57 protein-coding genes (2 of these 57 running past the window's edge) are annotated in these 55,724 nt (G+C 60.2%); 21 read left to right on the top strand and 36 right to left on the bottom strand.

Annotated elements, in window-relative coordinates; genetic code table 11:
* Positions 1–3: the start of an endonuclease/exonuclease/phosphatase family protein gene (locus LXM96_RS00880; RefSeq protein WP_239996339.1), read on the bottom strand. 936 nt of this gene lie to the left of the window's left edge; only the first 3 of its 939 coding nucleotides appear in the window; it begins with the start codon at positions 1–3; its stop codon lies beyond the left edge, outside the window.
* Between the two features lie 357 nt (positions 4–360).
* Between LXM96_RS00880 and petA the strand changes: the two genes are divergently transcribed.
* The 4 genes from petA to LXM96_RS00860 all read left to right on the top strand — a co-directional run bounded on the left by petA (position 361) and on the right by LXM96_RS00860 (position 3,799).
* On the top strand, positions 361–939 hold the full coding sequence (petA, locus tag LXM96_RS00875) for a ubiquinol-cytochrome c reductase iron-sulfur subunit (RefSeq protein WP_239996338.1): 579 nt from the start codon (positions 361–363) through the stop codon (positions 937–939).
* 13 nt (positions 940–952) lie between these two features.
* Positions 953–2,245: a cytochrome b gene (locus LXM96_RS00870; protein ID WP_239996337.1), complete on the top strand. Its 1,293-nt coding sequence runs from the start codon at positions 953–955 to the stop codon at positions 2,243–2,245.
* 25 nt (positions 2,246–2,270) lie between these two features.
* Positions 2,271–3,149: a cytochrome c1 gene (locus tag LXM96_RS00865; protein WP_239996336.1), complete on the top strand. Its 879-nt coding sequence runs from the start codon at positions 2,271–2,273 to the stop codon at positions 3,147–3,149.
* Between the two features lie 110 nt (positions 3,150–3,259).
* Positions 3,260–3,799 carry an adenine phosphoribosyltransferase gene (locus LXM96_RS00860; RefSeq protein ID WP_239996335.1) on the top strand — a complete coding sequence of 180 codons (540 nt, stop codon included), beginning with the start codon at positions 3,260–3,262 and terminating at the stop codon, positions 3,797–3,799.
* Between the two features lie 26 nt (positions 3,800–3,825).
* Here LXM96_RS00860 and LXM96_RS00855 read toward each other — a convergent pair whose 3' ends face one another.
* The 3 genes from LXM96_RS00855 to ychF are packed head-to-tail and all read right to left on the bottom strand — an operon-like array spanning position 3,826 to position 5,878.
* Positions 3,826–4,293 (bottom strand): MaoC family dehydratase, encoded by a 468-nt coding sequence (locus tag LXM96_RS00855; RefSeq protein WP_239996334.1) that lies wholly within the window; start codon positions 4,291–4,293, stop codon positions 3,826–3,828.
* Positions 4,290–4,760, bottom strand: a complete 471-nt coding sequence (locus LXM96_RS00850; protein ID WP_239996333.1) for a MaoC family dehydratase — start codon at positions 4,758–4,760, stop codon at positions 4,290–4,292. Before LXM96_RS00850 ends, LXM96_RS00855 begins: the two co-directional genes overlap by 4 nt.
* Positions 4,761–4,774: 14 nt before the next feature.
* A complete protein-coding gene (gene ychF, locus LXM96_RS00845) occupies positions 4,775–5,878 on the bottom strand; it encodes a redox-regulated ATPase YchF (RefSeq protein ID WP_239996332.1) in 1,104 nt (367 codons plus the stop codon).
* 170 nt (positions 5,879–6,048) lie between these two features.
* On the opposite strand from ychF, the gene clpS reads away from it, so the two are divergent.
* A complete protein-coding gene (gene clpS, locus LXM96_RS00840) occupies positions 6,049–6,363 on the top strand; it encodes an ATP-dependent Clp protease adapter ClpS (RefSeq protein WP_239996331.1) in 315 nt (104 codons plus the stop codon).
* Between the two features lie 177 nt (positions 6,364–6,540).
* Here the strand turns inward: clpS and pth are convergent, their stop codons facing one another.
* From pth to lgt, 10 genes are all read right to left on the bottom strand, one after another.
* Entirely contained in the window at positions 6,541–7,257 is a 717-nt protein-coding gene (gene pth, locus LXM96_RS00835) for an aminoacyl-tRNA hydrolase (RefSeq protein ID WP_239996330.1), read from the bottom strand.
* 155 nt (positions 7,258–7,412) lie between these two features.
* The gene (locus tag LXM96_RS00830; protein ID WP_239996329.1) at positions 7,413–8,030 is read right to left on the bottom strand and encodes a 50S ribosomal protein L25/general stress protein Ctc; all 618 of its coding nucleotides are present in this window, start codon (positions 8,028–8,030) and stop codon (positions 7,413–7,415) included.
* Positions 8,031–8,196: 166 nt separating this feature from the next.
* On the bottom strand, positions 8,197–8,451 hold the full coding sequence (locus tag LXM96_RS00825) for a hypothetical protein (protein ID WP_239996328.1): 255 nt from the start codon (positions 8,449–8,451) through the stop codon (positions 8,197–8,199).
* A 119-nt stretch (positions 8,452–8,570) separates the two neighbouring features.
* Entirely contained in the window at positions 8,571–10,838 is a 2,268-nt protein-coding gene (locus tag LXM96_RS00820) for a methyl-accepting chemotaxis protein (protein WP_239996327.1), read from the bottom strand.
* A gap of 104 nt (positions 10,839–10,942) precedes the next feature.
* On the bottom strand, positions 10,943–11,875 hold the full coding sequence (locus tag LXM96_RS00815; RefSeq protein ID WP_239996326.1) for a ribose-phosphate pyrophosphokinase: 933 nt from the start codon (positions 11,873–11,875) through the stop codon (positions 10,943–10,945).
* Between the two features lie 112 nt (positions 11,876–11,987).
* Complete coding sequence (locus LXM96_RS00810; RefSeq protein WP_239996325.1) at positions 11,988–12,746, bottom strand: hypothetical protein; 759 nt, start codon at positions 12,744–12,746, stop codon at positions 11,988–11,990.
* A 76-nt stretch (positions 12,747–12,822) separates the two neighbouring features.
* Positions 12,823–13,974 (bottom strand): M24 family metallopeptidase, encoded by a 1,152-nt coding sequence (locus tag LXM96_RS00805; protein WP_239996324.1) that lies wholly within the window; start codon positions 13,972–13,974, stop codon positions 12,823–12,825.
* 1 nt (position 13,975) lies between these two features.
* Positions 13,976–14,770: a peptidoglycan editing factor PgeF gene (pgeF, locus tag LXM96_RS00800; protein WP_239996323.1), complete on the bottom strand. Its 795-nt coding sequence runs from the start codon at positions 14,768–14,770 to the stop codon at positions 13,976–13,978.
* A gap of 109 nt (positions 14,771–14,879) precedes the next feature.
* On the bottom strand, positions 14,880–15,980 hold the full coding sequence (locus LXM96_RS00795) for a class I SAM-dependent methyltransferase (protein WP_239996322.1): 1,101 nt from the start codon (positions 15,978–15,980) through the stop codon (positions 14,880–14,882).
* Positions 15,981–15,998: 18 nt separating this feature from the next.
* Entirely contained in the window at positions 15,999–16,877 is an 879-nt protein-coding gene (gene lgt / locus LXM96_RS00790) for a prolipoprotein diacylglyceryl transferase (RefSeq protein ID WP_239997168.1), read from the bottom strand.
* A 131-nt stretch (positions 16,878–17,008) separates the two neighbouring features.
* On the opposite strand from lgt, the gene LXM96_RS00785 reads away from it, so the two are divergent.
* The 4 genes from LXM96_RS00785 to LXM96_RS00770 all read left to right on the top strand — a co-directional run bounded on the left by LXM96_RS00785 (position 17,009) and on the right by LXM96_RS00770 (position 19,333).
* The gene (locus LXM96_RS00785) at positions 17,009–17,266 is read left to right on the top strand and encodes an accessory factor UbiK family protein (RefSeq protein WP_239996321.1); all 258 of its coding nucleotides are present in this window, start codon (positions 17,009–17,011) and stop codon (positions 17,264–17,266) included.
* A gap of 402 nt (positions 17,267–17,668) precedes the next feature.
* Positions 17,669–18,169 carry a type III secretion system chaperone family protein gene (locus LXM96_RS00780; protein WP_239997167.1) on the top strand — a complete coding sequence of 167 codons (501 nt, stop codon included), beginning with the start codon at positions 17,669–17,671 and terminating at the stop codon, positions 18,167–18,169.
* Complete coding sequence (gene proC, locus LXM96_RS00775; RefSeq protein WP_239996320.1) at positions 18,169–18,984, top strand: pyrroline-5-carboxylate reductase; 816 nt, start codon at positions 18,169–18,171, stop codon at positions 18,982–18,984. The genes LXM96_RS00780 and proC overlap by 1 nt, the downstream gene beginning before the upstream one ends.
* Before the next feature lie 7 nt (positions 18,985–18,991).
* A complete protein-coding gene (locus tag LXM96_RS00770) occupies positions 18,992–19,333 on the top strand; it encodes a tRNA-binding protein (RefSeq protein ID WP_239996319.1) in 342 nt (113 codons plus the stop codon).
* Position 19,334: 1 nt separating this feature from the next.
* Here LXM96_RS00770 and LXM96_RS00765 read toward each other — a convergent pair whose 3' ends face one another.
* Genes LXM96_RS00765 through LXM96_RS00755 form a run of 3 tightly spaced genes read right to left on the bottom strand, consistent with a single transcriptional unit; the run spans position 19,335 to position 21,917 of the window.
* A complete protein-coding gene (locus LXM96_RS00765) occupies positions 19,335–20,714 on the bottom strand; it encodes an ATP-binding protein (RefSeq protein ID WP_239996318.1) in 1,380 nt (459 codons plus the stop codon).
* Between the two features lie 28 nt (positions 20,715–20,742).
* Complete coding sequence (locus LXM96_RS00760) at positions 20,743–21,438, bottom strand: response regulator (RefSeq protein ID WP_239996317.1); 696 nt, start codon at positions 21,436–21,438, stop codon at positions 20,743–20,745.
* Complete coding sequence (locus LXM96_RS00755) at positions 21,438–21,917, bottom strand: MarR family winged helix-turn-helix transcriptional regulator (RefSeq protein ID WP_239997166.1); 480 nt, start codon at positions 21,915–21,917, stop codon at positions 21,438–21,440. The genes LXM96_RS00760 and LXM96_RS00755 overlap by 1 nt, the downstream gene beginning before the upstream one ends.
* Before the next feature lie 382 nt (positions 21,918–22,299).
* Between LXM96_RS00755 and LXM96_RS00750 the strand changes: the two genes are divergently transcribed.
* Together LXM96_RS00750 and LXM96_RS00745 are read left to right on the top strand one after the other, a co-directional pair.
* Complete coding sequence (locus LXM96_RS00750; RefSeq protein ID WP_239996316.1) at positions 22,300–22,491, top strand: hypothetical protein; 192 nt, start codon at positions 22,300–22,302, stop codon at positions 22,489–22,491.
* Between the two features lie 55 nt (positions 22,492–22,546).
* The gene (locus LXM96_RS00745) at positions 22,547–23,200 is read left to right on the top strand and encodes an MBL fold metallo-hydrolase (RefSeq protein WP_239996315.1); all 654 of its coding nucleotides are present in this window, start codon (positions 22,547–22,549) and stop codon (positions 23,198–23,200) included.
* 55 nt (positions 23,201–23,255) lie between these two features.
* Here LXM96_RS00745 and LXM96_RS00740 read toward each other — a convergent pair whose 3' ends face one another.
* The 3 genes from LXM96_RS00740 to LXM96_RS00730 all read right to left on the bottom strand — a co-directional run bounded on the left by LXM96_RS00740 (position 23,256) and on the right by LXM96_RS00730 (position 25,211).
* Positions 23,256–23,471 carry a cold-shock protein gene (locus LXM96_RS00740; protein ID WP_046633016.1) on the bottom strand — a complete coding sequence of 72 codons (216 nt, stop codon included), beginning with the start codon at positions 23,469–23,471 and terminating at the stop codon, positions 23,256–23,258.
* Positions 23,472–23,885: 414 nt separating this feature from the next.
* Entirely contained in the window at positions 23,886–24,782 is an 897-nt protein-coding gene (locus LXM96_RS00735; protein WP_239996314.1) for a DMT family transporter, read from the bottom strand.
* A 117-nt stretch (positions 24,783–24,899) separates the two neighbouring features.
* Positions 24,900–25,211 carry a hypothetical protein gene (locus LXM96_RS00730; protein ID WP_239996313.1) on the bottom strand — a complete coding sequence of 104 codons (312 nt, stop codon included), beginning with the start codon at positions 25,209–25,211 and terminating at the stop codon, positions 24,900–24,902.
* Between the two features lie 236 nt (positions 25,212–25,447).
* On the opposite strand from LXM96_RS00730, the gene LXM96_RS00725 reads away from it, so the two are divergent.
* Complete coding sequence (locus LXM96_RS00725) at positions 25,448–26,650, top strand: pyridoxal phosphate-dependent aminotransferase (RefSeq protein WP_239996312.1); 1,203 nt, start codon at positions 25,448–25,450, stop codon at positions 26,648–26,650.
* A gap of 65 nt (positions 26,651–26,715) precedes the next feature.
* Here LXM96_RS00725 and LXM96_RS00720 read toward each other — a convergent pair whose 3' ends face one another.
* The 3 genes from LXM96_RS00720 to LXM96_RS00710 all read right to left on the bottom strand — a co-directional run bounded on the left by LXM96_RS00720 (position 26,716) and on the right by LXM96_RS00710 (position 30,362).
* Entirely contained in the window at positions 26,716–27,720 is a 1,005-nt protein-coding gene (locus LXM96_RS00720) for an SDR family oxidoreductase (RefSeq protein WP_239996311.1), read from the bottom strand.
* Positions 27,721–27,817: 97 nt separating this feature from the next.
* Positions 27,818–29,044, bottom strand: coding sequence for a PQQ-dependent sugar dehydrogenase (locus LXM96_RS00715; protein WP_239996310.1), 1,227 nt, complete (start codon positions 29,042–29,044; stop codon positions 27,818–27,820).
* Between the two features lie 139 nt (positions 29,045–29,183).
* A complete protein-coding gene (locus tag LXM96_RS00710; RefSeq protein ID WP_239996309.1) occupies positions 29,184–30,362 on the bottom strand; it encodes a calcium:proton antiporter in 1,179 nt (392 codons plus the stop codon).
* Between the two features lie 165 nt (positions 30,363–30,527).
* Here LXM96_RS00710 and LXM96_RS00705 point away from each other — a divergent pair, with 165 nt between their 5' ends.
* Entirely contained in the window at positions 30,528–30,800 is a 273-nt protein-coding gene (locus LXM96_RS00705) for a DUF2188 domain-containing protein (protein ID WP_239996308.1), read from the top strand.
* Positions 30,801–30,881: 81 nt separating this feature from the next.
* On the opposite strand, the gene LXM96_RS00700 is transcribed toward LXM96_RS00705, so the two are convergent.
* The 4 genes from LXM96_RS00700 to trxB form a co-directional block, all read right to left on the bottom strand.
* Entirely contained in the window at positions 30,882–32,003 is a 1,122-nt protein-coding gene (locus LXM96_RS00700) for an alkene reductase (RefSeq protein ID WP_239996307.1), read from the bottom strand.
* A gap of 39 nt (positions 32,004–32,042) precedes the next feature.
* Positions 32,043–32,339, bottom strand: coding sequence for an ArsR/SmtB family transcription factor (locus tag LXM96_RS00695; protein ID WP_239996306.1), 297 nt, complete (start codon positions 32,337–32,339; stop codon positions 32,043–32,045).
* A gap of 447 nt (positions 32,340–32,786) precedes the next feature.
* Positions 32,787–33,683, bottom strand: coding sequence for a LysR family transcriptional regulator VtlR (locus LXM96_RS00690; protein WP_239997165.1), 897 nt, complete (start codon positions 33,681–33,683; stop codon positions 32,787–32,789).
* Positions 33,684–33,697: 14 nt separating this feature from the next.
* Entirely contained in the window at positions 33,698–34,672 is a 975-nt protein-coding gene (trxB, locus tag LXM96_RS00685) for a thioredoxin-disulfide reductase (protein WP_239996305.1), read from the bottom strand.
* 232 nt (positions 34,673–34,904) lie between these two features.
* Here trxB and LXM96_RS00680 point away from each other — a divergent pair, with 232 nt between their 5' ends.
* Positions 34,905–35,399 carry an Lrp/AsnC family transcriptional regulator gene (locus LXM96_RS00680; protein ID WP_239996304.1) on the top strand — a complete coding sequence of 165 codons (495 nt, stop codon included), beginning with the start codon at positions 34,905–34,907 and terminating at the stop codon, positions 35,397–35,399.
* Positions 35,400–35,456: 57 nt separating this feature from the next.
* On the opposite strand, the gene LXM96_RS00675 is transcribed toward LXM96_RS00680, so the two are convergent.
* Genes LXM96_RS00675 through greA form a run of 3 tightly spaced genes read right to left on the bottom strand, consistent with a single transcriptional unit; the run spans position 35,457 to position 38,226 of the window.
* On the bottom strand, positions 35,457–36,677 hold the full coding sequence (locus LXM96_RS00675; protein ID WP_239996303.1) for a capsular polysaccharide export protein, LipB/KpsS family: 1,221 nt from the start codon (positions 36,675–36,677) through the stop codon (positions 35,457–35,459).
* A complete protein-coding gene (locus LXM96_RS00670) occupies positions 36,674–37,738 on the bottom strand; it encodes a glycosyltransferase family 4 protein (RefSeq protein WP_239996302.1) in 1,065 nt (354 codons plus the stop codon). The genes LXM96_RS00675 and LXM96_RS00670 overlap by 4 nt, the downstream gene beginning before the upstream one ends.
* Before the next feature lie 11 nt (positions 37,739–37,749).
* Positions 37,750–38,226 carry a transcription elongation factor GreA gene (gene greA, locus LXM96_RS00665; protein ID WP_239996301.1) on the bottom strand — a complete coding sequence of 159 codons (477 nt, stop codon included), beginning with the start codon at positions 38,224–38,226 and terminating at the stop codon, positions 37,750–37,752.
* A 231-nt stretch (positions 38,227–38,457) separates the two neighbouring features.
* Here greA and LXM96_RS00660 point away from each other — a divergent pair, with 231 nt between their 5' ends.
* Together LXM96_RS00660 and LXM96_RS00655 are read left to right on the top strand one after the other, a co-directional pair.
* Positions 38,458–39,690, top strand: coding sequence for a putative DNA modification/repair radical SAM protein (locus tag LXM96_RS00660; RefSeq protein ID WP_239996300.1), 1,233 nt, complete (start codon positions 38,458–38,460; stop codon positions 39,688–39,690).
* On the top strand, positions 39,690–41,150 hold the full coding sequence (locus LXM96_RS00655; RefSeq protein ID WP_239996299.1) for a UdgX family uracil-DNA binding protein: 1,461 nt from the start codon (positions 39,690–39,692) through the stop codon (positions 41,148–41,150). The genes LXM96_RS00660 and LXM96_RS00655 overlap by 1 nt, the downstream gene beginning before the upstream one ends.
* Before the next feature lie 21 nt (positions 41,151–41,171).
* On the opposite strand, the gene LXM96_RS00650 is transcribed toward LXM96_RS00655, so the two are convergent.
* The 5 genes from LXM96_RS00650 to carB all read right to left on the bottom strand — a co-directional run bounded on the left by LXM96_RS00650 (position 41,172) and on the right by carB (position 47,634).
* Positions 41,172–42,716, bottom strand: a complete 1,545-nt coding sequence (locus LXM96_RS00650; protein ID WP_239996298.1) for an MFS transporter — start codon at positions 42,714–42,716, stop codon at positions 41,172–41,174.
* 86 nt (positions 42,717–42,802) lie between these two features.
* Positions 42,803–43,270 carry an SRPBCC family protein gene (locus LXM96_RS00645; RefSeq protein ID WP_239996297.1) on the bottom strand — a complete coding sequence of 156 codons (468 nt, stop codon included), beginning with the start codon at positions 43,268–43,270 and terminating at the stop codon, positions 42,803–42,805.
* A gap of 1 nt (position 43,271) precedes the next feature.
* Positions 43,272–43,718 carry an SRPBCC domain-containing protein gene (locus LXM96_RS00640; protein WP_239996296.1) on the bottom strand — a complete coding sequence of 149 codons (447 nt, stop codon included), beginning with the start codon at positions 43,716–43,718 and terminating at the stop codon, positions 43,272–43,274.
* Complete coding sequence (locus tag LXM96_RS00635) at positions 43,715–44,056, bottom strand: ArsR/SmtB family transcription factor (RefSeq protein WP_239996295.1); 342 nt, start codon at positions 44,054–44,056, stop codon at positions 43,715–43,717. Before LXM96_RS00635 ends, LXM96_RS00640 begins: the two co-directional genes overlap by 4 nt.
* Positions 44,057–44,148: 92 nt before the next feature.
* Positions 44,149–47,634, bottom strand: a complete 3,486-nt coding sequence (gene carB, locus LXM96_RS00630) for a carbamoyl-phosphate synthase large subunit (RefSeq protein ID WP_239996294.1) — start codon at positions 47,632–47,634, stop codon at positions 44,149–44,151.
* A gap of 296 nt (positions 47,635–47,930) precedes the next feature.
* Here carB and LXM96_RS00625 point away from each other — a divergent pair, with 296 nt between their 5' ends.
* The 3 genes from LXM96_RS00625 to LXM96_RS00615 all read left to right on the top strand — a co-directional run bounded on the left by LXM96_RS00625 (position 47,931) and on the right by LXM96_RS00615 (position 51,712).
* Entirely contained in the window at positions 47,931–49,136 is a 1,206-nt protein-coding gene (locus tag LXM96_RS00625) for an MFS transporter (RefSeq protein WP_239996293.1), read from the top strand.
* 77 nt (positions 49,137–49,213) lie between these two features.
* Entirely contained in the window at positions 49,214–50,116 is a 903-nt protein-coding gene (gene ypfJ, locus LXM96_RS00620; RefSeq protein WP_239996292.1) for a KPN_02809 family neutral zinc metallopeptidase, read from the top strand.
* A gap of 213 nt (positions 50,117–50,329) precedes the next feature.
* Entirely contained in the window at positions 50,330–51,712 is a 1,383-nt protein-coding gene (locus LXM96_RS00615; RefSeq protein ID WP_239996291.1) for an MATE family efflux transporter, read from the top strand.
* A 38-nt stretch (positions 51,713–51,750) separates the two neighbouring features.
* Here the strand turns inward: LXM96_RS00615 and carA are convergent, their stop codons facing one another.
* Complete coding sequence (gene carA / locus LXM96_RS00610) at positions 51,751–52,956, bottom strand: glutamine-hydrolyzing carbamoyl-phosphate synthase small subunit (protein ID WP_239996290.1); 1,206 nt, start codon at positions 52,954–52,956, stop codon at positions 51,751–51,753.
* A gap of 323 nt (positions 52,957–53,279) precedes the next feature.
* Between carA and LXM96_RS00605 the strand changes: the two genes are divergently transcribed.
* On the top strand, positions 53,280–53,729 hold the full coding sequence (locus LXM96_RS00605; RefSeq protein ID WP_239997164.1) for a GatB/YqeY domain-containing protein: 450 nt from the start codon (positions 53,280–53,282) through the stop codon (positions 53,727–53,729).
* Positions 53,730–53,877: 148 nt separating this feature from the next.
* Positions 53,878–55,724, top strand: the 5' portion of a protein-coding gene (dnaG, locus tag LXM96_RS00600) for a DNA primase (protein ID WP_239996289.1). The gene runs 142 nt beyond the window's last position; 1,847 of the gene's 1,989 nt are visible here — the first part of the coding sequence; it begins with the start codon at positions 53,878–53,880; its stop codon lies off the right edge, out of view.

Below are 55,724 nucleotides of genomic sequence, written 5' to 3'. Positions count from 1 at the left end.
CATCCAGCCCGTCCCACCGGTCATTGCCGGCAACGGAGGTACCATGGCAATCGGATACGGACAATCCGAATACGACGGGCAGGTTAACGCCTGATATCGTGCGGCAGGAGCACGCTTCCTTCTCCATCGAGCAGGAATTACAGAGTTCTTTGCCCGGCCAATAAAGCCCCCTCAGAACTCCCTTGCTGACCGCGACAAACTGGCTCCTATGCTCTTGCCAAGGCTGGACATATTTTGCGATCAAGCATAGAAGGCGCCGGATTGCCGGGGAATCTGTGTTCCAAACATGGCCAGACCCATTTTACCGGTAGAGGGGCATATGCGGTTTTTCGCGAAATGCGTGAGAAGGATGTTTAAGCCGTGAGCGAGCACGAGACACACAGCGAAACACAGGGCGAGCCCACTCGCCGTGATTTCCTTTATCTGGCCACCGGCATGGCTGGCGCTGTCGGCGCCGCGGCCGTTGCTTGGCCGTTCATCGATCAAATGCGACCGGATGCTTCCACGCTGGCGCTGGCCTCGATCGAGGTCGACGTTTCAGCGCTAGAGCCGGGCATGTCGCTGACAGTGAAATGGCGCGGGAAGCCGGTCTTCATCCGCAACCGGACCGAACAGGAAGTTGAGGCTGCCAAGGCCGTCGCTCTGGAGGAGTTGAAGGATCCGATCGCCCGCAATGACAATATCGATGGCGCCGCGCCCGCGACGAATCTTGCGCGTTCCGCTGGCGAAGGTAAGGAAAATTGGATCGTCATGATCGGCTCCTGCACCCACCTCGGTTGCGTCCCGCTCGGTCAGGCCGGAGATTTCGGCGGTTGGTTCTGTCCCTGCCACGGCTCGCACTACGACACCGCCGGCCGTATCCGTCGAGGCCCTGCGCCGACCAACCTGCCGGTGCCGGTTTTCACGTTTACGTCCGACACAGTGATCCAGATCGGGTGAGGGGTTCTAATCAATGAGCGGTCATTCAACATACCAGCCGGCCTCCGGCATCGAGAAATGGATCGACTCGCGGCTTCCGCTGCCGCGCATGATCCATGACAGCTTCGTTTCCTACCCCGTTCCCCGCAACTTGAACTATGCCTACACCTTCGGCGCGATGCTGTCGGTCATGCTGATCGTTCAGATCCTGTCGGGTGTCGTTCTGGCCATGCACTATGCGGCCGAGACGACCGTTGCCTTCAATTCCGTTGAGAAGATCATGCGTGACGTCAACAATGGTTGGCTGCTGCGCTACATGCACGCCAATGGCGCGTCCTTCTTCTTCATCGCCGTCTATCTCCACATCGCCCGCGGCCTTTACTACGGGTCTTACAAGGCGCCCCGCGAGATCCTCTGGATCCTGGGCGTCGTCATCTACCTGCTGATGATGGCAACGGGCTTCATGGGCTATGTCCTGCCCTGGGGTCAGATGTCCTTCTGGGGCGCGACCGTCATCACCGGCTTCTTCTCGGCCTTCCCGCTGGTCGGGGAGTGGATCCAGCAGTTCCTGCTGGGCGGCTTCGCCGTCGATCAGCCGACGCTGAACCGCTTCTTCTCGCTGCACTACCTGCTACCGTTCATGATCGCGGGCGTGGTCGTCCTGCACATCTGGGCTCTGCACGTCACCGGCCAGACGAACCCGACGGGCATCGAAGTCAAGACCAAGACGGATACCGTCGCCTTCACGCCCTACGCGACGCTGAAGGATGCGCTGGGCGTGTCGGTCTTCCTGCTCGTCTTTGCCTGGTTCATCTTCTACATGCCGAACTATCTCGGTCACCCGGACAACTACATCCCGGCTGACGCGCTGAAGACCCCGGCTCACATCGTTCCGGAATGGTACTACCTGCCGTTCTACGCGATGCTGCGCGCCATCACCTTCAACATCGGCCCAATCGACTCCAAGCTTGGCGGCGTGCTCGTGATGTTCGGCTCGATCATCGTGCTGTTCTTCCTGCCCTGGCTCGACACGTCGAAGGTTCGCTCGGCCGTCTATCGTCCGTGGTACAAGCTGTTCTTCTGGATCTTCGTCGCGGACTGCATTCTTCTTGGATGGCTTGGTGCCATGCCGGCAGAGGGCATCTACGTGATCCTGTCGCAGCTCGGCACGCTCTACTACTTCGGCTTTTTCCTGGTGATCATGCCGCTCCTCGGCCTGTTCGAGACGCCGCGCCGCATCCCGAATTCGATCACGGAAGCTGTGCTCGCCAAGCAGAACAAGTCTGACATGGAAAAGCTTCCGCCTGGCGAAGCCAGTGTCCGATAGCTGCGACGAGAGGGAAAGAAGAGTTATGAAAAAGCTTGTTACAAGCATCCTTTCGCTGGCCTTCGTGGCAGGGCTCGGTCTCGGTACAGCGCTGGCCCAGGACGAGCACGCGGCCGAGGGTGACGCCCATGCAGAAGGGGCTACGCCACACTACCCGCTCAAAAAGCCGCGGGAAGTCGACTGGAGCTTCGCCGGCCCCTTCGGTCATTACGACAAGGGCCAGCTGCAGCGCGGCCTGAAAGTCTACTCCGAAGTCTGTGCCGCCTGTCATTCGATGACGCTGGTGTCCTTCCGCACGCTGGAGGACCTCGGTTACTCGGAAGCGCAGGTGAAGGCCTTCGCTGCCAACTACCAGGTCACTGACGGCCCGAACGACGACGGCGACATGTTCGAGCGGGCGGCGGTTCCGTCCGACTATTTCCCGCCGCCGTTCCCCAACGCGCAGGCCGCAGCCGCTTCCAACAACGGCGCGGCGCCGCCGGACTTCTCGCTGATCGCCAAGGCGCGCGGCGTGACCCGCGGCTTCCCGCAGTTCGTGTACGATATCTTCACGCAGTACCAGGAAGGTGGCCCGGACTACATCTACTCGCTGCTGACCGGTTATCAGGAGCCGCCGGAAGGCGTCGAGGTGCCGGAAGGGACCTACTACAACCCCTATTTCATCGCCTCGGCTTCGCTGGCCATGGCCCCGCCGCTCTCCGACGGTCAGGTCACCTATGACGATGGTTCGCCGGAAACACTTGACCAGTATTCCAAGGACGTCTCTGCCTTCCTGATGTGGGCCGCAGAGCCGCATCTCGAAGACCGCAAGCGCACGGGTTTCATGGTCATGGTCTTCCTGCTGATCTTCACCGGCCTCATCTACCTGACGAAGAAGTCTGTCTACGCCAGCAAGGGACACTGAGGCTCGGCCTCATCCTGAAAGAGGCGGCCTTCGGCCGCCTTTTTTGTTGGGTGGCGCCTTTGGACTTGCTAGGGTCCTGTTCCGCCTGAAACTGCTACACTCGGACCATCATGACACAGACAATCGACCTCGCTTCTTCCGTCCGTTCGATCGTGGATTACCCTAAGCCCGGCATCATCTTCCGCGACATCACCACGCTTCTCGGCAATGCCGAAGCATTCCGGCAGGCGGTTGACGAACTGGTTCGCCCCTACACAGGCCTTGGTGTAGACCAGATTGCCGGCATCGAAGCGCGGGGTTTTATCCTCGGAGGTGCGCTTGCCCATCAGCTATCCGCCGGGTTCATACCGATCCGCAAGAAGGGCAAGTTGCCACATGAAACGGTGCGGATCGCCTATAGTCTGGAATACGGCGCCGACGAGATGGAGATGCATGTCGATGCGGTGAAGCCGGGGGACAAGGTCATCCTCACGGACGATCTGATTGCCACAGGAGGAACGGCGGAAGGTGCGGTGAAGCTCCTGCGCCAGCAGGGAGCTGAGATCGTTTCCGCCTGCTTCGTCATCGACCTGCCGGATCTCGGCGGTCGACGGAAGCTCGAGGCGCTTGGTGTGGAAGTGCGGACGCTGATGGAATTTTCAGGCCACTGACGCAGCGGTGGTTCTCACTGCCGGCTTCAGGCGAACTCCAGGACTGTGCCTTCATAGCGCATGACCACGTCACCATGCTGGTTCACGCCGTCATTCGTCGTGATGTTTATCCAGGTGCCGGGACGCGAGGCTAGGGCGCGACTTTCCACGAGCTCCACCGAATAGGTGATGCTGTCGCCGGCATAGACCGGCTTTACCCATTGTAGCTTTTTGAAGCCAGCGGATGGCCCAAGCTTGGGAGGCTCAAGTCCCTCCGCCGTCAGTCGCGCAGTTTCGGTGTTCCAGTACTGGATGAACATCTTCATCCAGCCCGCACAGGTATGCCAGCCGGAGGCGCAGAGGCCACCGAAGACATAGGCCTTGGCCGCTTCGGCTTCGAGGTGGAACGGCTGGGGGTCGAACTGGCGGGCGAAGCGGATGATGTCATCGGCAGTGAACTGCATGGTCCCGGTGATGACACGGTCGCCTGGTGGTGTGAGTTCGACAAGCCTCATGCCGGTGCTTCCTGGGAGGGTCTCAAGCGGATCATGATCGGGTTTTCCCCGCGCAAAACGACCTGGCCCTTCTGGTTTTCTACCTCGTGGAGGAAGCGGACGAGACCGATTCCCGGTCGCGATCTCGATACCCGCGACTCCACCACCGTGGATCGGCCGGAAAGCCGGTCTCCGGCCAGGACCGGCTTCTTCCATTCCATGAACTCGATGCCGGGGGATCCTTCGGACGCCGCTTCCTTCAGCCAGCCGTCGAACATCATGCGCATGAACAGGCTAGCGGTGTGCCAGCCGGACGCCGAGAGCCCGCCGAGGATACTCGCCTTTCCCGCTTCCTCCGTCAGATGCATAGGCTGTGGGTCGAACTCGGACGCAAAGGCGACGATCTCTTCCGCGCTCACCAACTTATCCACCAACGGAAAGCTGCGGCCGGGAGTGAAATCCTCGAAGAAGTAGCGGATCTCCGGCATAGGGTCTCGCTGCCTCAGGTATTGAATCGGAAGTGAATGACGTCGCCGTCCTGCACGACGTATTCCTTGCCCTCGTCACGGCCCTTGCCTGCCTCCTTGGCGCCGACTTCACCCTTGTAGGCGACATAGTCGTCGTAGCTGATGGTAAAGGCGCGAATGAAGCCGCGTTCAAAATCGGTGTGAATAACCCCCGCCGCCTGAGGCGCCTTGGTCCCGCGAACGATCGTCCAAGCGCGCGTTTCCTTGGGGCCGACGGTGAAATAGGTAATGAGGTCAAGAAGATGATAGCCCGCCCGGATCAGGCGGTCGAGGCCGGCTTCTTCCAGACCGAGAGCCGACAGAAACTCGGCGGCTTCTTCTTCCGGCAGTTGGGCGACCTCGGACTCGATCGCAGCGGAGATGATCACGCACTCGGCGCCCTGGTCCTTTGCCATGGCGGCAACAGCCTGCGTATGTGCATTGCCGCTGGCCGCATCGGCCTCCGCAACATTGCAGACATAGAGGACGGGATGCGAGGTCAGGAGGTTGAGTCCCTTCAGGATCTCGATCTCCTCGGGGGCAAGCGTCTTGAGGAGAAGCCGAGCCGGCTTGCCTTCGTTCAGCAGCTTGACCACCGTCTCCATGATCGGCAGTTGGGCCAGCGATTCCTTGTCTTTCGACGTCGCCCGCTTCCGAGTCTGTTCGACGCGGCGCTCGAGGCTTTCAAGGTCGGCAAGCATCAGTTCTGTTTCGATGGTTTCGGCATCGCCCACGGGATTGATGCGACCCTCGACGTGGGTGATGTCGTCATCCTCAAAGCATCGCAGCACATGCACCACTGCATCCACTTCGCGGATGTTGGCGAGGAACTTGTTGCCCAACCCTTCGCCCTTCGATGCGCCGCGCACTAGGCCCGCAATGTCGACGAAGGAGATGCGGGTCGGAATGATTTCCTTGGAGCCGGCAATGGCCGCCAGCGTCTTCATCCGCGGATCAGGAACGGCGACCTCACCGGTATTCGGCTCAATTGTGCAGAATGGATAGTTTGCCGCCTGCGCGGCCGCCGTCTTGGTCAGAGCGTTGAAAAGCGTCGACTTGCCCACATTGGGAAGGCCGACGATGCCGCATTTGAAACCCATCGGTAGAGATACCTGTGCTTGGATGATCGTTGGCTTGGCTATGGGGGAAACAGCCGAAGGGGTCAAGTCCGCGTGGCCGGAGCACCTCGAATGCCAGAAGCTGCCGCTTGATTGGGCTGGGAGCCGATGCGATAGTTGAAGCCATCGTTCCCTGTCATCGCGAGGCATGGATGCCGACGAACGACGACACAGTTCTTCTGCCCAAAACCAAGTCGAAGCCAAAGCTGGAGCGACCGAAGCTCTACAAGGTCATCCTCGTCAACGACGACTACACGCCTCGTGAGTTCGTGGTGATGGTGCTGAAGGCCGTGTTCCGGATGCGGGAAGAGACAAGTTACCGCGTAATGCTGACGGCGCATAGGATGGGAACCGCCGTAGTGGTGGTTTGCGCCAAGGATATTGCCGAAACCAAGGCCAAGGAGGCAGCGGATCTTGCCAAGGAAGCGGGCTTTCCGCTGATGTTCACCACCGAACCGGAGGAATGATCAGCCGGCGCCTCGGTAGAGATGGTCGTCGGGGAGACCTAACAGGCGGAGAAGACCTGAGCAGCAGCCGATCTGCGGCCCTTGCTGTCAGGCTCACCTGGACCCGCTCATGGCGGGACAGGTCGTAGCCGGCGCCGATCCCGGGGCGAATCCATACCCAGGGGCATGCTGCGGAGCCTAGTTGCCCTTGCCGCCCAGCAACTTCTTCAGCATCTCGGCCATAGGGCCAGAAGCAGGTAGCGAAGGCTTCGGCGCGCCTCGAGCCTGGCGAATGTGCGACTGCTCGGCAGGCTTGGTGGCGGTCTTCGCCTTCTGCTCATCCGGCTGGGCTCCCGTCGCAAGCGCCAGCTTGTTTAGAAACTGCGAGTCTTCGCCACGAACCAGCATTTCAGCATTGTCGGCCAACGCATCCAGAAGCGGCTCCAGCCATGCGCCATCTGCCTTGGCGAAGTCACCCAGGACATGACCGTGGACCAGTTCCTTGGCCCCGGGATGACCGATCCCGAGCCGAAGACGCCGGTACTCCTTGCCACAATGGGCGTCCAGCGATTTGACCCCATTGTGGCCGCCATGCCCGCCGCCCGTCTTCAGTCTCGCTTTGCCAGGAGCCAGATCCAGTTCGTCATAGATCGCGATGATGTTTTGCGGGCCGAGCTTGTAGAAGCGCATCGATTCACCGACGGCCTCTCCCGACAGGTTCATGAAGGTCTGCGGCTTCATCAGCAGCACCTTTTCGCCGGCGATCTCGCCTTCGGACACCTGCGCCTTGAATTTCTTCGACCAGGGCGCAAAGCCAGACCGCTGCTGCAACCTGTCGGCCGCCATGAAGCCGATGTTGTGCCGATTGCCTGCATATTTGCTTCCCGGATTGCCCAACCCAGCGATAATCAGCATCCGCCTCTATCCGTTCGTTCGTTGTTTCAAGCTTCTCTCCACCGCGAACGGGGGAAGGCAGTCGATGCGCCGCACGCAGCGCGCACCGACAACGGGAGCGAAGATAACAAAAAACCCGCCACCAGGGCGGGTTTCTGTGAATGCACGACGGCTTCTTATTCGGAAGCTGGCGTCTCTTCCGTCGTCGTCTCTTCTTCCTCAACGCCGGCAGCCGGGGCGACGATCGTCGCGATCGTGAAGTCGCGGTCGGTGATGACGGGCTTTACACCTTCCGGCAGCTTGACGGCCGAGATGTGAATGCTGTCACCGATCTTGAAGCCGGTAAGGTCAACGGTGATCGAATCCGGGATCGCGTGCGCCGGGCAGTTGAACTCGACGGTGTGGCGAACGATGTTGAGAACGCCGCCGATCTTCACGCCGGACTTTTCTTCGTTGATGAAGTGAACGGGTACGTCAACCGTTACGGCCGTATCGCCAGACACGCGTAGGAAGTCGACGTGCATGGTGAAGTCGCGGACCGGATCCAGCTGATAGTCCTTCGGGAGGACCTGAATCTTCTTGCCGTCGACCTCGATCGTAGCGATCGTGGTCATGAAGCCGCCAGCGTGGATGCGCTTGGTTACTTCGTTGGTCGACAGGGCGATAGCGAGGGGGGCCTGCTTGTCACCATAGATGACGGCAGGAATGAAACCGTTGCGGCGAAGTTCACGGGCGGACCCCTTACCAACCCGTTCGCGCGCCTCGGCCTTGAGCTCGTAAGTTTCCTGGCTCATGGCATATCCTTTCGAGGTTATTGGAGAACCTTTCGCTGCGTCGGGCGCAGATCGACAGGTCGGGAGGGCATCTCGCGATGCGCTCCATCCGCGTTGCCTCCAAGGGTGTCTACGCGGACTGGCGGCCTATAGTACAAGCGGTCAACAATATCAAGCTTGGCGGAGGCTAGTATCGCGGTTCGCCGCCGGGCGGATAGGCCGTCTTTTGTTCGAAACGGAACTTGTGGCCGCACTGGCAGCGGACCAGGTACTTGCGCGGATCCGTGGAGGTGAACTCCGGAGAAAAGCCAGCAGGCATCTCGTCGATTCGAAAATCGCGGTTGTTCCCCCGGCGCTCATCGCTTTCAGAAACCTCCGCAAAGCCTGAATGGCCACATTGAGAACATTCCAGCTTTCTCGAATAGCGGTCGCGCGCGGCCATGAGATCTCCATGTCGGTTTGTTGTCGCGCAGAACTAGCTTTGAAGAGCAAAGATGCAAGCCAAAAAAAGGGCCTGCTCGATATGAACAGGCCCCATCTCTGAACAAGGTGCTGCAGCGCCTATGCGGCGCGGCGAGCGGCGTCCATGCCGACTTCACCAACGGAGAAGTGGCTGATTTGCTCATTGAGGACCTCAGCCTCGTTGGCCAGGGAATGGGCAGAGGCAGATGTTTCCTCGACCATTGCAGCGTTCTGCTGCGTTACCTGGTCGAGACGGCTGACGGCGGAGTTGATTTCGCCGAGGCGAGCAGACTGTTCGCGCGACGAGTTGACGATGGCGCCGATATGCTCGTTGATCGACTGGATGTTGCCCTGAATGTGCTCCAAGCTCTCCCCGGTTTTAAGAACAAGCGCCACCCCGTTCTCGACGTCTGAAGCAGAGGCGGTGATGAGCTGGCCAATGTCACGAGCAGCGGTGGCTGATTTCTGCGCCAGTTCACGCACTTCCTGAGCGACGACTGCGAACCCTTTGCCAGCTTCCCCTGCGCGGGCGGCCTCCACGCCGGCGTTGAGAGCCAGCAGGTTTGTCTGGAAGGCGATCTGGTCGATAACATCGATGATCTGACGGATCTTGGAGGAGGAGCTTTCGATCCGCTCCATGGCCTGGATCGCGTTCTGGACGACGTTGGTAGAGGTATGAGCCCCTTTGAGCGTGTCTGCCGCGACATCGACAGCCGTTTCGCAACGATTGAGGGCAACATTGACGGAGCCGGTCATTTCCGCAAGTGCGGCGGCGGCTTCTTCTAGCGCTGCGGCCTGACGTTCCGTGCGGCGCGACAGGTCGTCCGAGGCCATCTTCAATTCCCCAGAGCCCGCACGAATCGTAGTGACGCTGTTGCCGATAGAGGCAATCGTCGCTTCCAGTCCGGCCAGCGAGTTGTTGAAGTCGTGCCGCAGGTGGTCGAGTGACGGCGCGAAGGCCTTGTTGATGCGCTGGTCAAGCTTTCCACGGGAAAGGGCAGCGAGACCGGTGGCAAGTGCGGAAACCGCCTCCTCGATCTCACGCGCGCTCGCAGCTTTCTCCGCTTCGCGCTGCTGACGTTCCTCGTCGATTTCCTCCGCCTTGCGATGGGCGTCTTCCTCCATGCGCTCCTTGTCCAAAGCGCCTTGACGGAAAGATTCGAGGGCGCGGGCCATAACGCCGACTTCATCGCCGCGCTTGGTGTAATCGACGACGATTGTCTTATCGCCGTCGTTTAGGCGGTTCATCAGCTTGGCCAGCTCCGTCAGCGGACGGGTAAGGCGGGCAGCGATATAAGTGCCCCCGGCGCCCATGATGGCAAGCACGGCCAGCGTTGCCAGGATCGCCCAGAGCGCAAGATCGCGTGCGGAAGCGAGAACCTGCTCCTCTGCCTGCCCCATTGCCAGCAGATGCTTTTCGCCAAAGATCGTTACCGGCTGGAAGGCAAAGAAAAGGGGATGGTCGGCGACCGCTGCAATGGCAGAGCCGGTCGATTGGCTTGTTGCTGCCGCGGATAATTCCGCCGGGATGGCATGTGCTTTGCCTTCGACGAAAGCGCCACTGCGGTAGGCCCCGGTGCTGTCGAGCAGCAAGGCCTCGTCGACGGACTTGCCGAACTCGTCCGGTGTAACAGCGCGAGTCAGTTGGTCAGCGGAAATGCGGAAAATGACGGTTCCCTTGGTGACCGTGCTGCCCCATGAGGCAACGGCAAGTTGTTTGCCAATGAAGGCTGAGGGCCTGCCGCCGTCCAATTCATAAGGTGCGAAGGATGAGGTCTGCACGTCCTCCACCGCGCCAGCGTTGATGCGGGTGACCAATTCGGCGAGTCCTGGGACGGCCGCGGCATTCTGGAGCAGTTCATTGCCCTTGGTGACGGAATAGACAATCGTGCCGTTGAGGTCGGTCACGTAGATGTCGCTAACGCCGACATTCTTCCACGCACTCGCGATGGTTCCGTGAATGGAACTGTGATGGATCGCATACAGAAGCTTCAGGCCGGTGCCATCAAAGCCTGCGCGTTCCTCCGGCGATTGGCCCTTCTGATACTCGGCCTTGATCATCTCGCCTTCGCTCGGGATGACGTTCGTCATCGTTTCGACGGCCTGACCGATCGCTGTGTTTTGAGCAAGGTCGCCAAGCGACTGAGAGATGCGGTTCTGATAGCGGGCAAGGTCGCTGGCCTGATTGCCGGCAACCGATTCAAGCCGAAGCTTGTTTGCCTCGATGAGGCCGTCCTTGCCGATCTGGTAGCTCAGAAGTCCGACGGACAGGCAGGACACGAAGGTGGCCCCGACCACCAGTCCTGCAAATTTTGCCTTGATCGACAATGACCTGCCGCCACTGGCAAGACCCGATGATCGTGACATGCGTGATATCCCCCACACAAACAACATTGGTGGCGGCATCCTTGTCAGGAATTCATTGCGGCTGTCTTAATGAAAGACTCTCGTATACTGCCGTCGCAATGCGATCAGTCGAAGAGGCTGGATACGGATTCTTCGAGCGCCGTGCGGTTTATCGCCTCACCAAGAAGGTTGGCGGTCGTGACAACGCGGATGTTGGGCGCGGACTGCACCGCGGTGGTGGGCTGGATCGTGTCCGTGATCACCAGTTCGCGAAGCTTGGAAGAGGTGATGCGCGCGACGGCTCCGCCAGAGAGAACGCCATGCGTGATGTAGGCCGTGACACTCGTGGCGCCCTTATTGAGCAATGCTTCCGCAGCGTTGCAAAGGGTGCCGCCGGAATCCACGATGTCATCCACGAGCAGGCAGTCCCGGCCGGCGACTTCACCGATCACATTCATCACCTCAGATTCACCGGCCCGCTCGCGGCGCTTGTCGACGATCGCCAGAGGACAGTCGATACGCTTTGCCAATGACCGGGCCCGGACAACCCCGCCGACGTCGGGAGAAACGACCATGACGTTCTTTACGTCGTAGTTTTCCTTCACGTCTCGGGCGAGGATCGGAACGGCGAACAGATTGTCCGTCGGGATGTCGAAGAAGCCCTGGATCTGACCGGCATGAAGATCAAGTGTCAGAACGCGGTCTGCGCCGGCCTCGGTGATCAGATTGGCAACAAGCTTGGCGGAGATGGGCGTGCGTGGGCCAGCTTTCCGGTCCTGACGGGCGTAGCCGAAGTAGGGAAGAACCGCAGTGATGCGCTTGGCGGATGACCGCCGAAACGCATCGATCATGATCAGCAGTTCCATCAGGTGGTCGTTTGCAGGAAACGAGGTCGACTGGATCACGAACACGTCCTCGCCGCGAACGTTCTCCTGGATCTCAACGAAAATTTCCTGATCTGCGAAGCGTCTAACCGTGGCCTTTCCAACTGGAACATTGAGATAGGTGCAGATCGCGTCGGCAAGTTGCCGGTTCGAATTGCCTGCGAAAACCTTCATTTCGGCCCGCCCGTTGTCACGCTGAATGGGCGCCTTTTACCGGTGCGCGATTTGAATGCAAGAGAGTTTCAGATGCGTCCGCATTTTTTATGAACGATCCGTGACCCGCAGCTCAGCCCTTCTGCGCCTGCTTCCATGCCACGTATTCATTGATGGTCTTGGTGGCGATCGTTTCCATCGTCGTCGGCGGGACTGCCGCCCACGGATCCTTGGTTGCCGTTGCGACCTGCTCCTGGCCTTGGAGGCGATGCAAGCGCCCGCCGTTGTTGTCGAGGATATCCCAAACGTAGACCACGGTAATTGCGTCACTGTTGCCGAAGGCGGAGAAGTACCCCTTCAAGATATGATCGGCGGTGGTATCGGCCGAAGCGCGGATTTCCAGACCGGCGCTGCGGGCCTGGGCTCCAAGTTGCCGCGATAGAGGCGTCACCGCTTGGATGGGCGCTCCTATTATTGGCAGGAAACGGATGGTGCCCGAAGCGGAGGAGCTTGACGATTTAAGCTGCGTGCCGGTTGACCGCTGGTCAGGTGACGAGTCTGGAGCGGCGGCAAGCATGGCGCTCGTTGGAGCAGGTGGCGGGGATCCAGCGAGTGACGGCTCGGAATTCCCTGCTTCGAGAGCCTGCGCCTGCGCTTCGAGCGTGTTCTGAGGGGGGCGAAGACGGCTGGGTTGTTCTGCAGCACGAACATAGGAATAGCTTGTTGGTGCATCACTACCGGCGAGTTGATCGACCTCTGCCTGCGTCAACGGGCTCGATGGGCGCAGGCCTCCACCCACGTCCACCTGAGGGGTCAATGCGTCGCTGGTGCTGCAGGCTGATAGATGGACAGAAAGGGTTGCGACACAGAGTGCCGTTGCCAGTCGTCGCATGTCCACCTCCGTCTGCCGTCCGCAGCAGCGACCTTAAGTGCGGCGCTTCCCGAGTGTCAATTCTCGGTTTGGCAAGCTAGCCAGTCAGCAAGCCCAGTCCATGGCGTGAGAGGGGCTGGGGTGCATCGTTGGTGGTAAGGTAGGTGTGCCCGAGTGTCATCGCAGTGCCCGTCTCGGAGTCCATGATGATCATGTGGACGAACAGACTCATATCGGCGAGGATTTCCTGCGGGTTTCCCGCATGAAACATCTGGTGCTCCATCCAAGAGGGCGAAAACCGTGCCCCGAGCGAATATCCGCAGGCATTCAGGCGATGGCGGGTCAAGCCTCGGTCGTCGAGAATTCGCGCATGGGTATCAAAGACGTCGCCAAAGGTGTTGCCGGGACGCAAGACATTCTCGATTGCGGCGATTGTCTCATGGCAGGCACGGTAGAGTTCGCGATGACGCGGCGTCGGCTCCCCGATCACCACCGTTCGCATCATCGCGGCATGATAGTGAGCGCTCACTCCTGCCCACTCCAATGTCAGCTGATCACTTGCGTCAAGAGTCCTGCGACCAGCCTTATATCGGCAAAGAAGTGCATCTTGCCCGGACCCGATGATGAACTCGTTGGCGGGATAATCACCCCCGCCGACGAAGACGGCTCCCTGCATCGCTGCAAGGATATCGGCTTCCCTTGCGCCCTCCTTGATCAGCGGCAGAGCCGCATCCAGTGCATCGTCTGCGAGTTCTGCGGCACGGCGAACGTGAGCAATTTCGGCAACGGTCTTCGTGAGCCGCAATCCGCTGACGAGGTAGGAGGCGTCAACGATCTGTCCGAATGATGCCAACTGGTTGTCGAGCAACTGTGCTATCCGCCCGGTCATGCCATGTGTGTCGTACTCCACTCCGATGCGGGCGCCGAGGAGGTCCATATCGTTGAGGAGATTCTTCAGGTCCAAAGTCGGATCTGCGTTCATTCGATCGACCCAGACCACCACATTTTCTATGATGGAGGTCTGCCGCGCCTGCCGAAGGTCTGCCGAGCGGGTGAGCAAAACCATGGACCCGTCTGCCTTCACAACGAGCGTCTGGAAAAAGCAGTAGCCAAACGTGTCGTAGCCCGTCAGCCAATACATGCTTTCCTGCGCAAAAAGGAGCATGGCATCCAGTTTCTCATCACGCATCTTGTCCAGAAGGCGAGCGAGTCGGTCGGAATATTCGCTTCGGTCGAAGTGAAAGGCCATCTCATTCCTCCATGATAGCGATCGCTGAGATCTGGCGGCCGTAGTCTGGCTCGCCTCTGTGGGTTGTACGGCGGTAGGAGAAGAAGCGTTCCTCATCGGGATAGGTGTCCAGACCAAGACTGCACGCCTGCACTCCGGCCTTCTCCAGCCTTTGCACTGTCAGAGCCTGCAGATCAAAGTAGGCGTGTCCCGCTTTGGCAGAAGCAGAGAAAAAAGCCCCATAGGACGAATCGACCGAGACGAACCGCTCAATGAACTCCGGACCTACTTCATAGCTTCCGGCAGCGATGGACGGTCCGAGGCAGGCGACGATGGACGATCTTGCGGCCCCCAGCGAAACCATGGCCTCAATCGTGTTTTCCACCACACCTCCCAGCGCCCCTTTCCATCCGGCATGTGCGGCGCCAACAACACCGTTGTCGGGATCGCAGAACAGGATCGGGCCACAGTCGGCCGACAGAACGCCAAGGATCACCCCAGGAGAGGCAGTTACAAGCGCGTCGGCCCTGGGCCTGTCCCCGTCATAGGTGCTGTCGACCACGACCACATCCGGCGAGTGAATCTGATGAACAGTCGCCAGGTTAACCAACGGCAGTCCGAACCAATCCGCTACGCGCTCACGGTTCTCCATGACGTGGTCTGCGCGATCGCTGGAACCGATCCCGACGTTCAGCCCGTCATAGATGCCTTCCGAAACTCCGCCCTGGCGGGTGAAAAAACCGTGACGGATTCGCGGGTTGCCGGCGCTGCTCAGGAGCGAGCTTTGGATTGGCGTCAGCGCGTGGTTTTGCTTCATCGGAGGTCCGTCCAGTTGTTCATGGGGAGGAGCGCGGCGGGTGACTTGGTGGCGCTGCTCCCGGGGATGTTGGCGTACCGGCGCCGCGGCTGTCAGTCTAACACTGCACTCATTCGACGGACCGGAACGGCGCAAGATCGATCGCAGGGGAGGAAACCGCGATCACCTTGAAAAGTTCGCCCATCTTGCCGGCGCCTTCTCCAGCCAAGCGGTCCACGGCCGCCGCGATGAGCGTCTGCTCCGCCGAGTCCTTACTTTGGGCCAGCGCCTTAGCGCGTTCCAGCAGACCAAGGCCATAGAGGAAGTCGCCCTGTCGCAAGCCGCCATTTAAATAAAGTCCAGCCTGGACCGCTATCCTCGCCAGATCTTCGAAGTCGACATGGCTCGTAAGATCAGCCTCGCCAGGATGTTCCAGCGGAGGGTCGAACGCGTGCGCGCGAACGGCCTGCAGCGTATCGCCATAGCCAGAGACCATATGCCCGTAATCGACGATGACAGCGGTGCCTCCATATTGGCGCAGCCGCTCGCAAAGCGCGAGCATGACCGCTTGCCGTGCCGGAGCAACCTCGAAGACCGTGCCTTCGGGCACCGGGGTTGCAGGCGAGGGAAGCATATCGGGATTGAGGCCCGCTACGCCAGCAGCGAACATGAGCTGGTCGTCCGGGCCGAGCCCTACCATCCGCTCGCGAAATCCCGTCGGTGTCTTGACGAACTGCCGGATCGGAATCGCATCGAATAATTCGTTGGCAGCAATCAGAGTGAAACCTTCAGGCAGCTTCTCGAAATTGTCGTACCATTTCACCCGTGTGGAGTAGCTTTGGAGCGCGATGCGCTGGATGCTGCGCAACCGTTCGCTGGTTTCGACAAGATGCACACTCAGCCCATCGGCCATGCGCGGCGCGAGCTTGTTTATAACGCGCAGCATGTCGGCCATCATCGTCCCGCGACCGGGCCCGATCTCCACCAGCTGCACCGCGGCGGGAGACCCGTGTCGCTGCCAAGCGTGGACCATGAAGATGCCGATCATCTCGCCGAAGAGCTGACTGATCTCCGGTGCGGTAATGAAGTCTCCCGCCGGTCCGAACGGTTCTCGCGTCCGGTAGTATCCATGCTCCGGGTCTGCCAGGCACATGGAGAAATAGTCGGCGACGCTCAACGGTCCGGTGGCTCGGATCAGCGCCTTGATCTTCTGAGCCAAAGGCGTGCTCAAGTGTGCATCTCCTTGGCTCTATGAGGAGGGGGTCGCAATGCGCGAACGAAGCATCAGCCACAGCCCGAGCGCGACCATAGGTATCGACAGCAGCATGCCCATTGTGAGCCAGCCAAAGGCAAGATAGCCCAACTGCGCGTCGGGTTCGCGAAAGAATTCAACGAAGATGCGGGAGAGGGCGTAGCCAAAGACAAAGGTGCCCGCCACGAACCCGGAACGTTTTAGGGCCTTTACCCGAAACACCAGGATCGCCAGGATCGAGAGCAGTACAAGGCCTTCGAGAAACGCCTCGTACAGTTGGCTCGGATGGCGCGCGAACGGTCCGCCAGTCGGAAACACGACCGCCCAAGGCGCATCGCTCAGGCGTCCCCAAAGCTCGCCGTTGATGAAGTTCGCAATCCGGCCGAAGAAAAGCCCAAAGGGAACGACCGCAGCTATGGTGTCCAGCATGCTCAAGACAGGAATGCCATGCTTACGAGCAAACAGGATGATCGCGAGGACGGCTCCAATAAAGCCGCCATGAAAGGACATGCCGCCGTTCCAGATCTCGATGGCACGGACCGGGTTCTGCGACACAGCCGCAAAGTCATAGAAGAGAACGTAGCCGAGGCGACCGCCGAGCACGATGCCCGCCGCGATCCAGAGAAGAAAGTCATCCAGGTGTGCTACCGTTATCGGAGATCGGTTGTTGGGCCACAAATCGTCTCGCTGAACCATCCTGCGAGCGTAAAGCCAGCCGCAGACGATCCCCGCGACATAGGCCAAACCGTACCAGTGAACCGCAAGCGGCCCCACTGAGAAAGCGACAGGATTGATCTCCGGGAAGGGCATGAGCGCAAACAACTTGAGGCTATCGAACACTATCGTCAGTCCATGATTGGCATTGGGCGGGAACATGGCGACAGCCAATACCTCGGTCAAGACGAATCTCGGTCGCAGGCGATCCCGCTTGCAAGGCTGCGCGTCAGACCCTACTTCCTTTGCAGGTTAAACGGCTGGCACGAGCCAGAACGAAGGGGTTTAAGACAATGTCCAGCGGCACAAATCGAATTCTTGACGACTTTGCCAAGCTTATGACCGACGCTGCGGGTGCAGCGCAGGGTCTGCGACGTGAGGCGGAGGCGGCGTTTCAGTCTCAGGCGGACCGCTTCCTGAACAATATGGACGTCGTCAAGCGCGAGGAGTTCGAGGCCGTCCGCGAGATGGCTGCACGCGCGCGCGATGAGAACGAAGCACTGAAGGCCCGTATCGAGGCACTCGAAGCGAAGCTTGCCACCCAGGGCTGATCACCGAATCTTGTGACCGCGATCATTGAGCGGGGCCGGTGGCGGGAGCCGTCGGCCCCGTTCGTTCGGGCGGCATCCCTTAAAAATCTCTTAAAATCTTCAAGCCTGTGGACATCCTGAAAAACATAGTCCGCAGAGTCAGTTATGACTCCCTGCTTATCCCGTCTCCGAGGAGCGCCAGGAACTCTCCACCGCTAATTGCGGGGCAGGGGCTGGCACGGAGACTCTGCAACTATACACTGATTTTAAATGATGATTCGAAACGGCCGGTAAGCTCCGGGCAGGGTGGCAACGATATGTTGTCAGGGTCGGGCGGTCATCTGAATGGGTGTTTCCGGTGATGCGTTCTGCGTTTGGCGTACTTTCACGAACGTCGCGTTGTCCCGGTCAAGAAGGTGCTGCATGAGCCTCATAGATTTTGCTTTCGAGCGTCAGTCCAATCCGGTCGACATGATCGAAGTGGTTGCGGCTTCTAACGACTGGACATTCGAGCGCTCCGGCGAAGACGAAATCGCCATGACGGTGCAAGGCCGTTGGGCAGATTATCATGTCTCTTTTGCGTGGATGGAGGAGTTCGAGGCGTTGCATCTCGCTTGCGCCTTCGACCTCAAGATCCCCGACATCCGTGTCAATGAAGTGATCCGGTTGCTGTCTCATGTAAATGGGCAGGTTCTGATGGGGCATTTCGATTTATGGCGCCAGGAAGATGTGGTCATCTTTCGGCAATCCCTGCTCCTGGCGGGCGGCGCCGAGCCGACCAACCAGCAGGTCGAGGTTCTTTTGTCGAGCGCGCTGGAAGCTTGCGAAATTTATTTCCAGGCGTTCCAGTTTGTGGTGTGGTCGGGCATGGACGCGAAAAAGGCGATGGAAGCGGTGCTCTTCGAGACCGTTGGTGAAGCGTGATGAGCCTATCCCGCGCGAGCATCCTTCTCGTCGGGGCAGGCAACATGGGCGGCGCAATGCTGTCGGGATGGCTGAACAACGGCGTCCCGGGAATCGACATTGCTGTTCTTGACCCGTCTCCCTCCGACGCAATGCTGCAGCGGATGAATGATGCCGGCGCGCTTCATTTTGCCGCCCCGCCGGAAGACCTCGACGTTGATGTTATTTTTCTTGCGGTGAAGCCGCAGGCGATGGAAGCAGTTCTTCCTCCTTTGAAGCATCTGGTGGGTGAGAAGGCGGCGGTCGTTTCGGTGGCGGCGGGCAAGACGCTGGCGTTCCTCGAAGGTCACCTCGGGCAAGGCGCCATGGTTCGAGCGATGCCGAACACGCCCGCGATGATAGGCCGGGGTGTGACGGGCGCCTACGCCAACTCACATGTATCGGATGCGCAGCGGACGCAGGTCGACGGACTGCTGAAGGTCACCGGGCCGGTCGAATGGGTTTCGGTCGAGGCCGATATCGATGCCGTTACCGCAGTGTCTGGCAGCGGGCCGGCCTATGTCTTTTACCTCGTCGAGTGCATGGCGGAGGCAGGCCGCAAGCTGGGCCTGCCGGCGGACCTCGCCATGCGTCTCGCACGGGAAACCGTCGCGGGGGCGGGCGAGCTTCTTCATCGCTTGCCTGAACCCGCGACGAAGCTTCGCGAGAATGTGACTTCTCCTGGGGGCACGACTGCCGCGGCCCTGGCTGTTCTCATGGCAGAAGATGGCATGCAGCCGCTGTTCGACGAAGCCCTTGCGCAAGCTCGCAGGCGTGCAGAAGAGTTAGGCGGGTGAACCGGGCATGACGGAAGCAATCACCTTCGGCGACTTTGAGAAAGTCGATATTCGCACCGGCACAATCGTTGAAGTGCTGCCCTTTCCAGAGGCGCGCAAGCCGGCTTGGAAACTCAAGATCGACTTCGGTCCAGAGATCGGGATCAAGACGTCCTCGGCGCAGATCACCGTCCACTACCGGCCCGACGATCTCCTGGGGCGGCAGGTGCTGGCTGTGGTTAATTTTCCGCCACGACAGATCGGCCCCTTCCGTTCAGAAGTTCTAACTCTGGGCTTCGAAGATGAGCAGGGAGCGATTGTTCTTGCTGCTGCGGATCGGTCGGTGCCGAACGGCCGCAAGCTGATCTAGGTCAGGCTGGCACCCGGACCGTCGCGCGCAATCCGCCGAGCGGACTATCGGCCAAGGTAACATTACCGCCATGGGCGTGGGCGATGTCCCGGACGATCGAGAGGCCCAGGCCCGTTCCGGACTTGTCAATATTGCGAGCTTCATCCAGGCGGAAGAACGGCTTGAACACGTCTTCGCGTGCGGCCGGCGGAACTCCTGGCCCATTGTCGTCGAAGATCAGTGTCAGCCAGCGGGCCGTATGCCGTGCTTCCACGTGAAGCTTGTCGGCATAGCGCTCGCTGTTTCCTGCAAGGTTGTCCACGAGACGAGTGAACGCATTGGGCCGAACCGAGATGAGGTCCTCGCCCTCGATCCGGAACGTCATCGTCTTGTCCTTGCGCTGGAAGTCGGCTCGTACCTTTTCAAGAAGTTCGCTCAGACGCAGTTCCCCGACATCCTCCTCTGCCTCGCCCTTGGCGAATGCCAGATAGCCCTCGAGCATGTTCTGCATCGCATCCACATCCTCTGACATGCCATGAAGTTCCGGACGGTCACCCGCGAGAGCGAGCTGCAACTTGAAACGGGTCAGGATCGTACGCAGGTCGTGGCTGACACCCGACAGCATGGCGGTGCGCTGCTCGATCTGACGCTCGATCCTTTCGCGCATCAGGATGAAGGCTGAGCCCGCAAGGCGAATCTCGTCCGCCCCTTTGGGGGTAAATTCGGGCATCCGCTGCCCCTTGCCGAAGGCTTCCGCTGCTTGAGCAAGCATCAGGATAGGCCGGATCTGACCGCGGAGGAACAGTACGGAGATCGCGGTCAGGGCGAGGGCAGTGCCTGCCATCCAAACGAGGAAGATATGAGTGTTGGAGGCATAGGTCTGGCTTCTGCGGGTAAAGACCCTCAGCACGTTATCGTCGAGGTTGATACGAATCTCGACGAGCCGGCTGTCGCCTACAGTATCAATCCAAAACGGGCGCTGGATCTGGTTCCTGATCTGGTCGGCCAGGATACTGTCCAGAATAGAGAAGAAGGGCTTGGGGCGAGGCGGCGGCAGTGGGCCCGGCGGCTCTATGAGGATGTTGAGATCCAGTTGCTCCGCGGCGATCCGGCTCACCCGGCTGTAGTCGCCGTCATTCGGAAACTGCTCGATCATCTCGATAATCGCAGCGATGTCTCGGGTCACACCCTCCGAGAGCCTTTCGGTCACCATGCGCCAGTGCCGCTCCATGAAGACGGCCGCAACCACCGTCTGCAGCAAGATCATGGGGATGATGACGATCAGGACCGAGCGCGTGTAGAGCCGCGTCGGCAGTATGCGCTTGAGGCGTCGGCCGGATGCGGCCACGCCTGGCATGCGGAACCTGCCGATGTCTCGCTTCAAGGTGTCGAACAACACCACCGCTCCTGCTCCTCCGGCATCCGTGCCGTCACTCTGTGCTCAATCGGTAGCCGATGCCGCGGACCGTCTGCAAATAAACGGGGTTAGCGGGATCCTCCTCGATCTTGCGCCTCAGACGGTTGATCTGCACGTCGATCGTCCGTTCGCCCACCTCTGCGTCATCGCCAATCAGTTCATGGCGCGGAATCGTGTCGCCTGCGCGCAGGGCAAACAGTAGCATAATCTCCTGCTCACGGTCGGTTAGGCGGATCTGTTCCGCAGCCTTCCGAAGCTCCTTTCGCGGAATGGAGAAGGTATAAGGTCCGAACATTACCTGCTCGATCTTCGGCCCCTCCGCCGAAGCACTGCGCCGCAGAATGTTGTTGATGCGCAGGACCAACTCACGGGGATCGAACGGTTTGGAGAGATAGTCATCGGCGCCCGCCTCCAGACCGGCGATGCGGGAATCGGCTTCCGACTTTGCTGTCAGCAGGATCACCGGGGTTGTCTTGGTCTTGCTGAGCGCTTCCGTCAGCGATAGCCCCGACTCGCCGGGCATCATGACGTCCAGGATGATCAGATCGAACTTCAGCCCGCTCAATTTCCGGCGTGCGTCAGCGGCGTCTGCGGATACCGTAATACGAAACCCTTGCTCAGTGAGGTACCGGCTCAGCAAATCGCGGATGCGGGTATCGTCGTCGACAACTAGGAGGTGGGCCGCGTCATCGGATAGAATCGCTGTCATCACTCCAGCTCGCTTTCAACGGGCGGGAGAGCAGGGTCGCGTCCCCGCATGTCCCGCAGGAATTTCCACACAGCTGCCCGCCCGTCCGAGTCGAGTGACTGCATCGCGAGGCTGATGCGCCGTGACTGTGGCTCCGACAAGGCTAGTGCAAGTTCACGACCGGCCAGCGTGGGATAGAGGCGCCGCTGCCGCCGGTCTTTTGCACCAGCCATTTGGCGAATATAGCCCATTTCAATCAGTTGTTTGAGCACCCGCGCTAAGCTTTGCTTGGTGATCTGCAAAAGGTCGAGGAGATCTGTCACCATCAGGCCGGGATGACGTGAGACGAAGTAGACGACACGGTGATGAGCACGTCCCATGCCGATCTTGGCCAAGATGGCATCAGGGTCGGAGACGAAGTCTCGATATGCGAAGAACAGGAGTTCGATGGTCTCGAAATCGATCAGCGCCTCGTCCACCGCCGGCAATTCCGGCTGCATCTTTTTGGCAGCTCTTGCTGCCGGTGCGCGTGACACACCTTCTTCCTTTCGCCTCTTGGCTTCTGCGGGAGATCCGCTTGCGGCTCTTTTGCTCTTGGACTCAGGTCGATAAAGCGCGAACGGCAGGAACAATCAACAGCAAATTTGTGCGACGGAGGGCCATCGGCCGGCGTGCTTCGGTCCACCGGCAGTCAAATTAGGGCATCTAACAGCCGCGCTATCTCCTCGTCTGATCGTTGTTGCATCAGCCGGGTGACGACGGCCCGGCGCCGAGGCCGCCAAGGTCTTTTCTAAGGCAGAAAGGCGGCGGCAAAGGGGAGGTTGCTTCGGAACCAATTCGCCGCTTTAGCCGTTGCCGTCGCCAAACAGACAGGAGAATACCATGGCCGCAATCTCGTTTTCCGAGGAGCCTGAAATCGTCGGTTCGGACAGTAGAGCGCAGCAGCATCCGCTGCGTCCCGTCTTCATAGGCGTGCTCGCAGCCAAGGTCTTTGTAGCGGCCATACTTCTGACAACTGTTTCGACGGCGCCACCTGTGACGGCAGAAGCGAGCTACCTGGCGTCCCTGCAATAGCCTTGTTTTACGGTCTGATGCCGCTATAGGTCAGCCCAGGAAGCGGGAGTTAGACATGGGCAGACTTCAGGCTGGCATAGTCCCGGTGACACCTTTTCAGCAGAATTGCACTCTTCTCTTCGATGAAGACAGCAAGATCGGCGTTGTCGTTGATCCTGGAGGAGATGTTCCGAACATCCTCGAAGCGATCACGAGAAATGGCCTGAAGATCAAGGAGATCTGGCTCACGCATGGGCACATCGACCATGCGGGCGGAGCCGACGAGTTGCGAAAGGCCTTGGACATCGCCGTTGTCGGTCCACAGGAGGATGATCTTCCACTGCTACAAGGGCTTGAGGCACAGGCGCAAATGTTCGGCGTCCCAATGGCCGTGCGCAATCTCACCCCAGACCGGTTTCTGACGGAAGGCGACCAGGTTTCCTTCGACGGTCATGTTTTCGAAGTGCTTCATTGCCCAGGCCATGCACCTGGCCATGTTATTTATTTCAACCGCGAAGCCGGCTTCGCCCATCTGGGCGACGTTCTGTTCAACGGATCGATTGGTCGAACGGATCTTCCGGGGGGAAGCCACGAGCAGCTACTGGCGTCGATCCGCGACAAGGTGCTTCCGCTGGGGGATGATGTCGGCTTCCTCTGCGGGCATGGTCCAGGCGGGCGGATTGGCGAGGAGCGCAGGACAAATCCGTTCCTTCAGAACCGCCCGACATAAAAAAACCCGGCATGGCTGCCGGGCTTCAACTCGAATAGAAAAGCCTTCCCTTGGCTTAGCCGGAGATCTGCAAATTGACAGCCTTCGGGCCTTTGCCGCGACGATCCGGTTCCGTGTCGAAGCTCACTTTTTGGTTTTCAGATAAGCCAGACAGGCCGGAAGCCTGTACGGCAGAGATGTGAACAAAGATGTCGGCACCACCATTGTCTGGTTTGATGAAGCCAAAGCCCTTGTCCGTGTTGAAGAATTTTACAGTGCCAGTTTCGGCCATGCAGCAGGTCCTTTTCCTTCTGTCCGTGTTCAGCGCCGGACAGCATCAGAATGACGCCCCGAGGGGCGGGTGGCAGGCAGCTTTAAGAAAGGGGCCCTGTCGTTACCGCGGTGCATGAACGTCGGAAGATCCCAACCTCCAAGTCCCGCCCGAAGTTTTGACGCCTCCGGAGCGCATTTTTATAGGTCTTCCCATGCTCGTAAATTGCCCGAACGCGGACAGATTGCTGCGTTTATCGTGAATTGGCAAGAAAAAGTTTTGCGCTCGTAAGGCGGACCCTATTTCGCTCTATGGATACACAAGACAGGACGCGCGTTCTTTAGCGCCAGATGAATATTGTTTGAAGTATCAACTTCGTAGCGTTATGGCCTTGCCTGATCCGCGGCGCAGCAGGAAGTAATTCTTCCACCTAGTTCAAGTTGTGCCAAGACTTGACTTGCGGCGGGTGAATTCCGGCACAAGTTCAACAACCAGCATGGCTGAAAAGATAATGGCACATCCGATGTATCCGGACGCCGGCAGCATCTCGCCCAGGAGCAGTGCTCCAAGGAGCCCGCCGAAGAGAGCTTCGCTCGACAGAAAGATCGCAGCCTGCGGCGCGGTCGTGTACCGCTGGCCAATAACCTGCAGGACGAAAGCGAGACCTGAGGAGACGATACCGACGTAGAGGATTTCGCGACCTGCAGACAGGATTGCCTCAAGGCTGATCTCTTCGACGAACGGAGCAATCAGCAAACAACAGAGGGAGCACACCGCAAACTGGGTGAGCGACAGCGCGAGTGGTCGCCCGGTCGAGGTGACGAAGAGCCCTGCCAGTATGATCTGAATGGCCCAGAAGAAGGCGCAGACGATGCTGAGCACGTCACCGCGCGTGAGGTTGTCGAACTGCCCGCCGCTCAACAGGAAGATGCCGGTCAGAGACATGCATGCGGCAGGCCATACGATCCAGTGCGGGTAGCGGCGCAGCGCGAAGACCGAGATGACGGGCACGAAGACCACGTAAAGACCGGTCAGGAAGCTTGAATTGGTGACGGTTGTGGTCAGGAGCCCGATCTGCTGCGTGATGGCACCACCGAAAAGGGCAAGGCCGACGAACCCGAACGAGAGCCAGCCTTTGGAACTGACAGGCGCCGCAGACTTGCGAGCTTCGAGCAGCACGAAGGGGAGGACTGCGATGGACGCGATCGCAAAGCGCAAACCCACGAACCAAAACGGGCCTATCTTATCCATTGCCGTAGATTGAGCAACGAAACCGCCACCCCATATCGCGGCCGCAAGCAGAAGAACGAGGTTCGCCTGAATTCGAGTCATAAATGTTTCCGACGCAGAAGCTGCCGAACAAGCGGCCAAGAACTTCGGGCCATATCAGGCACGTTCTGCGGCTACAAGGGCGGAGAGACCGTGGCGGTACTGCCAGTCGTGGATGGGCTATCGGTGCCGAGATGCTGCCTTGACCGCGTCCCGCAGGCTGCGCCGCGAGAGGATAAAACATCCACCCGCCATCACGACGAAGCCGCCCAGAAGCAGGACAAAAACGATCCGGGGATCGGAGAACAACGTTGCTACATGGAGCGCGGTTACCGACGGGAAGGGAGATGCGGAGACGGTCTGAACCTGGGATGGCTTGATCACGGCAAGCAACATGAGGCCACACCCGATCAGGGCGATCAAGGCGAGTAGAAATGGCGAGCTCAACAGTGGGGGGCGACCCGTCTTCCTCTGGTCGTCGATGAACATCATCCGCCTCCAGGTATGTGCACCTGTGAGCAGAAGACGCTGCAAGAAGGGCGGATTTGAGGCGGTGAGATTTGGATCGCCTACGGGTGATGCGTGAGGCTTCTCACGCGGGAATAGGCAAGACATCGATCAATCTGCGCTTTCGGCTTGAATCCCCCAGATACATTCGACATACAGCCTGAGGCGGGATCGGCGCGCGGTTTCGCCTTGTTCAACAAGACCCTTCAGGACCCGATATCATGGCCTTCCTTGCCGACGCACTTTCCCGCGTAAAGCCATCCGCTACCATCGCCGTCTCCCAGAAAGCACGGGACCTGAAAGCAAAGGGTCGCGACGTGATCGGGCTTGGCGCCGGAGAGCCGGATTTCGATACGCCGGACAACGTCAAGAAGGCAGCTATCGAGGCGATCAATCGCGGCGAGACGAAGTACACGCCGGTCGCGGGGATCCCCGAGCTGCGCAAGGCCATCGCTGCCAAGTTCAAGCGCGAGAACGGGCTGGACTACAAGCCGGAGCAGACGATCGTCGGCACCGGCGGAAAGCAGATTCTTTTCAACGCCTTCATGGCCACGCTCAACGCGGGGGATGAAGTCGTCATACCGGCGCCCTACTGGGTATCCTATCCCGAGATGGTAGCGCTCTGCGGCGGCACTCCGGTCTTCGTTTCGACGAAGCAGGAGAACAATTTCAAGCTGACGGCAGAGGAGCTGGAAAGCGTCATCACGCCGAAGACGAAGTGGTTCATCTTCAACTCGCCGTCGAACCCGACCGGCGCCGCCTACAGCCACGATGAGCTGAAGGCGCTCACGGACGTTCTGCTGAAGCATCCGCAGGTCTGGATCTTGACCGACGACATGTACGAGCACCTGACCTTCGGGGACTTCAAATTCGTGACGCCGGTCGAGGTCGAGCCGAAGCTTTATGACCGGACGCTGACGATGAACGGTGTTTCCAAGGCCTATGCGATGACCGGATGGCGGATCGGCTATGCGGCCGGCCCGATCGAGCTGATCAAGGCCATGGACATGATCCAGGGTCAGCAGACCTCGGGTGCCTCTTCGATCGCGCAATGGGCAGCGGTCGAGGCTCTGAACGGGCCGCAGGACTTCGTTGCGAAGAACAAGAAGATCTTCGAAGGCCGCCGCGACCTTGTGGTTTCCATGCTGAACCAGGCAAAAGGCATCAAGTGCCCGGTTCCGGAAGGGGCCTTCTATGTCTATCCTTCTTGCGAAGGGCTGATCGGCAAGACTTCGCCCTCGGGCAAGATCATCGAGACGGACGAGGATTTCGTGTCCGAGCTTCTGGAAGCGGAGGGTGTGGCCGTCGTCCATGGCTCGGCCTTCGGTCTTGGGCCGAACTTCCGTATCTCCTACGCGACCTCGGAGGAGCAGCTCGAGGAAGCCTGCCGGCGCATCCAGCGCTTCTGCGCCGCCTGCCGCTGACTTTACGGATGCCTAATCAACAAAGCCCGCCGTTGGCGGGCTTTGTCATTTAAGGCTCGTGTGGATTACGGGCCACCGCTGCCGCCGGTCGCCCCGAAGATCTGTCCGGTGGAATAGCTGGATCCGGGGGACGCGAGCAACACGTAGATGCTCGCAAGTTCCGCCGGCTGGCCCGGACGGCCAAGAGGCGTGTCAGAGCCGAACTGGGCCAGCGCATCGATCGGCTGTCCACCGCTTGGCTGCAGCGGCGTCCAGAACGGACCGGGCGCCACGCCATTGACGCGGATTCCCTTCGTCGCAACCTGCTTGGCCAGACCCTTCGTGAAGTTTTCAATCGCCGCCTTGGTGGCTGAATAATCCAGCAAATTTTCGGGCGGATCATAAGCCACGACGGACGTGGTGTTGATGATCGTCGAGCCGGGCTGCAGGTGGGGGAGGGCCGCCTGCGTGATCCAGAACATCGCGTAAACATTGGTCTTCAGCGTGTTGTCGAGCTGCTCCGTCGTCAGGTCCGCAAGCGAAGCCACCGATTGCTGGCGCGCTGCATTGTTGACGAGGATGTCGAGCCCGCCCAACTGCTCGACGGCATCGGCGACGATCTGCTTGCAGAAGGCCTCGTCGCGAATGTCGCCGGGAAGCGCGACCGCCTTTCGGCCTTCGGCGCGGATGAGCTCTAGGACCTCCTGCGCATCCGGCTCCTCGGGTTCCAGATAGCCGATCGCGACATCGGCGCCTTCGCGCGCATACGCGATCGCTGCTGCGCGACCGATCCCGGAGTCACCACCGGTGATCAGGGCTTTGCGCCCGGTGAGGCGTCCGGACCCGCGATAGGTTTCCTCACCATGGTCAGGAACCGGATCCATGCGGCTGGTCAGTCCTGGCCATTCCTGCGATTGACGGGGGAAGGGTGGCTGCGGGTATTTGGTGGTAGGATCCTGCAGCGGCTCCGCTGCCGGAGTGGCAGCGGACTGCTGGGCGTTCGCCGTGCCCGAGAAAGCGGCGGCGGCGACGCCTGTCGACAGGCCGCCCAGCACCAGACGGCGCGTGGGATCTACTTCGTGATTGGTCATATGAGTCTCCAGTTGGTGCCTGGTCCCAACCAGAGGCCTGCTCGACCGTTCCGGCACTTCACGAAGCGTTGAACGCTGCTGCAACGGGAGGTGGTCGTCAGGCTTTCGTGATCTTCACGATAGTCGATCCACCCCCGCCGCGCTGTTCGGTCACGGCATAGACGGCGCCGTCGGGCCCTATGCGGACGTCGCGGATACGCGCATCGAGTGGAACGCGTTCCTCGTACTGGACGCGGTCTCCTTCCATGTGAAGAACCACCAATCCTTGCGATACGAGCCCGCCGACCAAGAATGCTCCCTGCCACTCCGGGATGGCCTGTGCGTCATAAAACGCCATGCCCGAGGGAGCGATAACCGGGTCCCAATAGTAGACGGGCTGCTCCGTCTCCGCCATTTGCGTGACACCTTCGCCCACTGCATCCCCGCTGTACTCAACACCATAGGTAACTTCAGGCCAGCCATAATTTTTGCCGGGCTCCGGCTTGTTCAACTCGTCGCCCCCTTTGGGACCGTGTTCCACCGTCCAGAGACGACCTTCGCCGTCCAGAGCTGCCGATTGAAGATTACGATGACCTAGGCTCCATATCTCTGGCAGGGCATCCTCCTGACCAACGAAAGGATTATCTTCCAAGGCTTCTCCGTCCGCATTGATGCGAAAGATCTTGCCAAGCCCGCTGGACAGTTCCTGAGCCTGCACGCGCGGCTCGCGATCGGAACGCTCGCCCACCGTTACATAAAGCTCGTTGTTTGGCCCAAAGACGAGGCGCGAACCAAAGTGTTTATCCCCGTCATAGCTTGGCGTTTGACGGAAGATGACCTGCACATCCTCGAGTGAACCGCCACCCTCGTCGTTCGCTACGAGCTTTGCGGAGGCGACAGATGTGCCGTTACCGTTCTCGCGTTGCTCTGCAAAGGAGAAGTAGATCATTCCGGAGGATTCGAAGTCCGGTCCGAGAGCAACGTCCAAAAGACCGCCCTGGCCCCGGGCGAAGACCTCTGGTACGCCCTCGATCTCCGGTCCGACTTCACCATCCTCTGAGATGATGTGCATGGCGCCCTGCTTGGCGGTCACAAGCATGCGCCCATCCGGCAGGAATTCCATGGCCCAGAGATGGGGCAGCCCCTCGGCAACGACTTCCGTCTTCAGTTCCGGCGTTTGGGGCGGTTGCGGGGCTCGCGTCTGGCCTTCGAAGGCCGGCTGTTGATCCGGCGCGTTCGGCGGAGCGGTGACGACGGAGTCGCGCGCTTCTTGCGCTTGCGCGGGCGATGCCGCGAACGCAGCGGACAAGATCGTGGCTGAAAGCAGAAGTGGCAGTCGGTTCATCTGATCGCTCCCTTTTCGTCAAGCAGAGGAGCAGCACATCTGGCTGGCTCCGTGTCATGCTGATCTAGGGCGTCCGCGGGTATGGAACGCCCACGGAGTGGTCAACAATAGTTTATCCGCGTGAGACCGAGGCCCGCCGCTAGAGCCCTAGAACGGTCAGCATCACGAACGTCGCAAACAGCACGAAGTGTGTCATCCCTTCAATGGCGTTAGTCTGCCCGTCGTTCAGGTTGATCGCCGCAACAATCAGCGTGATTGTCACCATCACAGTCTGCACGGAGGTCATTGCCATCATGAATGGCTGCCCGGTGTAGAGGGCGATTCCTTCCATGACCGGCACTGTGAGGATCACTGTCGACAAGGAGGCGCCCAGTGCGATGTTCACCACTGCCTGCATCCTGTTGCGCAACGCAGCTCGCAAAGCGGTCAGGATTTCTGGTGCGGCGGAGATTGAGGCCACAACAACTGCCATAAGGGTCGGCGGCGCGCCCGTTCCCTCAAGGCCGGAGTTGAGGAAGACGGACATGAACTCAGCGAGCGCGCCGATGACTACAACACCGAAAAGAATGACGCCGATCGAAAAGGCAGTGGATTCCTCCTCCGCCGCCTCGTGCTTGGATTCGACGGGAAGATCGGCGGGCGCAGACCCCTCCATCGCTGATTGCTTCCTGCGCGGATAGCTGTAGCTGAAGAAGTAGCTGTGGGTGCCGACCTGCATGCGCAGGAACAGCGCATATAGGGCAATCATCGCCGCGATCGTGAAGCCGGAATACAGGTGCCACCGGTCGCGCGGGACGAATTCAGGAACCACCATGGATATGCCCATGGCTGTGAGGATCATGACGCTGTAGGTCTTGCTGGAGTCGTCGTTATACGCCTGTTCGCCATGCCGCAGTCCGCCCAGCAGCGCCGCCAGCCCCAGAATGCCGTTGATGTCCAGCATAACCGCCGCGTAGATCGTATCCCGCACCAGCGTCGGCGACGTGCTGGTGCGCATCATGATGGCGAGGATCAGCACCTCGACGGCAACGGCCGATAGTGTAAGGATCATCGTGCCATAAGGATCCCCGACCTTACGGGCCAGCACTTCAGCGTGATGGGCGACGCGGGTGGATGCTAGCACTATAACCACGATAAGGCCTGCGGCCGCTATCAATGCGATGGTCCGTCCCATTTCCAGCAGGCTGTGTTCGAGAAAGAAGACGAACACAGCGACTACGGCGGAGATCGGAAGAAGTTTCTCTTGCTTCAACGCGGATGGCAGCGCCACTGGCAACTCCTGGTATCCGCCTTCATCTATGGCAGCAGCAGCAGCCATCAACCCTGCGCTTGGGCGGAGCCTGCACATTCGAAGCAAGCCGTGTTACGTTTAACCAACTGAGAGCGTACGCCTCATCTGGAACAATGCTGTACGCCTGCGCTTTCTTCATGACCGCCGCGCCGTGGCTATCCGGCGTCGGGTATAACAATGACAGGAGGGCAGATGACCAAGGTTGTTTACAAGATCGTCGAGCACGACGGAGGCTGGGCCTATCGGCTGGACGATGTTTATTCGGAGACGTTCGCGACGCATTCCGATGCCTTGCAAGCCGCACGGATCGTGGCGGCGGAGCAGCAGGTTGGCGGCGAACCGGAGGAGATCAGCTGGCAGGATGCCAACGGCGTGTGGCACACCGAATATAGCGACGGCGGAGACCGCCCCGAGGCAGAAGTTGTCGACACCGACGCGGACGACCAGCCGAACCAACTGCCCTAGCGGGGCACGCCCGCTCGATCGCCCTCAAGTCCGTAGCGAAGGGGTGACAGGAGAAGGGCGCCTCACGGCGCCCTTTCGGGATCAAGCAGCTGATTGCAGGGAAGGGTAGTCCGTATAACCCTTGGCGCCGCCGCCATAGAAGGTGTCGCGATCCGGCTCGTTCAGTACTGTGCCAGACTTAAAGCGCTCCACCAGGTCTGGGTTGGCGATGAAAAGTCGACCGAAGGAAACAAGATCTGCGCGTCCACTTTCCACAGCCTGCATTGCGGATTCGCGGTTGTAGCCGTTGTTCACCATCCAGGCTGCCTTGCCGCCGGCCTTCCGGAATGCCGCCTTGAATGCTTCGTAGTCGAACGTGGTGCCTTCATACTGGAAGCCGCGTTCGCCGCCCGTCGCGCCTTCGATGACATGAATGAAGGACAGTTCACGTGTCGCTAGCTGCTCCGCGACGTAGTTGAAGAGCGCCTGCGGATCTTTGTCAGAAATGCCGTTCGCTGGGGTCGTCGGCGAAAGACGCAGTCCGGTGCGACCCGGACCAATCTCCCGCGTCACCGCATCCACCACCTGCAGGAGGAAGCGGGTCCGGTTCTCGATCGAACCGCCGTATTCGTCCGTGCGCTGATTTGCGCCCGTCTTCAGGAACTGGTCGATCAGGTAGCCGTTGGCGCCGTGGATCTCTACGCCGTCGAATCCGGCGTCGAGCGCGGCGCGGGCAGCCCTTCGGAAATCCTCAACGATCTCCGCGATCTCGGATGCCTCCAGCGCGCGTGGCTCCGATGTCTCAAGGAAAGCGCCGGTGCCGTCATCATTGATGATGAAGGTCTTGCCGCCCGCTGGAACAGGAGAAGGGGCGACCGGAGCCGCGCCGCTAGGCTGCAAGGACGTGTGCGAAACGCGGCCGACATGCCAGAGCTGTGTGACAATCTTGCCGCCCTTTGCGTGAACAGCGGCGGTCACCTTCTTCCAGCCGTCGACTGCTTGCGGCAGGTAGAGCCCGGGTACATCCGAATAACCCTGACCTTGCTGCGTGACCGGCGTGCCCTCCGTGATGATCAAGCCCGCGCCGGCGCGTTGCTCGTAATAGGTGACATTCAGATCGTTGGGGATGGCCTTGGGGGAGCGGTTGCGCGTCAGCGGTGCCATGGCGACGCGGTTAGAGACGTCAATGTCACCGAGCTTCATCGGGTCGAAAAGTGTGGTCACTGGAAATTCCTTGCTTCTTTGAGAGCATGCGGGAGGTAGTCAGAGCGTATCTTTCAGCTCGTGGATGAAAGCCTCTATTGTCTCGTCATCGCGACGGTAGAACGACCACTGGCCGAGGCGATTGGTGGTCACCAACCCCGCTTTCTCCAGCGTGGCGAGGTGGGCGGAGACTGTCGACTGCGACAGGCCGCACCGCTTTTCGAATTGATTGGCGCAGATTCCCATGGCCAGCGGATGGGCCTGTGATGAAAAGTGCTTTTCCGGCTCGCGCATCCATTCGAGAAATTGAACCCGCACCGGGTGCGCAAGTGCCTTGAGAACTTCTAGCTTATCCATTCGGCTTCCACGATATCTAAATCGTCCATAGCCGATATTTAAATCGCTATTCATCGATTTTAAGGGGCAGAGCAAAAAAAAGGGCCGGAGATCAGCCCTGAGGTATGAAGGTGTAAACCTCCAGAGGGGAACAGCTGGAGAAGCGAGGGAGTCGCATGCCCGCAGCCGACCTTGCATATGGAGCAGGCCGGACCGCACGCAAGTGCAAGATCTGAGGGTGGGGGTAAAAAAAAAGGGCCACCAGATTACTCCGGGGCCCTATAAGTGTGAAGGTCAAAAACCTCCAGAGGGGAACAGCTGGTGCGGTGGAACTGGGAGGAAAGCCACCGTGTGTGCATCAGCTGTGTGCGATATGGTGGTTTTTTGTGCAGGGAACAATGAATAAATGTGCAGGGGAGCCATGCGACACGCGCAACACTTTCGCATCAGCCTTGAGGCATGTCTGGTTCAGAAATTCCAGTTGCGCGCTTTGGAGACTACAAAGTCACGGAAAACCTTAAGCTTAGCTGCGTTCTTTATCTCGTCCGGATAACAGAAATAGGTGTCGAAGGAGGGTATGTCGGCGGCCAGGGGTAGCTGGATCAGGCCAGGATCCCGCCCGACGATATAATCGGGAAGCACAGCAATGCCGATGCCGAGTAGGCATGCGCGCTTGATCGATGTCTGGCTGTTGATCTGAAGGTGCGGGATGCGCGGGTTGTCCGAAGACCGTCCTGCGTGTTCCAGCCAGTTGACGTCCAGCAGATAATTCGGTGCGGGTTCCCCGAAGGTGATGATCTTATGGTTGTCCAAATCCTCGATCGTGTGCGGCTCGCCAAAGCGGTTGATGTACGACGGTGCGGCGTAGACGTGCATGTGAACGGTAAACAGCTTGCGCTGGATGAGATCGGATTGCTGCGGCTGGCGCAGGCGGATGGCGCAATCCGCGTGGCGCATGTTGACGTCAAGTTCCTCGTTGTCGAGGAGCAACTGGACCGACATATCGGGATAGAGCTGCAGGAATTCCTGCACCTTATCGGTAAGCCAGCCCTGGCCTAGCCCGACGGTCGTGGTGACCCGCAATTTCCCGGAGGGCTTGTCCGTCGTTTCGGTCAGTTGAGCCTTCACCATCTCCAGCTTGAGGAGCACATCATGGGCCGTGCGATAAAGAAGCTCACCCTGCTCGGTGAGGATCAGACCACGCGCGTGGCGGTGGAAAAGCTTGACACCCACATCCTGCTCAAGCGCGCTGACCTGGCGGCTGATGGCTGACTGGGAAAGATGCAGCTTGTCAGCGGCATGGGTGAAGGATCCAGCCTCCGCTGCTGCATGAAAAATACGCAACTTGTCCCAGTCGAGAGGCATCACCATGCTTCAGGTCACTCCGCGGCTTCAGCGATCGGCTGGATTCCTGCGAGATACCGCTCGGCCTCGAGTGCAGCCATGCAGCCCATGCCGGCTGCCGTGATTGCCTGGCGGAAAGTATCGTCGGTGACGTCGCCGGCAGCAAACACGCCCGGCATGCTGGTTGCCGTGGAATCCGGTGCCGTCCAGAGGTATCCATTCGGCTTCACCCTGAGCGTGTCCTTGAAGAGTTCCGTGGCTGGCGCATGGCCAATCGCGACGAACACCCCGTCGATGATCTTGTCGCTGATGACGCCGGTGCGGGTATCGCGCAGGCGAACACCGTTTACGGATGGCGGCATCGGCGGCTTGGCGGGTTCGCCTGTGATCTCTGCAATTTCCGTGTTCCACAACACCTGGACGTTCGGGCGCTGGAAAAGGCGTTCGGCAAGGATCTTTTCCGACCGGAAGCTTTCGCGCCGGTGCACGACCGTAACCGTCTTGGCGATGTTGGAGAGATAAAGCGCCTCTTCCACGGCAGAATTGCCGCCGCCCACGACGATCACGTCCTTGTTGCGATAAAAGAAGCCGTCGCAGGTGGCGCAGGCCGAGACGCCGAAGCCCTGGAAGCGCTGCTCGCTCTCGATGCCCAGCCACTTGGCCTTGGCACCCGTGGCGATGATCAGGGTGTCTGCCGTCCAAATGGCGCCGGAGTCGGTGCGAACCGTGAAGGGCTGGCGGGAAAGCTCCACCTCAGTTACCAGGTCATTGACGATCTCAGTGCCGACATGCGTCGCCTGGTTGAGCATCTGCTCCATGAGCCAGGGACCCTGAATCGGATCAGCAAAGCCCGGGTAGTTTTCGACATCCGTGGTGATCATCAACTGCCCACCCTGCTCCATGCCGGCAATCAGAACGGGCTTGAGCATGGCACGCGCGGCGTAGATCGCGGCCGTATAGCCGGCAGGGCCAGAGCCAATGATGAGAACTTGGGTGTGACGGGCAGACATGGCCTTCCTTTCAGCCGGTAGAGCGTGGCGCGAATGCGCACCCCTCATATGGGGATGCGGATCTCAATCTACCGCTATGTTTGGGGCATTTAAGGTTTATCCATGCGCTACATCAAGAGCAGCCCTGCGTTAATAACAGAACAGTTGCATCCTGTGCAGGGATATGCCCGTTGCTCGCCTTGCGTTGCAGGCGAGTTCGGCTAAAAGCTTGCCAAAACCAAAGGGGACGACTGTGTTTCGCGCCGATCTGGACGCCATCGATATCAAGATCCTGCGCGAGCTGCAGCAGGATGGTCGGATGACCAACGTGGAGCTTGCCGAGAGGGTTGGTATTTCCGCGCCTCCATGCCTTCGCCGAGTCCGAAAGCTTGAAGAGGCTGGCGTCATCGAAGGCTATCATGCGCTCCTCAATGGACCCAAGATGGGCTTTGACCTGGTCGCATTCTGCATGGTCGGACTGAAGCGCCAGGCCGACGGGGATCTGAAGTCGTTTGCCTCTCGCGTGGAAAAGTGGCCGATCGTGCGGGAGGCCTGGATGGTCTCCGGCGACAGCGACTTCCTTCTACGTTGCACCGCCCAGAACCTCAGCGTCTTCCAGGATTTCGTGATGGAGGTGCTGACGGCAGACGAGCACGTGGATACAGTGAGGACAATGCTGACGATCCGACAGGTAAAGAAGCTGGGTTTGGTTGAGGTTCAGGCGCCGCCTGACAGTGCCCGCGTCTGAGGCGGTAACGGTAGCAAGATCGGCCTAAGGAGGGGTCGCTCCTCGCTCCGATCCAGGTCACACGTCTTTTGTCGCGGACATGGTGCTATCTCGGCCCAAGACTGCTGCGAATTCTTCTAGTCGGAGGCTATGCTCATCCTTGCGGGCTGCGCGCCTGCGGAGTGCGGACAGGAATTGGTCGTCTGGTGCTTTGTGGTCGCCCTTCAACAGGAATACGTTATAGACATAGCGAATGTAAGCCGCCCGCAGATCCGGATCTGGCGTCCAGGTATCAAGGACGTCGACGGCCGCGAGAAGCGCCTCTTCATCCTCCGCATGAAGAACGAGACCTTCCACATTGTAGGGTGCATTGCCTAGCGTCACGACCTTCTTCTGAAGGAAAAGACCTTCAAGCCCGACCGTGGAGTTGATGACGATAAGCGCCTGCGCACCTTCGATCAGACTTCGTGTCTCGTTGTGGTTCGCAAACCAGATGCGGTGGTGCTTCGTGACGCGGTCCTGGATCGATAGTGGGAAGCTCGGATGTTCCTTTACGACGAAGTTAAGGTCGGGGCGCTTGTCGGCCAGCCGGGCAATAACCTCGTAGAAGTGCACCATGTCCCGGATCCACGGAGAATGAGCGAGCACCTGCATGTCGCTGGGGACTTGGAACGGAACAAAGACATAGCGCCCCGGCATCGTCGCGGGTTTGGTATGCTTCTGCTTGGAGATGCGATGCACGAGACCAGCAGGTATGTCTGCAGGGACACGGTGTGCCACCATCCGATAAAAGGCCGGATCTCGCGGAAGACTGCTGTCGTAGTTTATGCCTCGGGTGTCGTACTGATTGGTGGCGGGAAAGAACCCTTGTTCGAGGACCATGCGCTCACGCCCCAACGCCTCGCCTACAGCCAAGGCCAGCGCGTCGGGTATCAGAAAGCCATTGAACGCCATGACACGAGCGCCGGGGTGTTCATCCAGATGCGACTGGACGAGGCGAGCCGCGACGCGCGCCCGGGCAAGGGTGAATGTTCGATAGAGCGCTGCCACGAGTGGTCTGCCGTAGAACCAGCCGAGGCGAATACGCCGGCGCAGCAGATTGCGCTCCACCAGTGGTCGCAGATCCACAACGTCATGGCGGCCGACCGCGGAAGCGACCAAAGTCCGCCATCCCTCCCGCTCGAGGAGTTGGCTGATGATCTGGTGAAGTTTGAGCGGTACGAGGAGGACAGCGCCCTCCGCAGAGTCGCCAACTCTGCCAAGGTGTTTGCTGTGTCCAATGAATTCAATGCGGGTCATCGTTCGAGCCCAGCCGGCGCTAGTAGAGCCTCATATACGATCTCCAACTCTTCAGCCTCATTGCTCAAACCGAAATTCCGAACGACGTGCTCTCGCGCCTGCTTGCCCGACCGAGAGGCGAGATCTGGGTCAGCAAGATAGCTGGCAATTGCGTCTCGTAGAGCCTCATAGTTGCCAGCAGGGGCTACAGCTCCTGTAATGCCCATCACAATCTGCTCTGCATAGGCCCCGGCGTCACTCGCGACCACCACCGTCTGCGATGCCATAGCCTCGAGAGGGGTCAGCCCGAAACCTTCGTTGCGGGACGGTGCAACGTAAAGGGTCAGGCGGCGGTACCACGGCTTGATGTCGTCCACTTCGCCCAGAAATCGGATTCGGTCGGCCAGACCGGCGGCGACGACGGCGGCTTTCAACTCGTCGCCGAAGGCCTGATGCTCCACGGTTACGCGGCCGCAGATCACTGCCGTCCACTCTGGATGCTGCGGCAAGAGCTCGATCATCGCGCGTACGAAGAGGTCTGTACCCTTCTGATGACGGACGCGGCCGAAGCATCCGACTAGATATTTACCAGGAAGCCCGGTCGCGCCGATCGTGTCGTCATCTCCCTGAGGGGGACGGAAGACGTCGAGGTCTACCCCATGGCGAATCACCGTGTGTGGCACCTCAAGGAAGGAGCCCGAGCGAACGCTGGTGGCCACAACAGCGTCCATCTGGCGGATCAGCCATCTGGTGTAGCCCGTGTGCCGACGCTGTGCAGCGGATGTAAAAAGCAGCTTCAGCGGCGTGCGCAGTAGGTGCTTCAGCACGATCCCTGCCAGCATCTCATTGTTGCGGCGCGCGTGCCACACGCGCACCTGTTTGCCCTCAGGCCGTCTCCAAAGTCCGGGGAACTGTCGCCAGCGCAACTTCGGCAGGTGATCAGGAAGTCCAGGTCCAAGCGTCACGATCGACCGGCCAAGCCGAACCTGTTCTGGAACGAGCTGAACGACCGTCGACGTTACGCCGGAAAGGCGTCGCTTGAAGTGCGGGGCGATGACCGTGATATCGCGAAGCGAAGCCAACCGTTCGACCGTCAGCCCCAGGAAACCGAGAGAATTTCGTAGGCCTTCGAGCCGCCCGGTGCGTTGACCTCGATCGAGTCTCCCGCTTCCTTGCCGATCATCGCGCGGGCGATGGGGGAAGAGACGGAGATGCGGCCTGCCTTCACGTCGGCTTCCTGGTCGCCGACGATCTGGTAGGTCTTCTCTTCTTCTGTGTCTTCGTCGACGAGCTTGACGGTGGCCCCGAACTTGATCTTGTCACCCGACATCTTCGACAGGTCGATAACCTCGGCGCGCGCAATCAGATCTTCGAGCTCAGTGATGCGGCCTTCGTTGTGGCTCTGCGCTTCCTTGGCCGCGTGATATTCCGCGTTTTCGGAAAGGTCGCCATGGGCGCGCGCCTCGGCGATCGCCTCGATGATGCGGGGACGCTCCTCCTGCTGGCGCCAGCGCAACTCCTCCTGCAACTGGGTAAAGCCGTTCTGCGTCATCGGTACCTTATCGACCATCTTCTTGTCCTTCACGCTGTGGCTGCGCTAGCCGCGGCCACAAAAAGAAACAGGTTCCGGAGCAAAACTTCGGAACCATCCACACATCAAAATTTCTGGAACTATAACAGAGGTCCCCCTGAAAACTCCAGCATTTTCGAGATGGTGCATCAGGCGTCACTTTCAAGGTTGTGAAGCAGAAGCCAGCTCCGCTATTGACCTTCTCCGGAAGAACATTTAGTGAACAGTCTAATGAAGAAGTCTCTAAAAGATCGGCTAGCCATTCTCTCTGACGCTGCCAAATACGATGCGTCCTGCGCCTCTAGCGGCACGGTCAGACGTAGCTCGCTCTCCTCTGGTGGCCTTGGATCAACAGAGGGGTCAGGGATTTGCCACGCCTATGCGCCGGATGGGCGATGCATTTCGCTGCTCAAAATCCTGCTCACGAACTTCTGCATCTATGACTGCGCCTATTGCATCAACCGCTCGTCCAGCAACGTTGAGCGGGCGCGGTTTACAGTAGAGGAGGTGATTTGGCTGACGCTGGAGTTTTATCGCCGCAACTATATCGAAGGGCTGTTTCTCTCGTCGGGCATCATCCGCTCCTCCGACCACACGATGGAGGAGATGGTGCGAATTGCGCGGGAGCTGAGAACGACGCACAACTTCCGCGGCTATATTCATCTCAAGTCCATTCCAGAGGCGTCGCCGCATCTGATTGAGGAAGCCGGTCTTTACGCAGATCGGCTGTCGCTTAACATCGAACTGCCGACCGATGCCGGCATCACCCGATATGCGCCGGAGAAGCAGCCGGATGGCATTCGTCGCTCCATGGGCGAACTGCGGCTCAAGATCGAGGAAATGAGCGAGCCGACGCTGCAGACGAAGCGGAAGCGGCGGTTTGCACCGGCTGGCCAGAGCACGCAGATGATCGTCGGGGCGGACGGAGCCAACGACGCGACGATCCTCGGTACGAGCGCCCGGCTGTACGGAAGTTATGGCCTCAAGCGCGTCTATTATTCCGCCTTCAGCCCCATTCCGGATTCATCGAAGAACCTGCCGCTGATCAAGCCGCCGCTGATGCGCGAACACCGGCTCTATCAGGCGGATTGGCTCTACCGCTTCTATGGTTTCGACATCGGCGAGATCACGTCGGCGCGGGCGGACGGTATGCTCGACCTCGATCTCGATCCAAAGCTCGCTTGGGCACTTGGCCACCGCGAACGATTTCCGGTCGATGTGAACCGAGCCGACCGGGAAATGCTGCTGCGAGTGCCGGGCCTCGGCACTAAGACGGTAAAGGCAATTATCTCGGCCCGCCGGTTCTCGCGACTGCGGCTGGACGATCTGAAGCGGCTCGGCGTGTCGCTGAAGAAGGTGCAGCCCTTCATCACGGCAGATGGCTGGACGCCGCATCGTCTCGTCGACCGACCCGATCTGCGGGCGATGTTCGAGCCGAAGCCGGAACAGCTGTCGTTGCTCTGATGTACACGGTCACGCTGGAGGGCAGGGGCGATCTTGGCGAGTGGCGGGAGGCTGCACGCGTACTGCTCCAGGCGGGCGTGGACCCGGATGAGGTTGTCTGGCAGACGCCGGATGCGATGGGCCGCCTCTTCGCCGATCAGCGCCAAGACCTGCCGGCGCCGAAACCGGAGGTGGGCGTGGTTTCTGTACCGCCCGACTTCATCAAGCTAGCGGGCGGCGTTATTTGCCACAGTGATTCGCGGCGTTTCGCGCTACTCTACCGGCTCCTCGTCCGGCTGGCGCGCGACCGAAACACACTAGCAATGGCGGCCGATGCCGATGTGGTGGAAGCACGGCAGATGGCGAAGTCCGTCGGGCGCGACTATCACAAGATGACGGCCTTCGTGCGTTTCAAGGAATTGCCGCTGCCACCGCGAACGGCGGGACGGCGGCGCTTCGTCGCCTGGTTCGAGCCTGATCATTTCATCGTTGAGCGCGTGGCGCCGTTCTTCCAACGCCGGTTCAACGACATGGACTGGTTAATCGCGACGCCCAAGGGATCCGCCTCCTGGGATGGCGAAACCTTGCTCACGAGCACGGAGCCGGCGGAGAAGCCGGACCTTAAAGACGAGACGGATGATCTGTGGCGGACGTATTACGCCTCCATCTTCAATCCGGCGCGCCTGAAGGTGAAGGCGATGACGGCGGAGATGCCGAAGAAGTACTGGAAGAATTTGCCGGAGGCGGAGCTCATTCCCGGCCTGATCGCCAACGCCGAGCGCAGCGTGCTGGAGATGGCGGCAAGGGCGGCAAGCGAGCCGCTCCCGTTCCACCATCGGCTGCAGGAGGCGGCAGCGAATGCACCGGCTGTTGATGTTGCTCCTGCGGGAACACTTGAGGCTGTGAGGCAGGAGGCGCGACACTGCACCCGCTGCACGCTTCACTGTATGGCAACGCAGACGGTCTTCGGGCAGGGGCCGGAGCAGGCAAAGGTGATGGTCGTCGGGGAGCAGCCGGGCGACCAGGAGGATCTTGCCGGCAAGCCGTTTGTCGGTCCGGCAGGACAGGTCTTTAACGATGTGCTGCGCGAGGTCGGGCGCGATCGCCGCTCGCTCTACGTCACCAATGCGGTGAAGCACTTCAAGTACGAGGCCCGGGGGAAGCGCCGCATCCACCAGAAGCCAAACCAGGGAGAGATCCAGCAATGCCGCTGGTGGCTGAAGCAGGAGCTTGATTTCGTGCAGCCGAAACTGATCGTCGCCATGGGAGCGACGGCCTATTTTGCACTGACGGACGAGAAGCAGAAGCTTGCGGATGTCCGAAGTAAGCCGCTGACCATGGAGGATGGACAGGTTCTCTTCGTGACCGTTCACCCGTCCTATCTGCTGCGCATTCCGGATCCAGGCCTCAAGGCGAAGGAAATGATCCGCTTCCGTCAGGATATGGAGTCCGTTCAAAGGCTTGCTGCGGGTTTTGCATGAGCCAGTTGAGCCGTGCCCGGTTCAGTGGGATGCTAAAGCGCTCTCGTCGATCCGGGCAGCGGCATAGACGCGGCGGGCAAGCAGGGCGAGGAGAAGCAGGGTTGCGGTAACGACGATGCAACAGAGCGAGAAGCCCAGCGCGAAGCCGCTCTTTGCCGCCGGGAGCCAGATGGCCGAAGCCGAGAGTGGAAGCTGCTGTGCGGTCTCCACCGCACCGGCGAGGGTCTCCGACACTGCTTCCGCCTGCTGGGCGTTGAGCCCCCTGAGATCGGTGCCGTTCATCGCCGTCCGGTAGACGAGCGTTGCCAGGCTGCCGAGGAGGGCGACGCCGAGCGCTCCACCAAACTCGGCGCTTGTTTCCGAGATCGCCGAGGCAGACCCCGCCCGTTCCGGCGGCGCCGTGCCGACGATCAGACCGGTTGTCGTGAGGATGACGGGAACGAAGCCGAGGCCGATGATCATGCTGGCGCCGAGGATGCCGAGCAGGCTTTCCGAATAGGCCGCCACCGCCATGGCCGCCGTGCCGACCGCATTGACCACCAGTCCTCCGAGCACCGTCCTGATCGGACCGAAGTGGTTGGTGAAGCGGTAGGCCTGCAAGGACATGATCGTGAAGACGAGAGCGGATGGCGCCGACCACAGTGCCGCCTTCAGGGGCGTGAGCCCCAGCACGAGCTGAAGGAAGAGGTTCTGGAAGAGGAAGACGCCGAAGACGAAGAAGATGCCTGCGAGATTGACCAACAGCGACGCGTTGAAGGCCGCGTTCCGGAACAGTGCGAGATCGATCAGCGGATCAGCCAGCCGCTTCTGGCGGCGGATGAAGGCGGCGCCGAAGAGAAGTCCGACCGCAAGATATGGCAGCTGGATGAGCTCGAACCCGTCTGCAGCCATGTGCTTGATGCCGTAGATCACAGGCAGAACCGTCGCCAGCGACAGCACCACGCTCACGAGATCGATGCGGCCGGCGTCGTCGCTCTTGTACTCCGGCAAGAGGAAGGGGGCGACAGCCAGAAGGACCATCATGACGGGGATGTTGATGAGGAAGACTGCGCCCCAGTGGAAGTACTGCAGCAGCAATCCGCCGATCAGCGGGCCGACGAGACCTCCCAATGCGAACGCGGTGCCCCAGATGCCGATCGCCCTGTTTCGCTCCGCTTCATTGCGGAAGAGGTTGACGATCAGCGAGAGGGTCGAGGGAGCGATCGTCGCTCCGGCGATACCTAGCAGCGCTCGTGAGGCGATCAATTGTCCGGCTGTCTGCGAAAAGGCGGCGAGGGCCGAGGCGACGCCGAAGGCGAATGCTCCGATCAACAGGACCCGGCGGCGACCGATGCGGTCTCCAAGCGTTCCCATGGTCATCAGGAAGCCCGCAACCATGAAGCCGTAGATGTCGTTGATCCAAAGGAGTTGCGCGGCCGACGGATCGAGATCCGCGACGATCGCCGGCACCGCCAGAAACAGCACCGACAGATCCATGGAGTAAATCAGGCAAGCGATCGAAAGGACGGACAGGCCGATCCATTCGCGCCTGCCTGCAGGTCCAGGCACTTGCACGATTGTCGTCATGTTTGTTCTCCCGGAGATCGGGCGGAGACTTCCTCAAGTTGTGGCACTTGACAAGAGCCAATTTGAGCGCGGCAAAAGGCCGATAATCAGGCCTGCGTCAGCGGGGCCGTGACATAGGCATCGAGCCGCGCCAGTGTCTGCTGGCCACCTTCCACGGCACCGAACTTCACCGTTGCTTCGCGGGCTTCCGCGGTCGGGAAGGTGAGGGTGATGGTGATGCGGGTGGCATCGCCCTCGGCCTCGAGCGTAATGGCGCCTTCAAACCAGGCCGGTTCGCCGACTTCGGCGCCATGGTCATAGGCAATACGGCTTGGCGGGCTGATCTCCTTGTAGCGGATCCAGTTCGGCCAATCCTTGTCGGGGCCGTGCATCGTGTAGCGCCAGAGCCCGCCGACGGAAAAGTCCATCTCATGCGTCTCGGTGATGAAGCCGTCCGGCCCCCACCATTTGTCCAGGTGCCGGGCCTCGGTCAGCATCTTGAAGACGAGCTCCGGAGGCGCGGAGATGAGGCGATCAACTGCAATGATCCGGTTACTGTCCTGTCCTGTCGTCATGTCAGCGTCCTTGATTCAGCTGTTGGAGGAGGGCTTCAAGGCGATCGAAGTTCTGCTCGTTGGCGGCGGCAATGAACGTCTTGAGCTGCAGGTTTTCTTCGGTCGGTTCGAAGAGCATGCGCCAGTGAAGGCGGGTACCGCCGCCTTCTGCGATGAAGCGCATCTCCATCGTATAGACGTGCATGGGGAGGTGGTGCAGGAAAGCGATCCGCTCGGAGGGGACGATCTCCTGGAAGGTGGAGCGGTTATCGAAGTGGGTGCCGTCGGACGCCGTCATGGTGATGTGCCAGTCACCGCCAGGGCGAAAGTCGAACCGGTCGATCCTGTTGGCGAAGCCATGCGGCCCCCACCATTGCGTCAGCTTCTCTGGGTCTGCGAATGCGTTGAAGAGAGTGGAGGGGCTGACGTTGAACAGGCGGTCGTTGAGGATTTCCATCTTCTCCGTCATCTTTGCTCTTCCTTCTCTTCCGTCTTCAGTGTCGCGAGGTAATCCTCCAACCGGTCGAGGCGGTGCTCCCAGAGCGAGCGGTAGCCGCCGAGCCAGCCGTCGACCGTCTTCAGAGTGTCGGCCTCAAGCCGGCAAGGGCGCCATTGAGCGGTGCGGCTGCGGGAGATCAGCTTAGCGTTCTCCAGAACCTTGAGATGCTTCGAGACCGCCGGAAGGCTCATGTCGAACGGTTCGGCCAGCTCGTTCACCGTCGCCTCTCCCTTCGCCAGCCGCGCGAGGATCGCGCGGCGGGTCGGATCCGCGAGGGCGGCAAAAGTCTCCGAAAGGGTATCGGTCATTATTAGCCATCCGGTTAATTAACTTACTGGCTAAGTACGGCAGAAAAAGAGACCGGTCAACAGCAGCTGACCGGTTTCAGAATTTAGGACCCTTAGAAGTAGCTCTGCAGAGGGCGAACCTCGAGATTGCCGGCCTTCAGCGCTCGGATTGCCATGGCTGCCGCTTCGGCACCGGCCATGGTGGTGTAGTAGGGCACCTTCTGCATCAGCGTTGCGCGGCGCAGCGACTTGGAGTCCGAGATCGCCTTGTTGCCGTCCGTCGTGTTGATGACGAGCTGGACCTGGCGGTTGCGGATCGCGTCCTCGATGTGCGGACGGCCTTCCAGAACCTTGTTGATCTTGGTTGCGGCAATGCCCTGTTCAGCCAGAAAGCGCGAGGTGCCTCCGGTCGCAAGCACCTTGAAGCCGATCTCGGTCAGGATGCGGATCGCGGACAGAACACGCTGCTTGTCCTCGTCGCGGACGGAGACAAAGACCGTGCCTTCGCGCGGAAGTTCGACACCGGCGCCGAGCTGGCTCTTGGCAAAGGCAAGCGCAAAGTCGGTATCAAGGCCGATCACCTCACCGGTGGAGCGCATTTCCGGACCGAGGAGCGTATCGACGCCTGGGAAACGGGCAAACGGGAAGACGGCTTCCTTGACGGCGATGTGCTTCAGGTTGCGTGGGTCGGGCTTGGCGCCATAGGCGCTGATCGCTGCGTCCAGCTTCTCGCCGGCCATGATGCGAGCAGCGATCTTGGCGATCGGAGCGCCGATGGTCTTGGCGACGAAAGGCACGGTACGCGACGCGCGCGGGTTGACCTCAAGCACGTAGATCGTGCCGTCCTTGATGGCGTACTGCACGTTCATCAAACCGCCGACATTGAGTGCCTTGGCAAGCGCCGTCGTCTGGCGTTCCAGCTCATCCACCGTCTCCTTCGAGAGCGAGCGAACCGGCAGCGAGCAGGCCGAGTCGCCGGAGTGGATACCCGCTTCCTCGATGTGCTCCATGATCCCGGAGACGAAGACGCTCTCGCCGTCGCACAGCGCATCGACGTCCACTTCCACCGCATTGGTCAGATAGCTGTCGAAGAGCAGCGGGTTCTTGCCGAGCAGGGTGTTGATCTGGCCAGTCTTGTCGTTCGGGTAGCGCTGCTTGATGTCTTCGGGGACGAGGCCCGGAACCGTGTCGAGCAGGTAGCTTTGCAGCATGGATTCGGAATGAATGATCTGCATCGCTCGGCCGCCGAGAACGTAGGATGGCCGCACGACCAGTGGGAAGCCGATCTCGGCGGCAACGAGGCGCGCCTGCTCCACCGAATAGGCGATGCCGTTGTTCGGCTGCATAAGGTCAAGCTTCATCAGGAGCTTCTGGAAGCGGTCGCGATCTTCGGCAAGATCGATCATGTCGGGCGCCGTGCCGAGGATCGGGATGCCGTTCTTCTCGAGCGCTTCGGCAAGCTTCAGCGGGGTCTGGCCACCAAACTGGACGATGACGCCGACGACTTCACCCTTCTCCTGCTCGGCACGCAGAATCTCGATCACGTCTTCTGCCGTCAGCGGCTCGAAGTACAGACGATCGGAGGTGTCGTAGTCGGTCGAAACCGTCTCCGGATTGCAGTTGATCATGATCGCTTCGAAGCCGGCATCCTTCAGAGCGAAGGCGGCGTGGCAGCAGCAGTAGTCGAACTCGATGCCCTGACCGATGCGGTTTGGGCCGCCGCCGAGGATGACCACCTTCTTGCGGTCGGAGACCTGCGCTTCGGAACGGAGCGAGCCGACGAAAGGCGTTTCGTAGGTGGAGTACATATAGGCGGTCGGCGAGGCGAACTCTGCGGCGCAGGTGTCGATGCGCTTGAAGACCGGGCGCACGTTGAGACCGTTTCGCAGCTCGGCAACCTCCTTCGGGCGCTTGCCGGAAAGGCTGGCAAGGCGGGCATCGGAGAAGCCCATGGCTTTGAGCATGCGCAGGTTCTCGGCGTCTGCCGGCAACCCGTGCTCACGCACCCGTGCCTCCATGTCGACGATCGCCTTGAACTGGCTGATGAACCACGGGTCGATCTTGCAGCCTTCGTGGACTTCGGCTTCGGACATGCCCATGCGCAGCGCCTGGACCACCATGCGCAGGCGATCCGGCGTCGGCGTGCCGATCGCTGCGCGGATGGCGTTGTTGGCGTTCTCGCCGTCCTCGAGACCAGGAATCTCGATCTCGTCGAGACCGGTGAGGCCGGTTTCCAGGCCGCGCAGCGCCTTCTGCAGGGATTCGGCGAAGGTACGGCCGATGGCCATGACTTCGCCGACCGACTTCATGGCGGTGGTCAGCGTCGGCTCCGCACCGGGGAACTTTTCGAAGGCGAAGCGCGGAATCTTGGTGACGACGTAGTCGATCGACGGCTCGAAGGAGGCAGGCGTCGCGCCGCCGGTGATGTCGTTCTCCAGTTCGTCCAGCGTATAACCGACAGCAAGCTTGGCGGCGACTTTGGCGATGGGGAAGCCGGTGGCCTTGGAGGCAAGTGCCGAGGAGCGCGAGACGCGCGGGTTCATCTCGATGACGACGAGGCGACCGTCCTTCGGGTTGACGGCGAACTGGACGTTGGAGCCGCCGGTTTCCACGCCAATCTCGCGCAATACCGCGATCGAGGCGTTGCGCATGATCTGGTATTCCTTGTCGGTCAGCGTCAGTGCCGGCGCGACAGTGATGGAATCGCCCGTATGGACGCCCATCGGGTCAATGTTCTCGATCGAGCAGATGATGATGCAGTTGTCCGCCTTGTCGCGGATCACCTCCATCTCGTACTCTTTCCAGCCGAGCACAGATTCTTCAATCAGCACTTCGGTGGTTGGCGAGGCGTCGAGGCCCGAGCCGATGATCTCGAAGAATTCGGAGCGGTTGTAGGCAATGCCGCCGCCGGTGCCGCCCATGGTGAAGGAGGGGCGGATGATGGCGGGCAGGCCGATGGCGTCGAGCGCCTGTGCGGCAACCGCCATGGCATGGTTCATGTAGCGCTGCTTGCGATCCGTTTCGCCGAGGTTCCACTGGTTCTCCAACTCATCCAGCGCTGCGTCCAATGCGTCGCCAGAGAGGCTGTCGCGCAGCTTTGCGCGTTCCGCCTCATGCGCCTTGCGGTCCTGCTCCTTGATGTCGGTGGCATTGGCCAGCATCGACTTTGGTGTCTCGAGGCCTATCTTGGCCATGGCTTCGCGGAAGAGGGCTCGGTCCTCCGCCTTGTCGATTGCCGCAGGCTTTGCGCCGATCATCTCGACATTGTACCGGTCAAGCACGCCCATGCGCTTCAGCGACAGCGCGGTGTTCAGCGCCGTCTGCCCGCCCATGGTTGGCAGCAGCGCGTCGGGGCGTTCCTTGGCAATGATCTTGGCGACGACTTCCGGCGTGATCGGCTCGACATAGGTCGCGTCGGCAAGACCTGGATCGGTCATGATCGTGGCCGGGTTGGAATTGACCAGGATGACCCGGTAACCCTCCTCCTTGAGCGCTTTGACCGCCTGGGTGCCGGAGTAATCGAACTCGCATGCCTGGCCGATGACGATCGGACCCGCGCCGATGATGAGGATCGATTTGATGTCTTGGCGCTTGGGCATCGTCTTTTTCCATTCGAGTTCCTGCGCAGAAAGCCGGCCGGATGATGAACTCACCGGTCGGGCGCAAGGCGTGGGTCTTTTCAGGCTAGAAGCGGCTTATAGGCAAATGTCGCTTGAAGCGAAACCCCATAATTCGGCAAATCGACAGGAAAACGACGGGTGGAGCCGAGTTCGTGACGGAGGCGTCAACCAGGTGCAAAGCGTACCGCTTGTCCTTCCCCTGGCATGGACATTTGTCGTGGCGCGGCAGTATGACCGATCTCTAAAGCAGATGCAGGCGAGGGGTGGACAGTACGATGGCTGATGTAGTGATGAAACCCGCCGCTCCCGTCGAAGTGACCGTCTTACCGATCATTCTTGCTGTCAGCTTCAGCCATATGCTGAACGACATCATGCAGTCGATGATCGCCGCAATCTATCCGATGCTGAAGACGGATTATAACCTAGATTTCTGGCAAATCGGGTTCCTGACGCTTGCCTTCCAGTGCACGGCATCGCTGCTGCAGCCGGTGGTCGGGATCGTCACGGACAAGAAGCCGTATCCCTATTCCTTACCCGTCGGTATGGCCTCTACGCTCATCGGCTTGGTGCTCCTTGCGACCGCTCATGATTACGGTATGCTTGTGGTGGCAGCTTCCCTTGTGGGGGTCGGCTCGGCGATCTTCCATCCTGAGTCGTCGCGGGTGGCGAGGCTTGCCTCCGGCGGCCGCTATGGTTTTGCCCAATCGGTCTTCCAGGTTGGCGGCAATCTCGGGACGGCGATCGGGCCGTTGCTCGCGGCTTTCATCATCGTGCCGCGCGGGCAGGGGAGCGTCGCCTGGTTCTGTCTCGCCGCCATCCTCGGCATCATCGTTCTCGGCCGCGTCGCAGCCTGGTACAAGGCCCACATGGCCGCCAATGCCGGCAAGAGGAAAAAGGTACATGCGCATTCGCTGCCACGGCAGACGGTGGTTCTCGCGCTCGCGGTCTTGGTTGTCCTGACGTTCTCCAAGAACGTCTACATGGCGAGCATCGGCAGCTACTACACCTTCTTCGTGATCGAGCGCTTCGGCGTCAGCGTCCAAGAATCGCAGATTCTGTTGTTCGTGTTCCTGGGCGCCAGTGCGCTCGGTACGGTGATTGGCGGCCCGATCGGCGACCGGTTCGGCTCGAAGGTCGTCATCTGGTTTTCGATCCTTGGGGTGCTCCCCTTCACACTGGCCATGCCATTCGCCAACCTGCCTGTGACGATCGCGCTCTCGGCGGTGATCGGCTTCATCATGGCCTCCTCCTTCCCGGCCATCATCGTGATGGCGCAGGAACTGGTGCCGGGGCGGGTGGGCATGATCGCGGGGATTTTCTTCGGCTTTGCCTTTGGCATGGGTGGCATTGCCGCAGCGGTCCTCGGGTTGCTGGCTGACCGGCACGGCATATCGACCGTCTACACCATTTGCGCCTTCCTTCCCGCGCTGGGGCTGCTGACGGTGTTTCTACCCAGCAAGCGGTCGCTGCGCGTCGCGTGAAGATCCAGATTCGGAACTGGATCATCTTCTGCACTCTTGCGTTCTAACGAGCACCGGACAGCCGCAGGAGAGTGAAGATGGAGTGGAGAGGCCGCCGCCAGTCGAGCAATGTGGAGGATCGACGAGGTGCCAGAGGCCGCAGTCCGTTTGGCCGCGGTGGCTTGCGTATTCCCGTTGGCCGAGGTGGCGTGCGTCGCGCCGGGGGAGGGATCGGGATTGGGGGCATCATCATCATCCTCATTGTCTCCTGGGTCCTCGGCATCAATCCGTTGACTTTGCTCTCGGGCGGCGACATCGGCTTGGACAGTGGCGGCTATGAGCAGCAGGCGGGCGCACCTGCCAATGACGAGACCACGGCCTTCATCCGAACCGTGCTGGCGGAAACCGAGGACACCTGGAACGGCATCTTCCAGGCGAGTGGGGAGGATTACCAGGAGCCAACGCTGGTTCTGTTCTCCGGGCAGGTAGAATCTGCCTGCGGGTTTGCATCGTCCGCCACCGGGCCGTTCTATTGCCCAGGTGACCGAAAAGTTTATCTCGACACCTCCTTTTTCCAGGAGCTCGAGCGTCAGTTCGATGCATCAGGCGATTTCGCACAGGCCTATGTGATCGCCCATGAGGTCGGCCATCACGTCCAGAACCTGATCGGCGTCCTTCCCCGGTTCAACCAGGCCCGACAGCGGATGAGTGAGGTCGAGGCGAACCAGATGTCTGTGCGTGTGGAACTGCAAGCGGACTGCTTTGCCGGTGTCTGGGGCAAGTTTACCGACCAAAGGGGCTTGCTGGAGCAGGGAGATATCGAGGAGGCGCTCAATGCGGCGAGGCAGATCGGCGACGACACCCTGCAGAGGCGCAGTCAAGGCTATGTCGTGCCTGAGAGCTTCAATCACGGGACGTCTGCGCAGCGGATGGAGTGGTTCCGCCGCGGGTTCGAGAGTGGCGACGTCAATAGCTGCGATACCTTCTCTGCCGAACTCTGAGTTTGCCCTGCCCACAGAGCCCCAGGCTGTCTCTGTTCCGTCTTCGTGCCGCTAAGGTTCCCGCCGATCATCAACATCTTTGGCGGGAGCATCAAAAACATTGAATAACAAGGCCACCCTGGTAACTTGCCGGACCGAAGCCGCTGATCTATAGGTCCAATCGACCGCCGCTCACCAGTCCCTGGAAGCGGCGTTTATCGTTTGGAGCGCCCCATGCTGACCCCCTCCGCCGCATCGGATGCTGTTGCTGGTATCAACAGTTGGGGCCATCACATCCGCTCCACGATTCGCCTTGGCGTCCCTTTCGTGGGTGCGCAACTGGCGCAGATGGCGATCAACACCACTGACGTCATCATGGTGGGGTGGCTTGGCACGCTGGAGCTCGCGGCCGTGGTTCTGGCGAGTCAGATGTTCTTCATCGTCTTCATCTTCGGAACCGGATTTGCCGCTGCCGTCGTTCCCATGGTAGCGCATGCTGTCGGACGCGGGGACGTCACGTCCGTGCGGCGGGCGGTGCGCATGGGGATCTGGGTCGTGCTTGCCTATGGCATCCTGACGGCGCCGATCCTGTGGTTCTCCCGTCCCATCCTGCTTATCCTCGGGCAGGAGCCAGACGTCGCGCAACTTGCGCAGGATTACTTGCGGGTGGCGCAATGGGGGATCTTTCCAGCCTTGGCCCTAATGGTTCTGCGCAGCTTCCTCAGCGGGCTCGAGCGGGGGAGCATCATCCTCTATGTCACAATTGGCATGTTCCTCGCCAATGCCGTGCTCAACTACGCGCTTATCTTTGGGAACTTCGGTGCTCCGGCCTGGGGTCTGGTCGGCGCGGCCGTCGCATCGGTATGCTCAAGCGCCTTCGGCTGCATCGCAATGATCGTATACATAGACGGGCGAGCGGAAACGCGAGCCTACGAATTGTTCGTTCGGTTCTGGCGTGCGGATTGGGGGGCAATCCGCGAGAATATCGCCCTTGGTCTTCCGATCAGCTTCACCATCCTTGCGGAGACCAGCTTGTTTGCGGCAGCGTCGCTGTTGATCGGCACTATCGGGACCCGCGAGCTTGCAGCACACGGCATCGCCCTGCAACTGGCGTCGATCGCGTTCATGATCCCGCTCGGCCTCGCGCAGGTCGCGACCGTCCGGGTGGGGCTCGCCTATGGTCGCGAGGACATGGTGGGGGTCAAGCGGGCGGCTGTGGCGGTTCTGGTTGTCAGTCTCTGCTTCTCGGCCTGCGGCAGCCTACTCTTCGCATTCATGCCAAGGACACTCGGGTTGCTGTTTCTCGACATTCGCAATCCGGATGCGCAGGCGGTTCTGGAATACGCTGCTTCGTTGATCGTCATCGCTGGCGTGTTTCAGTTGGCAGACGGTCTGCAGGCCGTAGGGGCGGGACTGCTGCGCGGCCTGAAGGACACAAAGGTGCCGATGATGCTGGCGCTGGTTGCTTATTGGCCGATCGGCTTTGCCTGCGCCTGGCTTTTTGCCTTCCCCTTGGGGTTTGGCGGCCCCGGCGTCTGGTTTGGCTTCGTGACCGGGCTTGGCGCTGCCGCCATCCTTTTGTGTGGTCGGTTTTACCTGCTCGTTCGACGCCGCTGAAACAAAAAACCCGCCGAAGGGGCGGGCTTTATGATCGCTTAGCGCTCGGCCAGGGCGGGCTCGCCCTTTCGTTCACGCACCATGTTGATGAAGCGCCGGAACAGGTAGTGGCTGTCCTGCGGACCCGGCGAGGCCTCCGGATGATGCTGCACCGAAAACACGGGTTTGCCGCTGACGCGCAGGCCGCAGTTCGTGCCATCGAAGAGAGAAATGTGAGTCTCTTCGATGCCTTCCGGCAGGCTATCGGAGTCGACGGCGAAGCCGTGATTCATCGAAACGATCTCGACCTTGCCGGTCGTGTGGTCCTTCACGGGATGATTTCCGCCGTGGTGTCCCTGGTGCATTTTCGTGGTGGTGGCGCCGAGAGCGAGTCCGAGCATCTGGTGGCCGAGGCAGATGCCGAAGGTCGGCACGTCTTTTTCAAGCACCTGCCGGATCACCGGCACCGCGTACTCGCCGGTTGCTGCCGGATCACCCGGTCCGTTGGAAAGGAAGACGCCATCGGGGTTGAGCGCCATGATATCTTCGGCAGAGGTCTGTGCCGGAACAACCGTCACCTTGCAGTCGAGCCCGGTGAAGAGCCGCAGGATGTTGCGTTTCACGCCATAGTCGACGCAGACGATGTGGTACTTGGCTTCGGCCGGATCAGCCTCACCATATCCCTCGTCCCAGACCCAAGGTGTCTGTGCCCACTGCGACGACTGGCCCGACGTCGCTTCCTTGGCAAGATCGCGACCCTCGATGCCGCCCCAGTTGCGCGCTTCCGCCTTCAGCGCCTCGATGTCGAACACGCCATTTGGATCATGGGCGATCACTGCGTTCGGTGCGCCGTTTTCACGGATCCAAGCGGTGAGCGCCCGGGTGTCGATGCCGGAAAGGCCGATCACACCGCGCGACTTCAGCCATTCGTCCAGGTGCCTGGAGGCACGGTAGCTCGAGGGCTCGGTTATGTCAGCCTTGAAGATCACGCCGACCGCCCCGCGACGGGCCGCGGGCGTCAGGTCTTCGATGTCTTCTTCGTTCGTGCCGATATTGCCGATATGCGGAAAGGTGAAAGTGACGATCTGGCCGAGGTACGACGGGTCCGTCAGGATCTCCTGGTACCCGGTGAGAGACGTATTGAAGCAGACCTCGGCGCAGACCTTTCCGGTTGCACCGACCCCGACGCCTTCGATGACCGTGCCATCGGCGAGGACCAGAACAGCGGTCGGCTTCTTGCTTGTCCAGGGAGCGGTAGAAGTCATCTCAATCCTTCTGCCCTTGGGCCTCGCCACTTGAAGTCGCGGGGAAACAGGGCCATCTATGGTCGCAGAAAAGGGCGCCCCGGATGATCCGTGCAGCCCCTCATATCCAAATCTCGTGCAGGTGCTGGAAAATAGACAAAGCGCGCGAAGCGGTCAATGTCACCCATGTTCTTTCCAGGTGGATTTTACTTCCAACAAGATCAAGAGCTTGGCTGATTTGATTTGATCGTGTGCTCGTGCTTGTCTATGAGGGCCGCCTGATCGACAAGGAAAAGCCGCAATTCCGCAACCCGCGGCGGCTTCTCCAAAGGAGCAAGAATATGATGCGCGATAAGCTCGCGAACGAAATGAAGGATGCGATGAAGGCGAAGGATAGCCGACGTTTGTCGACTGTGCGCCTCATTCAGACTGCGATCAAGGATCGCGACATTGCCAACCGTGGCGCCGGCAAGGATCCGGTGAGCGACGAGGAGATCATGCAGGTCCTGCAGAAGATGGTAAAGCAGCGCGAAGAGTCGGCCAAGATCTACGAAGAGGCCGGACGGATCGAGCTCGCCACGCAGGAGCGCGAGGAAATCGAGGTCATCAAGAGCTTCATGCCGGAGCAGCTGTCGGAGGAGAAGGTCCGGCAGCTGTGTCAGTCGGTCGTGTCCGAGACCGGTGCGCATGGGTTGCGCGATATGGGAAAGTGCATGAATGCCCTGAAGGAGAAGTATCCGGGTCAGATGGATTTCGCCAAGGCCTCCGGCATGGTCAAGGATCTGCTGAAGTAGCCGCTAGCAGCAATCGATCACGCTTCGGCGGGGCCAGTGCTGGTCCCGCCATTTTCGTTTGTACGGCTGTGAATAGCGGGCATGACGCGCTTTGCGATTGGCACGGCGCGGTGCTGACCCCTATACTGATCGGGTCTCTGAGGTAACAATGCGCTTTTCCAACAGCTTTCTCGACGAAATTCGTGATCGTGTTCCGATCTCGTCGGTCATCGGCCGCCGGGTGACATGGGATCGTAAGAAGACCAATGTCGCCCGCGGAGACTACTGGGCCTGCTGCCCGTTCCACGGCGAAAAAAGCCCTAGCTTTCACTGTGAAGATCGCAAGGGCCGTTACCATTGCTTCGGTTGTGGTGTTTCCGGCGACCATTTCCGGTTTCTGACGGATCTAGAAGGGCTAAACTTTCCAGAGGCGGTCCAACAGATCGCCGACCTGGCCGGCATGGCTCTTCCGCAGCCGGATCCACAGGCGGAGCGGCGCGAGAAGGAACGGACGACGCTTCTCGACGTCATGGAATTGGCGGCGCAGTTCTTTCAAGAGCAATTGCAAAGTGCTGTCGGCGCGAGGGCGCGTGCCTACCTCCGTGACCGTGGGCTAACGGGACGCACGATCGAGACGTTCCGCCTGGGCTATGCGCCGGAAAGCCGCAATGCCCTGAAGGCGTTTCTCTCCGATAAAGGGGTTCCGAAGGATCAGATCGAGGCCTGCGGCCTAGTCGTTCACGGTGAGGGCATCGCTGTGTCCTATGATCGATTTCGCGACAGGATCATGTTCCCAATCCTTTCCTCGCGTGAAAAGATCATCGCGTTCGGCGGGCGGGCGATGTCACCGGACGCGCCTGCCAAATACCTCAATTCCAACGAGACGGAGCTCTTTCACAAGGGGAAGGTGCTCTACAATTTTGCGCGGGCGAGGCGCGCTTCGCAGGCGGTGCCCGGCACGCGCGATGGCGGCACAATCATAGCCGTCGAAGGGTACATGGATGTCATCGCACTTCATCAGGCGGGCATAGAGAACGCGGTGGCCCCTCTCGGTACTGCTTTGACCGAGAGCCAGCTCGACCTGCTCTGGAAAATGTCTCCTGAGCCCATTCTCTGCTTTGACGGCGATGGTGCCGGCACGCGGGCGGCCAATCGCGCTGCCGATCTGGCCCTGCCGTTCTTGAAGCCGGGACGCTCCGTCCGGTTTGCGCTGCTGCCCGAAGGCAAGGACCCCGACGACCTCGTTCGTCACGACGGACGGGTGCCGTTCGAAAAGGTCCTGGCCGAAGGGCGCCCTCTGGCCGAGATGATCTGGATGCGTGAAACGGCCGCCGGGAGTTTCGAAACTCCTGAGCGACGAGCGGAACTGGAGGCCCGCTTGAGGCAGATTGTCTCGGTGATCTCGGATGAAAACGTCCGGCGGTACTACCAGCAGGAGATGCGCGAAAGACTGAACGGCTTCTTCAGTGCCGGACGAGGCCCGGAGCGTCGCGGCAACTTCCAGCCACGCAATGGCGGTGGCAGAGCGGGCGGTTCGTCTGGCCAGGCTCGAGGGCAAGAGCGGGGGGTTGCGGTATCGGACCGGCTGGCGCGTTCCGGGCTGGTGCGGGGACACCGAGAGCTTCCGGCCCTTCGTGAGAGCGTTCTTGCCCTCACCGTGGTCAACCATCCGCAACTGCTGCTGGATGACTATGACGAGATCGCCAGCGTGGATTTCGAAAACCGCGATCTGCAGCGTTTCTGGTCATGTCTCCTGACGATTGCCGCCAAGCTTGGTGCACGGCTTGACCGTGAGAACCTGCGTGAGCAGCTCGAGGAGAACGGGTTCGATGCTCTCCTTGCAACGATGAACCAGCAGGTCCGCAACGCTCGCTTATGGACGGCGACGCCAGAGGCCGATCTGCAGGACGTGGTTCAGGCTTACCGCCAGGCTTTCGCGCTCCACTCGCGCAACAAGGAGCTTCGTTGGCAGAAGATCGAACTGGAACGCGAGATCGCGGAAACGGCTGCCGACGA

Origin of the sequence: Rhizobium halophilum (assembly GCF_021648825.1) — a bacterium.
In the GTDB taxonomy this organism is placed as follows: Bacteria; Pseudomonadota; Alphaproteobacteria; order Rhizobiales; family Rhizobiaceae; genus Neorhizobium; species Neorhizobium halophilum.
The sequence above is the reverse complement of the archived record's forward strand: the minus strand, read 5'-3'. Positions and strand labels throughout refer to the sequence as shown.

Bases quoted from the DNA above. Each gene is read 5' to 3' on its own strand.
- LXM96_RS00870 (WP_239996337.1), top strand. From the start codon at position 953: ATGAGCGGTCATTCAACATACCAGCCGGCCTCCGGCATCGAGAAATGG.
- LXM96_RS00865 (WP_239996336.1), top strand. From the start codon at position 2,271: ATGAAAAAGCTTGTTACAAGCATCCTTTCGCTGGCCTTCGTGGCAGGG.
- LXM96_RS00860 (WP_239996335.1), top strand. From the start codon at position 3,260: ATGACACAGACAATCGACCTCGCTTCTTCCGTCCGTTCGATCGTGGAT.
- LXM96_RS00855 (WP_239996334.1), bottom strand. From the start codon at position 4,293: ATGAGGCTTGTCGAACTCACACCACCAGGCGACCGTGTCATCACCGGG.
- LXM96_RS00850 (WP_239996333.1), bottom strand. From the start codon at position 4,760: ATGCCGGAGATCCGCTACTTCTTCGAGGATTTCACTCCCGGCCGCAGC.
- ychF (WP_239996332.1), bottom strand. From the start codon at position 5,878: ATGGGTTTCAAATGCGGCATCGTCGGCCTTCCCAATGTGGGCAAGTCG.
- clpS (WP_239996331.1), top strand. From the start codon at position 6,049: ATGCCGACGAACGACGACACAGTTCTTCTGCCCAAAACCAAGTCGAAG.
- pth (WP_239996330.1), bottom strand. From the start codon at position 7,257: ATGCTGATTATCGCTGGGTTGGGCAATCCGGGAAGCAAATATGCAGGC.
- LXM96_RS00830 (WP_239996329.1), bottom strand. From the start codon at position 8,030: ATGAGCCAGGAAACTTACGAGCTCAAGGCCGAGGCGCGCGAACGGGTT.
- LXM96_RS00825 (WP_239996328.1), bottom strand. From the start codon at position 8,451: ATGGCCGCGCGCGACCGCTATTCGAGAAAGCTGGAATGTTCTCAATGT.
- LXM96_RS00820 (WP_239996327.1), bottom strand. From the start codon at position 10,838: ATGTCACGATCATCGGGTCTTGCCAGTGGCGGCAGGTCATTGTCGATC.
- LXM96_RS00815 (WP_239996326.1), bottom strand. From the start codon at position 11,875: ATGAAGGTTTTCGCAGGCAATTCGAACCGGCAACTTGCCGACGCGATC.
- LXM96_RS00810 (WP_239996325.1), bottom strand. From the start codon at position 12,746: ATGCGACGACTGGCAACGGCACTCTGTGTCGCAACCCTTTCTGTCCAT.
- LXM96_RS00805 (WP_239996324.1), bottom strand. From the start codon at position 13,974: ATGGCCTTTCACTTCGACCGAAGCGAATATTCCGACCGACTCGCTCGC.
- pgeF (WP_239996323.1), bottom strand. From the start codon at position 14,770: ATGAAGCAAAACCACGCGCTGACGCCAATCCAAAGCTCGCTCCTGAGC.
- lgt (WP_239997168.1), bottom strand. From the start codon at position 16,877: ATGTTCCCGCCCAATGCCAATCATGGACTGACGATAGTGTTCGATAGC.
- LXM96_RS00785 (WP_239996321.1), top strand. From the start codon at position 17,009: ATGTCCAGCGGCACAAATCGAATTCTTGACGACTTTGCCAAGCTTATG.
- LXM96_RS00780 (WP_239997167.1), top strand. From the start codon at position 17,669: ATGAGCCTCATAGATTTTGCTTTCGAGCGTCAGTCCAATCCGGTCGAC.
- proC (WP_239996320.1), top strand. From the start codon at position 18,169: ATGAGCCTATCCCGCGCGAGCATCCTTCTCGTCGGGGCAGGCAACATG.
- LXM96_RS00770 (WP_239996319.1), top strand. From the start codon at position 18,992: ATGACGGAAGCAATCACCTTCGGCGACTTTGAGAAAGTCGATATTCGC.
- LXM96_RS00760 (WP_239996317.1), bottom strand. From the start codon at position 21,438: ATGACAGCGATTCTATCCGATGACGCGGCCCACCTCCTAGTTGTCGAC.
- LXM96_RS00755 (WP_239997166.1), bottom strand. From the start codon at position 21,917: ATGCAGCCGGAATTGCCGGCGGTGGACGAGGCGCTGATCGATTTCGAG.
- LXM96_RS00750 (WP_239996316.1), top strand. From the start codon at position 22,300: ATGGCCGCAATCTCGTTTTCCGAGGAGCCTGAAATCGTCGGTTCGGAC.
- LXM96_RS00745 (WP_239996315.1), top strand. From the start codon at position 22,547: ATGGGCAGACTTCAGGCTGGCATAGTCCCGGTGACACCTTTTCAGCAG.
- LXM96_RS00740 (WP_046633016.1), bottom strand. From the start codon at position 23,471: ATGGCCGAAACTGGCACTGTAAAATTCTTCAACACGGACAAGGGCTTT.
- LXM96_RS00735 (WP_239996314.1), bottom strand. From the start codon at position 24,782: ATGACTCGAATTCAGGCGAACCTCGTTCTTCTGCTTGCGGCCGCGATA.
- LXM96_RS00730 (WP_239996313.1), bottom strand. From the start codon at position 25,211: ATGATGTTCATCGACGACCAGAGGAAGACGGGTCGCCCCCCACTGTTG.
- LXM96_RS00725 (WP_239996312.1), top strand. From the start codon at position 25,448: ATGGCCTTCCTTGCCGACGCACTTTCCCGCGTAAAGCCATCCGCTACC.
- LXM96_RS00720 (WP_239996311.1), bottom strand. From the start codon at position 27,720: ATGACCAATCACGAAGTAGATCCCACGCGCCGTCTGGTGCTGGGCGGC.
- LXM96_RS00715 (WP_239996310.1), bottom strand. From the start codon at position 29,044: ATGAACCGACTGCCACTTCTGCTTTCAGCCACGATCTTGTCCGCTGCG.
- LXM96_RS00710 (WP_239996309.1), bottom strand. From the start codon at position 30,362: ATGGCTGCTGCTGCTGCCATAGATGAAGGCGGATACCAGGAGTTGCCA.
- LXM96_RS00705 (WP_239996308.1), top strand. From the start codon at position 30,528: ATGACCAAGGTTGTTTACAAGATCGTCGAGCACGACGGAGGCTGGGCC.
- LXM96_RS00695 (WP_239996306.1), bottom strand. From the start codon at position 32,339: ATGGATAAGCTAGAAGTTCTCAAGGCACTTGCGCACCCGGTGCGGGTT.
- LXM96_RS00690 (WP_239997165.1), bottom strand. From the start codon at position 33,683: ATGCCTCTCGACTGGGACAAGTTGCGTATTTTTCATGCAGCAGCGGAG.
- trxB (WP_239996305.1), bottom strand. From the start codon at position 34,672: ATGTCTGCCCGTCACACCCAAGTTCTCATCATTGGCTCTGGCCCTGCC.
- LXM96_RS00675 (WP_239996303.1), bottom strand. From the start codon at position 36,677: ATGACCCGCATTGAATTCATTGGACACAGCAAACACCTTGGCAGAGTT.
- greA (WP_239996301.1), bottom strand. From the start codon at position 38,226: ATGGTCGATAAGGTACCGATGACGCAGAACGGCTTTACCCAGTTGCAG.
- LXM96_RS00660 (WP_239996300.1), top strand. From the start codon at position 38,458: ATGAAGAAGTCTCTAAAAGATCGGCTAGCCATTCTCTCTGACGCTGCC.
- LXM96_RS00655 (WP_239996299.1), top strand. From the start codon at position 39,690: ATGTACACGGTCACGCTGGAGGGCAGGGGCGATCTTGGCGAGTGGCGG.
- LXM96_RS00650 (WP_239996298.1), bottom strand. From the start codon at position 42,716: ATGACGACAATCGTGCAAGTGCCTGGACCTGCAGGCAGGCGCGAATGG.
- LXM96_RS00645 (WP_239996297.1), bottom strand. From the start codon at position 43,270: ATGACGACAGGACAGGACAGTAACCGGATCATTGCAGTTGATCGCCTC.
- LXM96_RS00640 (WP_239996296.1), bottom strand. From the start codon at position 43,718: ATGACGGAGAAGATGGAAATCCTCAACGACCGCCTGTTCAACGTCAGC.
- LXM96_RS00635 (WP_239996295.1), bottom strand. From the start codon at position 44,056: ATGACCGATACCCTTTCGGAGACTTTTGCCGCCCTCGCGGATCCGACC.
- carB (WP_239996294.1), bottom strand. From the start codon at position 47,634: ATGCCCAAGCGCCAAGACATCAAATCGATCCTCATCATCGGCGCGGGT.
- LXM96_RS00625 (WP_239996293.1), top strand. From the start codon at position 47,931: ATGGCTGATGTAGTGATGAAACCCGCCGCTCCCGTCGAAGTGACCGTC.
- ypfJ (WP_239996292.1), top strand. From the start codon at position 49,214: ATGGAGTGGAGAGGCCGCCGCCAGTCGAGCAATGTGGAGGATCGACGA.
- LXM96_RS00615 (WP_239996291.1), top strand. From the start codon at position 50,330: ATGCTGACCCCCTCCGCCGCATCGGATGCTGTTGCTGGTATCAACAGT.
- carA (WP_239996290.1), bottom strand. From the start codon at position 52,956: ATGACTTCTACCGCTCCCTGGACAAGCAAGAAGCCGACCGCTGTTCTG.
- LXM96_RS00605 (WP_239997164.1), top strand. From the start codon at position 53,280: ATGCGCGATAAGCTCGCGAACGAAATGAAGGATGCGATGAAGGCGAAG.